This window comes from Streptomyces sp. NPDC048337, assembly GCF_043201175.1.
Lineage (GTDB): Bacteria > Actinomycetota > Actinomycetes > Streptomycetales > Streptomycetaceae > Streptomyces.
Genome location: NZ_JBICYR010000002.1, coordinates 1 through 54713 on the forward strand (window position 1 = coordinate 1; position 54713 = coordinate 54713).

The 54713-nt window shown below is 72.1% G+C and carries 58 protein-coding genes, 1 rRNA gene and 1 riboswitch (1 of these 60 running past the window's edge); of the genes, 38 read left to right on the forward strand and 21 right to left on the reverse strand.

Annotated elements, in window-relative coordinates:
- Positions 1 to 141 precede the first annotated feature (141 nt).
- From rrf to ACGFYU_RS03120, 11 genes are all read left to right on the forward strand, one after another.
- A 5S ribosomal RNA gene (gene rrf / locus ACGFYU_RS03070) occupies positions 142 to 258 on the forward strand.
- Between the two features lie 136 nt (positions 259 to 394).
- A complete protein-coding gene (locus tag ACGFYU_RS03075) occupies positions 395 to 985 on the forward strand; it encodes a CDP-alcohol phosphatidyltransferase family protein (RefSeq protein ID WP_393825479.1) in 591 nt (196 codons plus the stop codon).
- Positions 986 to 1086: 101 nt separating this feature from the next.
- On the forward strand, positions 1087 to 3582 hold the full coding sequence (locus tag ACGFYU_RS03080) for a sugar phosphate nucleotidyltransferase (protein ID WP_393825480.1): 2496 nt from the start codon (positions 1087 to 1089) through the stop codon (positions 3580 to 3582).
- A gap of 98 nt (positions 3583 to 3680) precedes the next feature.
- Entirely contained in the window at positions 3681 to 4589 is a 909-nt protein-coding gene (locus ACGFYU_RS03085) for a DUF881 domain-containing protein (protein WP_393825964.1), read from the forward strand.
- Positions 4586 to 4918, forward strand: coding sequence for a small basic family protein (locus tag ACGFYU_RS03090; protein ID WP_112452698.1), 333 nt, complete (start codon positions 4586 to 4588; stop codon positions 4916 to 4918). Before ACGFYU_RS03085 ends, ACGFYU_RS03090 begins: the two co-directional genes overlap by 4 nt.
- The gene (locus ACGFYU_RS03095; protein WP_393825481.1) at positions 4915 to 5727 is read left to right on the forward strand and encodes a DUF881 domain-containing protein; all 813 of its coding nucleotides are present in this window, start codon (positions 4915 to 4917) and stop codon (positions 5725 to 5727) included. Before ACGFYU_RS03090 ends, ACGFYU_RS03095 begins: the two co-directional genes overlap by 4 nt.
- An 85-nt stretch (positions 5728 to 5812) precedes the next feature.
- Positions 5813 to 6757: an FHA domain-containing protein gene (locus ACGFYU_RS03100; RefSeq protein WP_393825965.1), complete on the forward strand. Its 945-nt coding sequence runs from the start codon at positions 5813 to 5815 to the stop codon at positions 6755 to 6757.
- A 20-nt stretch (positions 6758 to 6777) separates the two neighbouring features.
- Complete coding sequence (locus ACGFYU_RS03105; RefSeq protein WP_393825482.1) at positions 6778 to 7554, forward strand: MerR family transcriptional regulator; 777 nt, start codon at positions 6778 to 6780, stop codon at positions 7552 to 7554.
- A gap of 52 nt (positions 7555 to 7606) precedes the next feature.
- Positions 7607 to 8083: a bifunctional nuclease family protein gene (locus ACGFYU_RS03110; RefSeq protein WP_382643066.1), complete on the forward strand. Its 477-nt coding sequence runs from the start codon at positions 7607 to 7609 to the stop codon at positions 8081 to 8083.
- Positions 8084 to 8272: 189 nt separating this feature from the next.
- Positions 8273 to 8911: a MerR family transcriptional regulator gene (locus ACGFYU_RS03115; protein ID WP_393825483.1), complete on the forward strand. Its 639-nt coding sequence runs from the start codon at positions 8273 to 8275 to the stop codon at positions 8909 to 8911.
- Between the two features lie 52 nt (positions 8912 to 8963).
- The gene (locus ACGFYU_RS03120; protein WP_393825484.1) at positions 8964 to 10445 is read left to right on the forward strand and encodes a DNA polymerase IV; all 1482 of its coding nucleotides are present in this window, start codon (positions 8964 to 8966) and stop codon (positions 10443 to 10445) included.
- Here the strand turns inward: ACGFYU_RS03120 and ACGFYU_RS03125 are convergent.
- Complete coding sequence (locus ACGFYU_RS03125; protein ID WP_393825485.1) at positions 10442 to 10810, reverse strand: PRC-barrel domain-containing protein; 369 nt, start codon at positions 10808 to 10810, stop codon at positions 10442 to 10444. The two genes, ACGFYU_RS03120 and ACGFYU_RS03125, sit on opposite strands and share 4 nt — an antisense overlap.
- 112 nt (positions 10811 to 10922) lie before the next feature.
- Positions 10923 to 11021, forward strand: a riboswitch (glycine riboswitch).
- 197 nt (positions 11022 to 11218) lie between these two features.
- On the opposite strand from ACGFYU_RS03125, the gene gcvP reads away from it, so the two are divergent.
- Positions 11219 to 14107, forward strand: a complete 2889-nt coding sequence (gcvP, locus tag ACGFYU_RS03130; RefSeq protein WP_393825486.1) for an aminomethyl-transferring glycine dehydrogenase — start codon at positions 11219 to 11221, stop codon at positions 14105 to 14107.
- An 87-nt stretch (positions 14108 to 14194) separates the two neighbouring features.
- On the opposite strand, the gene ACGFYU_RS03135 is transcribed toward gcvP, so the two are convergent.
- Together ACGFYU_RS03135 and ACGFYU_RS03140 are read right to left on the reverse strand one after the other, a co-directional pair.
- Positions 14195 to 14383 carry a DUF5999 family protein gene (locus ACGFYU_RS03135; protein WP_031147109.1) on the reverse strand — a complete coding sequence of 63 codons (189 nt, stop codon included), beginning with the start codon at positions 14381 to 14383 and terminating at the stop codon, positions 14195 to 14197.
- A gap of 273 nt (positions 14384 to 14656) precedes the next feature.
- The gene (locus ACGFYU_RS03140; RefSeq protein ID WP_393825487.1) at positions 14657 to 15277 is read right to left on the reverse strand and encodes a hypothetical protein; all 621 of its coding nucleotides are present in this window, start codon (positions 15275 to 15277) and stop codon (positions 14657 to 14659) included.
- Positions 15278 to 15772: 495 nt separating this feature from the next.
- Between ACGFYU_RS03140 and ACGFYU_RS03145 the strand changes: the two genes are divergently transcribed.
- Both ACGFYU_RS03145 and ACGFYU_RS03150 read left to right on the forward strand, forming a co-directional pair.
- Complete coding sequence (locus ACGFYU_RS03145; RefSeq protein WP_393825488.1) at positions 15773 to 17317, forward strand: glutamate-cysteine ligase family protein; 1545 nt, start codon at positions 15773 to 15775, stop codon at positions 17315 to 17317.
- Positions 17318 to 17423: 106 nt separating this feature from the next.
- Positions 17424 to 18254 (forward strand): CPBP family intramembrane glutamic endopeptidase, encoded by an 831-nt coding sequence (locus ACGFYU_RS03150; protein ID WP_393825489.1) that lies wholly within the window; start codon positions 17424 to 17426, stop codon positions 18252 to 18254.
- 48 nt (positions 18255 to 18302) lie between these two features.
- On the opposite strand, the gene ACGFYU_RS03155 is transcribed toward ACGFYU_RS03150, so the two are convergent.
- On the reverse strand, positions 18303 to 19124 hold the full coding sequence (locus ACGFYU_RS03155; protein ID WP_393825490.1) for a PhzF family phenazine biosynthesis protein: 822 nt from the start codon (positions 19122 to 19124) through the stop codon (positions 18303 to 18305).
- A gap of 195 nt (positions 19125 to 19319) precedes the next feature.
- Here ACGFYU_RS03155 and ACGFYU_RS03160 point away from each other — a divergent pair, with 195 nt between their 5' ends.
- Positions 19320 to 19928 carry a PadR family transcriptional regulator gene (locus ACGFYU_RS03160; RefSeq protein ID WP_393825491.1) on the forward strand — a complete coding sequence of 203 codons (609 nt, stop codon included), beginning with the start codon at positions 19320 to 19322 and terminating at the stop codon, positions 19926 to 19928.
- Between the two features lie 87 nt (positions 19929 to 20015).
- Here the strand turns inward: ACGFYU_RS03160 and ACGFYU_RS03165 are convergent, their stop codons facing one another.
- The gene (locus ACGFYU_RS03165; RefSeq protein WP_382643085.1) at positions 20016 to 20444 is read right to left on the reverse strand and encodes an SRPBCC family protein; all 429 of its coding nucleotides are present in this window, start codon (positions 20442 to 20444) and stop codon (positions 20016 to 20018) included.
- Positions 20445 to 20605: 161 nt separating this feature from the next.
- On the opposite strand from ACGFYU_RS03165, the gene ACGFYU_RS03170 reads away from it, so the two are divergent.
- Both ACGFYU_RS03170 and ACGFYU_RS03175 read left to right on the forward strand, forming a co-directional pair.
- The gene (locus ACGFYU_RS03170; protein ID WP_393825492.1) at positions 20606 to 21562 is read left to right on the forward strand and encodes a DMT family transporter; all 957 of its coding nucleotides are present in this window, start codon (positions 20606 to 20608) and stop codon (positions 21560 to 21562) included.
- A 162-nt stretch (positions 21563 to 21724) separates the two neighbouring features.
- Complete coding sequence (locus tag ACGFYU_RS03175; RefSeq protein WP_393825493.1) at positions 21725 to 22708, forward strand: DMT family transporter; 984 nt, start codon at positions 21725 to 21727, stop codon at positions 22706 to 22708.
- Here the strand turns inward: ACGFYU_RS03175 and ACGFYU_RS03180 are convergent.
- The gene (locus ACGFYU_RS03180; protein WP_393825494.1) at positions 22690 to 23361 is read right to left on the reverse strand and encodes a pyridoxamine 5'-phosphate oxidase family protein; all 672 of its coding nucleotides are present in this window, start codon (positions 23359 to 23361) and stop codon (positions 22690 to 22692) included. The two genes, ACGFYU_RS03175 and ACGFYU_RS03180, sit on opposite strands and share 19 nt — an antisense overlap.
- A gap of 37 nt (positions 23362 to 23398) precedes the next feature.
- Here ACGFYU_RS03180 and ACGFYU_RS03185 point away from each other — a divergent pair, with 37 nt between their 5' ends.
- Positions 23399 to 24733, forward strand: a complete 1335-nt coding sequence (locus ACGFYU_RS03185) for an aminotransferase class I/II-fold pyridoxal phosphate-dependent enzyme (protein WP_393825495.1) — start codon at positions 23399 to 23401, stop codon at positions 24731 to 24733.
- Between the two features lie 182 nt (positions 24734 to 24915).
- Here the strand turns inward: ACGFYU_RS03185 and ACGFYU_RS03190 are convergent, their stop codons facing one another.
- Entirely contained in the window at positions 24916 to 25176 is a 261-nt protein-coding gene (locus ACGFYU_RS03190) for a hypothetical protein (protein ID WP_393825496.1), read from the reverse strand.
- Between the two features lie 46 nt (positions 25177 to 25222).
- Complete coding sequence (locus ACGFYU_RS03195) at positions 25223 to 26185, reverse strand: DMT family transporter (protein ID WP_393825497.1); 963 nt, start codon at positions 26183 to 26185, stop codon at positions 25223 to 25225.
- A 74-nt stretch (positions 26186 to 26259) separates the two neighbouring features.
- Between ACGFYU_RS03195 and ACGFYU_RS03200 the strand changes: the two genes are divergently transcribed.
- Entirely contained in the window at positions 26260 to 27159 is a 900-nt protein-coding gene (locus tag ACGFYU_RS03200; protein ID WP_393825498.1) for a LysR substrate-binding domain-containing protein, read from the forward strand.
- A gap of 5 nt (positions 27160 to 27164) precedes the next feature.
- Here ACGFYU_RS03200 and ACGFYU_RS03205 read toward each other — a convergent pair whose 3' ends face one another.
- Entirely contained in the window at positions 27165 to 27590 is a 426-nt protein-coding gene (locus ACGFYU_RS03205; RefSeq protein WP_393825499.1) for a pyridoxamine 5'-phosphate oxidase family protein, read from the reverse strand.
- A gap of 124 nt (positions 27591 to 27714) precedes the next feature.
- Between ACGFYU_RS03205 and ACGFYU_RS03210 the strand changes: the two genes are divergently transcribed.
- From ACGFYU_RS03210 to ACGFYU_RS03245, 8 genes are all read left to right on the forward strand, one after another.
- On the forward strand, positions 27715 to 28329 hold the full coding sequence (locus tag ACGFYU_RS03210) for a cysteine hydrolase (RefSeq protein ID WP_393825500.1): 615 nt from the start codon (positions 27715 to 27717) through the stop codon (positions 28327 to 28329).
- Between the two features lie 18 nt (positions 28330 to 28347).
- A complete protein-coding gene (locus ACGFYU_RS03215) occupies positions 28348 to 29187 on the forward strand; it encodes a HipA family kinase (protein ID WP_393825501.1) in 840 nt (279 codons plus the stop codon).
- Positions 29184 to 29567: a DUF3037 domain-containing protein gene (locus ACGFYU_RS03220; protein WP_393825502.1), complete on the forward strand. Its 384-nt coding sequence runs from the start codon at positions 29184 to 29186 to the stop codon at positions 29565 to 29567. The genes ACGFYU_RS03215 and ACGFYU_RS03220 overlap by 4 nt, the downstream gene beginning before the upstream one ends.
- A 122-nt stretch (positions 29568 to 29689) precedes the next feature.
- Complete coding sequence (fabG, locus tag ACGFYU_RS03225; protein ID WP_393825503.1) at positions 29690 to 30451, forward strand: 3-oxoacyl-ACP reductase FabG; 762 nt, start codon at positions 29690 to 29692, stop codon at positions 30449 to 30451.
- A gap of 29 nt (positions 30452 to 30480) precedes the next feature.
- The gene (locus ACGFYU_RS03230) at positions 30481 to 31251 is read left to right on the forward strand and encodes an SDR family oxidoreductase (protein WP_393825504.1); all 771 of its coding nucleotides are present in this window, start codon (positions 30481 to 30483) and stop codon (positions 31249 to 31251) included.
- 152 nt (positions 31252 to 31403) lie between these two features.
- Entirely contained in the window at positions 31404 to 32987 is a 1584-nt protein-coding gene (locus tag ACGFYU_RS03235; RefSeq protein WP_393825505.1) for an ABC transporter substrate-binding protein, read from the forward strand.
- A gap of 83 nt (positions 32988 to 33070) precedes the next feature.
- Complete coding sequence (locus tag ACGFYU_RS03240) at positions 33071 to 33739, forward strand: uracil-DNA glycosylase (RefSeq protein WP_393825966.1); 669 nt, start codon at positions 33071 to 33073, stop codon at positions 33737 to 33739.
- A 96-nt stretch (positions 33740 to 33835) separates the two neighbouring features.
- The gene (locus ACGFYU_RS03245) at positions 33836 to 34342 is read left to right on the forward strand and encodes a hypothetical protein (protein ID WP_393825506.1); all 507 of its coding nucleotides are present in this window, start codon (positions 33836 to 33838) and stop codon (positions 34340 to 34342) included.
- 29 nt (positions 34343 to 34371) lie between these two features.
- On the opposite strand, the gene ACGFYU_RS03250 is transcribed toward ACGFYU_RS03245, so the two are convergent.
- Positions 34372 to 34914, reverse strand: a complete 543-nt coding sequence (locus ACGFYU_RS03250; RefSeq protein WP_393825507.1) for a hypothetical protein — start codon at positions 34912 to 34914, stop codon at positions 34372 to 34374.
- A 79-nt stretch (positions 34915 to 34993) separates the two neighbouring features.
- The gene (locus tag ACGFYU_RS03255) at positions 34994 to 35518 is read right to left on the reverse strand and encodes a DinB family protein (protein ID WP_393825508.1); all 525 of its coding nucleotides are present in this window, start codon (positions 35516 to 35518) and stop codon (positions 34994 to 34996) included.
- An 83-nt stretch (positions 35519 to 35601) separates the two neighbouring features.
- On the opposite strand from ACGFYU_RS03255, the gene ACGFYU_RS03260 reads away from it, so the two are divergent.
- Positions 35602 to 36507: a Gfo/Idh/MocA family protein gene (locus tag ACGFYU_RS03260; RefSeq protein WP_393825509.1), complete on the forward strand. Its 906-nt coding sequence runs from the start codon at positions 35602 to 35604 to the stop codon at positions 36505 to 36507.
- Here the strand turns inward: ACGFYU_RS03260 and lnt are convergent.
- From lnt to ACGFYU_RS03285, 5 genes are all read right to left on the reverse strand, one after another.
- Complete coding sequence (gene lnt / locus ACGFYU_RS03265; protein WP_393825510.1) at positions 36452 to 38026, reverse strand: apolipoprotein N-acyltransferase; 1575 nt, start codon at positions 38024 to 38026, stop codon at positions 36452 to 36454. The genes ACGFYU_RS03260 and lnt overlap by 56 nt on opposite strands.
- 82 nt (positions 38027 to 38108) lie before the next feature.
- Positions 38109 to 38576, reverse strand: coding sequence for a nuclear transport factor 2 family protein (locus ACGFYU_RS03270; protein WP_393825511.1), 468 nt, complete (start codon positions 38574 to 38576; stop codon positions 38109 to 38111).
- 85 nt (positions 38577 to 38661) lie between these two features.
- Positions 38662 to 38838: a hypothetical protein gene (locus tag ACGFYU_RS03275; RefSeq protein ID WP_393825512.1), complete on the reverse strand. Its 177-nt coding sequence runs from the start codon at positions 38836 to 38838 to the stop codon at positions 38662 to 38664.
- A 113-nt stretch (positions 38839 to 38951) separates the two neighbouring features.
- The gene (locus tag ACGFYU_RS03280) at positions 38952 to 39830 is read right to left on the reverse strand and encodes an undecaprenyl-diphosphate phosphatase (protein ID WP_393825513.1); all 879 of its coding nucleotides are present in this window, start codon (positions 39828 to 39830) and stop codon (positions 38952 to 38954) included.
- A gap of 48 nt (positions 39831 to 39878) precedes the next feature.
- Positions 39879 to 40607, reverse strand: a complete 729-nt coding sequence (locus ACGFYU_RS03285) for a TVP38/TMEM64 family protein (RefSeq protein WP_393825514.1) — start codon at positions 40605 to 40607, stop codon at positions 39879 to 39881.
- A 382-nt stretch (positions 40608 to 40989) separates the two neighbouring features.
- Here ACGFYU_RS03285 and tuf point away from each other — a divergent pair, with 382 nt between their 5' ends.
- The 3 genes from tuf (at position 40990) to ACGFYU_RS03300 (ending at position 43970) form a co-directional block, all read left to right on the forward strand.
- Positions 40990 to 42171, forward strand: coding sequence for an elongation factor Tu (gene tuf, locus ACGFYU_RS03290; protein ID WP_393825515.1), 1182 nt, complete (start codon positions 40990 to 40992; stop codon positions 42169 to 42171).
- Between the two features lie 94 nt (positions 42172 to 42265).
- Positions 42266 to 43111: a patatin-like phospholipase family protein gene (locus ACGFYU_RS03295; RefSeq protein WP_393825967.1), complete on the forward strand. Its 846-nt coding sequence runs from the start codon at positions 42266 to 42268 to the stop codon at positions 43109 to 43111.
- A 67-nt stretch (positions 43112 to 43178) separates the two neighbouring features.
- Positions 43179 to 43970: a spermidine synthase gene (locus ACGFYU_RS03300; protein ID WP_393825968.1), complete on the forward strand. Its 792-nt coding sequence runs from the start codon at positions 43179 to 43181 to the stop codon at positions 43968 to 43970.
- Positions 43971 to 44315: 345 nt separating this feature from the next.
- Here the strand turns inward: ACGFYU_RS03300 and ACGFYU_RS03305 are convergent, their stop codons facing one another.
- Both ACGFYU_RS03305 and ACGFYU_RS03310 read right to left on the reverse strand, forming a co-directional pair.
- Complete coding sequence (locus tag ACGFYU_RS03305; protein WP_393825516.1) at positions 44316 to 45632, reverse strand: MFS transporter; 1317 nt, start codon at positions 45630 to 45632, stop codon at positions 44316 to 44318.
- A 70-nt stretch (positions 45633 to 45702) separates the two neighbouring features.
- Positions 45703 to 46710, reverse strand: a complete 1008-nt coding sequence (locus ACGFYU_RS03310; RefSeq protein ID WP_393825517.1) for a hypothetical protein — start codon at positions 46708 to 46710, stop codon at positions 45703 to 45705.
- A 96-nt stretch (positions 46711 to 46806) separates the two neighbouring features.
- Between ACGFYU_RS03310 and ACGFYU_RS03315 the strand changes: the two genes are divergently transcribed.
- The 4 genes from ACGFYU_RS03315 (at position 46807) to ACGFYU_RS03330 (ending at position 50878) form a co-directional block, all read left to right on the forward strand.
- Positions 46807 to 47259, forward strand: a complete 453-nt coding sequence (locus tag ACGFYU_RS03315; RefSeq protein ID WP_393825518.1) for a DUF4442 domain-containing protein — start codon at positions 46807 to 46809, stop codon at positions 47257 to 47259.
- A 62-nt stretch (positions 47260 to 47321) separates the two neighbouring features.
- Positions 47322 to 47522, forward strand: coding sequence for a type II toxin-antitoxin system VapB family antitoxin (locus tag ACGFYU_RS03320; protein ID WP_393825519.1), 201 nt, complete (start codon positions 47322 to 47324; stop codon positions 47520 to 47522).
- 116 nt (positions 47523 to 47638) lie between these two features.
- Complete coding sequence (locus tag ACGFYU_RS03325; RefSeq protein WP_393825520.1) at positions 47639 to 50152, forward strand: beta-glucosidase; 2514 nt, start codon at positions 47639 to 47641, stop codon at positions 50150 to 50152.
- A gap of 57 nt (positions 50153 to 50209) precedes the next feature.
- Positions 50210 to 50878, forward strand: a complete 669-nt coding sequence (locus tag ACGFYU_RS03330) for a DedA family protein (protein ID WP_393825521.1) — start codon at positions 50210 to 50212, stop codon at positions 50876 to 50878.
- A gap of 30 nt (positions 50879 to 50908) precedes the next feature.
- Here ACGFYU_RS03330 and ACGFYU_RS03335 read toward each other — a convergent pair whose 3' ends face one another.
- The gene (locus ACGFYU_RS03335; protein WP_393825522.1) at positions 50909 to 51463 is read right to left on the reverse strand and encodes a gamma carbonic anhydrase family protein; all 555 of its coding nucleotides are present in this window, start codon (positions 51461 to 51463) and stop codon (positions 50909 to 50911) included.
- 131 nt (positions 51464 to 51594) lie between these two features.
- On the opposite strand from ACGFYU_RS03335, the gene ACGFYU_RS03340 reads away from it, so the two are divergent.
- Complete coding sequence (locus ACGFYU_RS03340) at positions 51595 to 52362, forward strand: acyltransferase (protein ID WP_393825523.1); 768 nt, start codon at positions 51595 to 51597, stop codon at positions 52360 to 52362.
- Here the strand turns inward: ACGFYU_RS03340 and ACGFYU_RS03345 are convergent.
- Positions 52359 to 53225 carry an EamA family transporter gene (locus ACGFYU_RS03345; protein WP_393825524.1) on the reverse strand — a complete coding sequence of 289 codons (867 nt, stop codon included), beginning with the start codon at positions 53223 to 53225 and terminating at the stop codon, positions 52359 to 52361. The two genes, ACGFYU_RS03340 and ACGFYU_RS03345, sit on opposite strands and share 4 nt — an antisense overlap.
- Positions 53226 to 53339: 114 nt before the next feature.
- Between ACGFYU_RS03345 and ACGFYU_RS03350 the strand changes: the two genes are divergently transcribed.
- A complete protein-coding gene (locus ACGFYU_RS03350; protein WP_393825969.1) occupies positions 53340 to 53921 on the forward strand; it encodes a helix-turn-helix domain-containing protein in 582 nt (193 codons plus the stop codon).
- On the opposite strand, the gene ACGFYU_RS03355 is transcribed toward ACGFYU_RS03350, so the two are convergent.
- Positions 53918 to 54322 (reverse strand): CoA-binding protein, encoded by a 405-nt coding sequence (locus ACGFYU_RS03355; protein ID WP_393825525.1) that lies wholly within the window; start codon positions 54320 to 54322, stop codon positions 53918 to 53920. The two genes, ACGFYU_RS03350 and ACGFYU_RS03355, sit on opposite strands and share 4 nt — an antisense overlap.
- 97 nt (positions 54323 to 54419) lie before the next feature.
- Here ACGFYU_RS03355 and ACGFYU_RS03360 point away from each other — a divergent pair, with 97 nt between their 5' ends.
- Positions 54420 to 54713: the beginning of a YigZ family protein gene (locus ACGFYU_RS03360; RefSeq protein ID WP_393825526.1), read on the forward strand. It continues 333 nt past the right edge of the window; 294 of the gene's 627 nt are visible here — the first part of the coding sequence; it begins with the start codon at positions 54420 to 54422; the stop codon falls past the right edge of the window.

The following is a 54713-nucleotide window of genomic DNA, read 5'->3' on the forward strand; positions in this document are numbered from 1 at the left end:
CCAGATGTGGAAGCCCGGTAACGGGTGAAGCTGACTGGTACTAATAGGCCGAGGGCTTGTCCTCAGTTGCTCGCGTCCACTGTGTTAGTTCTGAAATAACGAACAGCTGTGAAGTCAGCCAGCGTTCGAATTTCATAGTGTTTCGGTGGTCATAGCGTTAGGGAAACGCCCGGTTACATTCCGAACCCGGAAGCTAAGCCTTTCAGCGCCGATGGTACTGCAGGGGGGACCCTGTGGGAGAGTAGGACGCCGCCGAACAATCATTGTGGGAAAGCCCCGCACCGGATCTCTGATCCTGGTGCGGGGCTTTTCTGCGTTCCGGGGTCGGACGGGGTCTCCTGTAGGGTCAGGGGGCATCGTTCTACTTTTCTACAGTCACAGTGGAGGCCCCCGGGTGGAGGTCCAGGAGACTCGGGTTCAGACTGACCGAATTTTCACCATTCCGAACATCCTGAGCATGGCTCGCCTGGTCGGCGTGCCCGTGTTCCTGTGGCTGATCCTGGCGAAGCACGACGGGTGGGCCCTGGCCGTCCTCATGCTCAGCGGGGTCAGCGACTACCTCGACGGGAAACTCGCGCGCCGCTGGAATCAGATCAGCAGCCTCGGCCGGCTGCTGGATCCGGCCGCGGACCGGTTGTACATCCTGTCGACGCTCTTCGGCCTGACCTATCGCGAGATTCTGCCCCTGTGGCTCACCGGAGCGCTGATCGCGCGCGAACTGATGTTGCTGGTCATGGTGTGGATCCTGCGCCGTCACGGCTATCCGCCGCCGCAGGTCAACTTCCTCGGCAAGGCCGCCACCTTCAACCTGATGTACGCGTTCCCCTTGCTGCTGCTCAGTGACGGCACGGGTTGGTTGGCCTGGACGGGCTCAGTTTTCGGATGGGCGTTCGCGGGATGGGGTACAACCCTCTACTGGTGGGCAGGAATCCTTTACGTGGTCCAAGTCCGTCGTCTGGTGAAGGCGGACGCCACGGCCGATTGAGCTCGCCAGGCGCCGGATGACGCGGAAGGCTTGCGGAGTCACCGCCCGAGACGTGGGTGAGGTCGGCCCGACCGTCGTCTCTCAAGGAGGACTCTTCCGACATGAAGGCCGTCGTGATGGCCGGTGGCGAAGGCACGCGTCTTCGCCCCATGACCTCGAGCATGCCCAAGCCGCTCCTGCCCGTGGCCAACCGGCCGATCATGGAGCATGTGCTCAGGCTGCTCAAGCGGCATGGGCTCAGTGAGACCGTGGTCACCGTGCAGTTCCTGGCCTCGCTCGTCAAGAACTACTTCGGAGATGGCGAAGAGCTCGGAATGGAGCTCACCTATGCCAACGAGGAGAAGCCACTCGGCACCGCCGGCAGCGTGAAGAATGCCGAGGAGGCCTTGAAGGACGACACCTTCCTTGTCATCTCCGGCGATGCGCTCACCGACTTCGACCTCACCGATCTGATCCGCTTCCACAAGGAGAAGGGCGGCCTCGTCACCGTCTGCCTGACCCGGGTGCCGAATCCGCTGGAATTCGGTATCACCATCGTGGACGAGGAAGGAAAGGTCGAGCGCTTCCTGGAGAAGCCGACCTGGGGGCAGGTCTTCTCGGACACCATCAACACCGGCATCTACGTGATGGAGCCGGAGATCTTCGACTACGTCGACGCGGATGTCTCGGTGGACTGGTCCGGAGACGTTTTCCCGCAGCTGATGAAGGAAGGCCGGCCGATCTACGGCTACGTCGCCGAGGGCTACTGGGAGGACGTCGGCACGCACGAGAGCTACGTCAAGGCGCAGGCCGACGTGCTCGAGGGCCAGGTCCAGGTCGAGATGGACGGCTTCGAGATCAGTCCCGGGGTATGGATCGCCGAAGGGGCCGAGGTCAGCCCCGACGCGGTGCTGCGCGGGCCCCTGTACATCGGGGACTACGCCAAGGTCGAAGCCGGGGTGGAGATCCGCGAGCACACCGTGGTCGGGTCGAACGTCGTCGTCAAGAGCGGGGCCTTCCTGCACAGGGCCGTCGTGCACGACAACGTCTACCTCGGTCCCCACAGCAACCTCCGCGGCTGCGTCATCGGCAAGAACACCGACATCATGCGGGCCGCCCGCATCGAGGACGGCGCCGTCATCGGCGACGAGTGCCTCGTCGGCGAGGAATCGATCGTCCAGGGGAACGTGCGGGTCTACCCCTTCAAGACCATCGAGGCCGGCGCCTTCGTCAACACCTCGGTGATCTGGGAGTCCCGCGGACAGGCACATCTGTTCGGGGCCCGCGGCGTCTCCGGCATCCTCAACGTCGAGATCACCCCCGAGCTGGTGGTCCGGCTCGCCGGAGCCTATGCGACGACCCTGAAGAAGGGGGCGATCGTCACCACGGCCCGCGACCACTCCCGAGGCGCGAGAGCCCTCAAACGGGCGGTGATCTCCGCGCTCCAGGCCAGCGCCATCGACGTACGGGACCTGGAGAACGTACCGCTGCCCGTGGCGCGGCAGCAGACCGCGCGGGGCAGCGCCGGCGGCATCATGCTGCGGACCTCGCCCGGAGTTCCGGATTCCGTGGACATCATGTTCCTGGACGAGCGGGGCGCGGACCTCTCGCAGGCGGGGCAGCGCAAGCTGGACCGCGTGTACGCGCGCCAGGAGTACCGGCGGGCGTTCCCGGGCGAGATCGGTGACCTGCAGTTCCCGTCCAGCGTCTTCGACTCCTACACGGGCTCGCTGCTGCGGCGGGTGGACATCAACGGGATCGGTGCCGCCGGGCTCAAGGTCGTCGTGGACGCCTCCAACGGCAGCGCCGGCCTCGTGCTGCCCAGCCTGCTGGGCCGGCTAGGCGTGGACGCGCTGACGATCAATCCCGGGCTCGACGAGTCCAGGCCTACGGAGACCACCGAGTCCCGGCGGGCCGGTCTGGTGCGCCTCGGGGAGATCGTGGCCTCGGCGCGGGCCGCCTTCGGCGTGCGGTTCGACCCGGTGGGGGAGCGGATCTCCCTGGTCGACGAGCGCGGGCGGATCATCGAGGACGACCGGGCGCTGCTGGTGATGCTCGACTTGGTGGCCGCGGAGAAGCGCAGTGGCAAGGTCGCGCTGCCGGTGACCACGACACGGGTCGCCGAGCAGGTGGCGGCCTACCACGGCACGCAGGTGGAGTGGACGACGACCTCGCCCGACGACCTGACCCGGGTGGGCCGGGCGGAGAACACCATCTTCGGTGGAGACGGTCGGGGCGGGTTCATCGTTCCCGAGTTCAGCAGCGTCTTCGACGGGTCGGCGGCCTTCGTGCAGCTGCTCGGGCTGGTGGCGCGGACGCAGCTCACGCTGAGCCAGATCGACGCCCGGATTCCGCGGGCCCACGTGCTCAAGCGGGACGTGCCGACGCCGTGGGCGGTGAAGGGGCTCGTGATGCGCCGGGTCGTGGAGGCGGCGGGCGACCGGACCGTGGACACCACCGACGGGGTGCGGGTCGTGGAGGCCGACGGGCGGTGGGCGCTGGTCCTGCCCGACCCGGCAGAAGCGGCCACCCACCTGTGGGCCGAAGGGCCGGACGACGCCTCGGCGCAGGCCCTGCTCGACGAGTGGGCCGGCGTGGTGGACGGCGCCGGGCACTGATCGGCGTAGGAGCCAGGTCCGGCGGGCCGGCGCGGGGACGTCCCCGCCCCGGCCCGCCGGACGGGTGCATTCGGTGTGTGCGCCGCCGACATGCGACGATGTGCGGCATGTCGCAGCCGCCCCCCAACCGGAGCTCGGCGTCTTCCCCGCCCGCGCGCCCGGACGCCTCCATGTCGCTGCTGACGCACGTGATGGACCACAGTCTCGACGAGGGCTATGCGGAGGCCGCGGCCCGGCGCGAGGCGGAGGGTACGGCGGGACTGCCCCGCACCCTCAAGGCCAAACTGGCGCTCGCCGCCGGACTCGTGCTCGCCGCCATGGTCGTCACGCTCGGAGCCGCCGAGGCGCGCATAGCCGCGCCGGTGCTGGCCAAGGAGCGTCAGGAACTGATCGACCGCGTGGATCGGGCCGACGAGCGCGCGGACGGCCTGGAGCGGGACATCGAGCGTCTGCGGACGAATGTCGCCGACCGCCAGCGTGCCGCGCTCAAGCAGCCCGGCGGAGGACAGGGCGAGCTGGTGGCGCTGCTGTCCGGTGCCACGGAGGTCCGCGGGCCCGGGATCAAGCTGGTCGTGGACGACGCGAAGGGCTCCTCCTCGGGCGGCGGTGGCGGTCCGCGGGAGAGCGCGGGCTTCTCCGACACCGGTCGGCTCCGCGACCGCGACATGCAGAAGATCGTCAACGGGCTGTGGCAGTCCGGCGCGGAGGCCGTGTCGATCAACGGGCAGCGGCTTACGGCGCTGTCGGCGATCCGGGCCGCGGGTGACGCGATACTGGTCGACAACAGGCCGCTGGTGCCGCCGTACGAGGTGCTGGCGGTGGGGGACAAGAAGCGGCTCGGCACCGCCTTCCAGGACTCGGCGGACGGCCAGTACCTGCACGTACTGCAGGAGAGCTACGGGATCCGGTACTCGCTGTCCCCCCAGGACGAGGTGCGGCTGCCGGCCGCGCCGAGTCTGACCGTACGTACGGCTACAGCAGCAGAGCAGCAGAAGGGTGCATCGTGATCGCGGTACTGGGCCTCGTGGTCGGAGTGGTGGTCGGACTTCTGGTCCGGCCCGAAGTGCCGGCCGTGGTGGAGCCTTATCTGCCGATCGCCGTGGTGGCGGCGCTGGACGCGGTGTTCGGGGGCCTGCGCGCGATGCTGGACGGCATCTTCGTGGACAAGGTCTTCGTGGTGTCCTTCCTGTCGAACGTGGTCGTGGCCGCGCTGATCGTCTTCCTCGGCGACAAGCTGGGCGTGGGCTCGCAGCTGTCCACGGGCGTGGTCGTGGTCCTCGGCATCCGCATCTTCTCCAACGCCGCGGCCATCCGCCGGCACGTGTTCCGGGCGTGAGGCCGATGAGTACGAACGACACCCCTCCGGAGGAACCGAACGTCCCCGAGCAGCCTCTTAAGGAGGGGACGGAGCAGGCCGGCGCGCCCGAGCAGACGGGTCGGCAGCGGCTCGCGGCAGGGCTGTGGCCGCCGCGGGTGAGCCGGGCCCAACTGATCGTCGCGGTGCTGCTGTTCGTCCTGGGCCTGGGACTGGCCATCCAGGTGCGGTCGACCAGCGACTCCAGCGCGCTGCGCGGAGCCCGTCAGGAGGACCTCGTACGGATCCTCGACGAGCTGGACGGGCGGACCAAGCGGCTGGAGGACGAGAAGCAGAAGCTGGAGGATCAGCGCAAGGAGCTGGAGAGCAGCTCGAACCAGGCCGAGGAGGCCCGCAAGCAGACCGTGGAGAAGGAGCGTCAACTCGGCATCCTGGCCGGTACGGTGGCAGCGCAGGGCCCGGGCATCACGCTGAAGATCACCGATCCCAAGGGCCAGGTGCGGTCCGACCAGCTGCTGGACACGCTTCAGGAGCTGCGGGCGGCCGGGGCCGAGGCGATCCAGATCAACGGCGTGCGCATCGTGGCGGGCTCGTACTTCTCGGACGAGAGCGGTGGGGTCGGGATCGACGGTAAGAAGATCACACAGCCCTACGAGTTCAGGGTGATCGGCAAGGCCCAGGATCTGGAGCCCGCGCTCAACATCCCCGGCGGTGTCGTGCAGACGCTGGAGAAGGAACAGGCCACCGTCGCCGTCACACGGTCGGCGAAGATCGTTGTGGATGCCTTGCGGGCTGCGAAGCAGCCTGACTACGCTCGGTCGTCATCGTGAGGAAGCGGAGCGGAGAGTGGACCGGCTCACGCGGGAGGATGCCTGCGGGGGGTCGGCGCACCGAAGTCGCGGTGCGTGGTGGAAACTGTCTGGTGGTTACGGACGTTGTGAGAATGTCCGGGTCGGCAGGTGTGTGCATTCGGAGTTCGTCCTGCCCCACGGGCGGGTCTGTTTCGGTCAAGGGGAATCGCCCGTGAAGTTGTTTGAGAAGTTGTTCGGCAAGAAGAACCGTGAGGAGAGCGGTGCGGCACGTCACCGCGCCGGGCACGGTGAGGCGGAAGGGCAGGGCGACCGGCCGCTCTTCCGGGACGAGGTCGCGGGCGAGGGCGACAATTCGGGCGCGTACGGCGCGTCGTCTGTTGACCCTGCTGGTTCCGGACGCATAGGTTTCGGTGAACCATCAACCTCAAGTACGGGTGGAGGGTTTGTCCCCGACCCGTATGCCACCAATGCCTCCGCGGGGCAGCCGCGGCGCGAGGAGCCGTCCATGTCGGCCGAGCAGATTTGCAGCAGGTGCGGACACCGCAGCGATGCGGCCAGTCGCTTCTGCTCCAACTGCGGGGCGCCGCTGCGGGCGGGTCTGACGCCGGAGCGTGCCTCGGAGACCACGTCCACCATCTCGATCTCGGGCCTCGAGGCCTACGAGGCCGAGGTGTCGGGACAACAGCACGTGTCGTCCTCGCTGTCCCCCGAGGCCCAGGCCGCGGTGGAGGCACTGCCCCCGGGTTCCGCCCTGCTCATCGTGCGGCGCGGCCCCAACTCGGGCAGCCGCTTCCTGCTGGACGGTGAGCTGACCACGGCGGGCCGGCACCCGCAGAGCGACATCTTCCTGGACGACGTCACCGTCTCCCGGCGCCATGTCGAATTCCGCAGGAGCCAGGACGGCGGCTTCACCGTCTCCGACGTCGGCAGCCTCAACGGCACGTATGTGAACCGCGAACCGATCGACTCCGTCGCCCTGCACAACGGCGACGAGGTGCAGATCGGCAAGTACCGGCTGGTCTTCTACGCGAGCCTGCGGGGCGTCTGAGCCCGTCAAGGGAAGGTCCCATGCTGCGCACCCCGACAGGCGGTGCCCCAAGAAACGGCGCTGCGAACGGCACCGCCGGCTCGGCCGGGCGGCTGGTGAGCATCGGCACGGTGCTCACCACGCTGCGTGACGAGTTCCCCGAAGTCACGATTTCGAAGATCCGGTTCCTGGAGGCGGAGGGGCTCGTCGAGCCCAGGCGCACACCGTCCGGATATCGCAAGTTCAGCGCCGAGGACGTGGAGCGGCTGGCCCGTGTCCTGCGTCTTCAGCGCGATCACTACCTTCCGCTGAAGGTCATCCGCGAGCAGCTCGACGCGCTCGCCCGCGGTGAGCAGATCCGTATCCCGGCGCCCACCGCGCACGGGGATACCGTGGATCCCGCGAGCCCGGCGGCCGTCTACGGCGAGGTGGGCCGGGAGCGGCCCACCGTGGCCCGCGTGGGCCGTGCGGAGCTGCTGGCGGCCGCCGAGGTGGACGAGGTCCAGCTGGTGGAGTGGGAGTCGTACGGGCTGCTCGCCGAGGCGCCGGGCGGCGGGTTCGACGCCGAGGCCGTCACCGTGGCCCGGCTGGTGGCCGACCTGGGGCGGTTCGGGCTGGAGCCGCGGCACCTGCGCGCGATGAAGGCCGCCGCGGACCGGGAGGCGGGCCTCGTGGAGCAGGTCGTGGCACCGCTGCGCCGGCACCGCAACCCCCAGACCAGGGCACATGCCGAAGCGACCATGAAAGAGCTCGCCGGGCTCTCCGTACGGCTCCACGAGGCGCTCGTACAGACGGCCCTCGGGGTGCGTCTACCGTGATGGAGGGGGCCCCGACTACCCAAACCGGCCGGGCACGTCCTAGGGTTACTGTGTGAACGAGCTCGACGTTGTGGGTGTCCGGGTGGAAATGCCCTCCAACCAACCGATCGTGCTCCTGCGTGAAGTGGGAGGCGACCGGTACCTCCCCATCTGGATCGGTCCAGGGGAGGCGACCGCCATTGCCTTCGCGCAGCAGGGGATGGCCCCTGCCCGACCGCTGACGCACGACCTGTTCAAGGACGTGCTGGAGGCGATCGGCGAGGAGCTCACCGAGGTCCGGATCACGGATCTGCGGGAGGGCGTCTTCTACGCGGAGCTCGTCTTCGCCAGCGGGGTCGAGGTGAGCGCGCGTCCTTCCGACGCCATAGCGCTGGCCCTGCGGACGGGGACGCCGATCTACGGCAGTGACGGCGTGCTCGACGACGCCGGTATTGCCATTCCCGACGAGCAGGAGGACGAGGTGGAGAAGTTCCGCGAGTTCCTCGATCAGATCTCGCCCGAGGACTTCGGCACCGGCCCGCAGCAGTGAGCCGCCGGCCGAGTCGGCCGCGTCGTCCACGGGGAACTGTCAGCCCATTCGAGTAGCCTTTCCCCGCAAAGGGATACGGGAAACCACTCTCAGGGTGATTATCACTCGGCGTGCCGAGTGTGGCGATCGTTGACGCACCCCTGGTGACTGCCTACCTTCAAGGTGGCAGGTCAAGGACGGAGGGTCGGCGTGAGGATCACGGGCGACGGTACGACCGGGGGCATCCCCGTACGGAGTGACGGTGGACCGTACCCGCTGCACGGCAGCGCGGCCGGTTCCGCGCGCCGTCAGCCGGAGTCGACGCCGGTCGGACCGGTGGGCGGTGACCCGGCGCCCGAGCAGATCGGCTACCGCGGGCCGACGGCGTGCGCCGCGGCCGGCATCACCTACCGGCAGCTCGACTACTGGGCGCGGACCGGGCTGGTGGAGCCCAGCGTGCGGCCCGCGTACGGTTCGGGTACCCAGCGGTTGTACAGCTTCCGGGACGTCGTCGTCCTCAAGATCGTCAAGCGCTTCCTGGACACCGGGGTGGCGCTGCAGAACATCCGCACCGCCGTGCAGCACCTGCGGGACCGCGGATTCTCCGACCTCGAGCGGATGACGCTGATGAGCGACGGCGCCACCGTGTACGAGTGCACCTCGCCGGACCAGGTCGTGAGCCTGCTCCAGGGCGGGCAGGGCGTCTTCGGCATCGCCGTGGGCGTGGTCTGGCGCGACGTCGAGAGCGCGCTGTCGCAGCTGCACGGGGAGCGCGTGGACACCGGCGAGACCCTGATCGGGCACAACCCGACCGACGAGCTGGCCGCCCGCCGGAACCGGGCCGTCTGACCCGCGGGCCGAAGATCACCCCGTTGTCAGTGGCGTAAGGCAGCATCGGGGTGTGAGAGCCGCGCCGACCATCCTGCATCTGGACATGGACGCCTTCTACGCCTCCGTAGAGCAGGCGTCGAAGCCCAGCCTGCGCGGCAAGGCCGTCATCGTCGGCGGGCTCGGGCCGCGCGGGGTCGTCGCCACCGCCTCGTACGAGGCCAGGCGCTTCGGGGTGCATTCGGCGATGCCGATGGCGCAGGCGCGGCGGCTCTGCCCGAACGGCGCGTATCTGATCCCCCGCTTCAGCCTCTACCGCGAGGTCAGCGACGTGGTGATGGCGCTGCTGCGGGAGCTGTCGCCGCTGGTGGAGCCCCTGAGCCTGGACGAGGCCTTCGTGGACCTGGAGGCGGGCGGGACCGCCTTCGACTCGGAGACGGCCCGGGCGACGGGGGAGCGGCTGCGGGCGGACATCCGGGCCGCCACGGGGCTCAGCGGGTCGGTGGGCCTGGCCGGGTCGAAGATGCTGGCCAAGGTGGCGTCCGAGGAGGCCAAGCCGGCCGGTCTGCTGCTGATCGAGCCGGGCACCGAGCGGGAGCTGCTGGCGCCCATGTCGGTGCGCACCCTGCCCGGCGTGGGGCCGGCCACGGGTGAGCACCTGCGCCGTGCCGGGATCCACACGGTGGGGGAGCTGGCGGAGGCCGGAGAGGACGAGCTGGTCCGCATGCTGGGGCGCTCGCACGGCGTGGGGCTGTACCGGATGGCGCTGGGGCTGGACGACCGGCCGGTGGTCGCGGAGCGGGACGCGAAATCGGTGTCGGTGGAGGACACCTTCGACGTGGACCTGCACGACCGGGTGCGGATCCGGGGCGAGGTGCAGCGGCTCGCCGACCGGTGCGTGCAGCGGCTGCGGGGGTCGGGGCATTCGGGCCGCACGATCGTGCTGAAGGTGCGGCGGTACGACTTCTCCACGCTGACGCGGTCGGAGACCCTGCGGGGGCCCACGGACGACCCGGCGGTGGTGCGGGAGGCCGCCGCGCGGCTGCTGGAGGGTGTGGACACCACGGGCGGGGTGCGGCTGCTGGGGGTGGGGGTGACCGGCCTGGCGGACTACACGCAGGAGGACCTGTTCGCCCAGTCGCTGGCCGCCGAGGCGGACGGGGACGGCGAGACGGCCGCCGCCGGGGCCGCCGGGGACGGCGCGGGGCCCGGGCCGGAGGGTTCGGAGCCGGGCGGTACGGCCGTCGCGGTGGGCGGGGGCTCAGAGGCCCGGACGGCCCCGGACCAGGCGCCGGCGCCGGGCACCGTGCCCGGGGCGCCCGGCGAGGCCGAGCCCGCTCCCGAGCGGCGGTGGCCGGCCGGGAGCGACGTACGGCATGCGGTGTACGGGCCCGGGTGGGTGCAGGGCAGCGGCGTCGGGCGGGTGACCGTACGGTTCGAGCAGCCCGGATCGCCGCCCGGCCGGGTGCGGACCTTCCGGGTGGACGACCCCGACCTCGAGCCGTCCGATCCGCTGCCGCTGGTGGGGGACGCGGGGGCGGACGCTCCCTACTAGGTGCTGTCGTCGCCCGCCAGGCGGCCGAAGTCGTGCTGGAAGTCGGTCGGGAGGGTCACGTCCAGGCCGTAGTGGTGGTACAGCTGCAGTTCCTGTTCGGGGGAGAGGTGACGGCCGACACCGAAGTCGGGGGCTTCCTTGATCAAGGAGCGGTCGAAGGGCACCCGAAGGGTGTCGCCCACCAGCTCGCTGGGCTCCAGCGGCACGAAGGCGTCCCGGCTGAACAGGCCCGTGCGCACGGCGGCCCATTCCGGGACGCCGGTGGCGTCGTCGAGGTAGACCTCGTCGACGGTGCCGATCTTGGTGCCGTTGCGGTCGAACGCCTTGCGGCCGATCAGGCTGCGCGGATCGATGTCGGTCTGCACGGTCCCTCCAAATGGTCGCAACTCCTCCGTAAGCACTACAGAAGTGCATATCGGGAAAGCAGGCCACTCGGGGAGTGCCCAGATCCTCGCTGGTAGGCTGGGTGATGGCTGTCGACCCTGTGCGGGAGAGTCCTCCGAGTGAGCGTGACGGAGGCGCCGAAGGAGCAAATCCTCCCCGGAATCTCTCAGGCATACGTACCGCACGGACGAGGCCACTCTGGAAAGCAGGGGCGGGTACCGGGCGCGCAGTGCCGGTTCCCCTCCTCACCGACGGTGAAAGCCGGACCGCACAGGCAACCCCTGTGGGGCCCGGTGAAACTCTCAGGTTGAGATGACAGAGGGGGAGGCCGTCCGGGTGCCCGCGCCGTGGTGCCCCTCGCAGGTCATACGACCAGGAGGCCTCCCAACATGACCGCCAACCGCATTCCGCTCTCCCAGCTGGAGCGAGGCATCCCCTTCGAGCAGCGCCACATCGGCCCGGATGCCGAGGCGCAGGCGAAGATGCTCGCCCATGTGGGCTACGGCTCCCTGGACGAGCTGACCGCCGCCGCGGTGCCGGATGTCATCAAGACCGCGGAAGCGCTGAACCTGCCCGAGGCGCGGACCGAGGCCGAGGTGCTGGCCGAGCTGCGCTCGCTCGCCGACCGCAACCAGGTCCTCACCTCGATGATCGGTCTCGGCTACTACGGCACCTTCACGCCGCCGGTGATCCTCCGCAACGTCATGGAGAACCCGGCCTGGTACACGGCCTACACCCCGTACCAGCCGGAGATCTCCCAGGGCCGCCTCGAGGCGCTGCTGAACTTCCAGACCCTGGTCGCCGACCTCACCGGGCTGCCGACCTCCGGTGCCTCGCTGCTCGACGAGGGCACCGCGGCCGCCGAAGCCATGTCGCTCGCCCGCCGCGTGGGCAAGGTCAAGGGGGGCGTGTTCCTGATCGACGCCGACGCCCTGCCGCAGACGATCGCCGTGATCGAGACCCGCGCCGAGCCGACCGGTGTCGAGGTCGTCGTCGCCGACCTGAGCGAGGGCATCCCGGCCGAGATCGCCGAGCGCGGCGTCTTCGGCGTCCTGATCCAGTACCCGGGCGCCTCCGGTGCCGTACGGGAGATCAAGCCGCTCATCGACCAGGCGCACGAGCTCGGTGCCATCGTCACCGTCTCGGCGGACCTGCTCGCCCTGACCCTGCTGACCTCCCCGGGCGAGCTGGGCGCGGACATCGCGGTGGGCACCACGCAGCGCTTCGGCGTCCCGATGGGCTTCGGCGGACCGCACGCCGGTTACATGGCCGTCCAGGCCAAGCACGCCCGCTCGCTGCCGGGCCGCCTCGTCGGCGTCTCCGTGGACGCGGACGGCAACAAGGCGTACCGCCTGGCGCTGCAGACCCGCGAGCAGCACATCCGCCGCGAGAAGGCCACCAGCAACATCTGTACCGCGCAGGTGCTGCTGGCCGTCATGGCCGCCATGTACGCCGTCTACCACGGCCCCGACGGCCTGCGGACGATCGCCCGCCGGACCCACCGCTACGCGGCCCTGCTCGCCGCGGGCCTGAAGGCCGGTGGCGTGGAGATCGCGCACGGCTCGTACTTCGACACGATCACGGCCCGCGTGCCGGGCCGTGCGGCCGAGGTCGTGGCCGCCGCCCGTGAGGGCGGGGTCAACCTGTACCAGGCCGACGCGGACCACGTCTCCGTCTCCTGCGACGAGACCACGCTGCGCGCCGACATCGAGGCCGTCTGGGCCGCCTTCGGGGTCACCGCGGACATCGAGGCGCTCGACGAGACCACGGCCGACACCCTGCCCGAGGGCCTGCTGCGCTCGGACGCGTACCTGACCCACCCGGTCTTCCACCAGCACCGCTCCGAGACCGCGATGCTGCGCTACCTGCGCAAGCTCTCGGACAAGGACTACGCGCTGGACCGCGGCATGATCCCGCTGGGCTCCTGCACCATGAAGCTCAACGCGACCACCGAGATGGAGCCGGTGACCTGGCCCGAATTCGGCCAGCTGCACCCCTTCGCCCCGGTGGCGCAGGCCGAGGGCTACCTCACGCTCATCAACGAGCTGGAGGAACGTCTCTGCGAGGTCACCGGCTACGACAAGGTCTCCATCCAGCCCAACGCCGGGTCCCAGGGTGAGCTGGCCGGTCTGCTGGCCGTACGCGCCTACCACCGCGCCAACGGCGACGAGCAGCGCACCGTCTGCCTCATCCCGTCCTCCGCGCACGGCACCAACGCCGCCAGCGCCGTGATGGCCGGCATGAAGGTCGTCGTCGTCAAGACCGCCGACGACGGCGAGGTGGACGCGGCCGACCTGCGCGCCAAGATCGAGCAGTACCGCGACGAGCTCGCCGTGCTGATGATCACCTACCCGTCGACGCACGGTGTGTTCGAGGAGCACGTCGCCGACATCTGCGCCCAGGTGCACGACGCCGGCGGCCAGGTCTACGTGGACGGCGCCAACCTCAACGCCCTGGTGGGCCTGGCCAAGCCGGGTCACTTCGGCGGCGACGTCTCGCACCTGAACCTGCACAAGACCTTCTGCATCCCGCACGGCGGCGGCGGCCCGGGCGTCGGCCCGGTCGGTGTCCGGGCGCACCTGGCCCCGTACCTGCCGAACCACCCGCTCCAGCCGACGGCAGGTCCGCAGACGGGCGTCGGCCCGATCTCGGCCGCTCCGTGGGGCTCGGCGGGCATCCTGCCGATCTCCTGGTCGTACGTGCGCCTCATGGGCGGCGAGGGCCTCAAGCGCGCCACCCAGGTCGCGGTGCTCGGAGCCAACTACATCGCCAAGCGCCTGGAGCCGCACTACCCGGTGCTCTACACCGGCCCGGGCAACCTGGTCGCGCACGAGTGCATCATCGACCTGCGTCCGCTGTCGAAGGCGACGGGCGTGAGCGTGGACGACATCGCCAAGCGTCTGATCGACTACGGCTTCCACGCCCCGACCATGTCCTTCCCGGTCGCCGGCACGCTGATGATCGAGCCGACGGAGTCCGAGGACCTCGCCGAGATCGACCGGTTCTGCGACGCGATGATCGCCATCCGCGCCGAGATCGAGAAGGTCGCCTCGGGCGAGTGGCCGCTGGAGGACAACCCGCTGGCTAACTCCCCGCACACCGCGGCGGCGCTGGGCGGCGGCGTGTGGAACCACCCGTACACCCGCGACGAGGCCGTCTTCCCGGGCGGGGTCACGGCCGCCGAGAAGTACTGGCCGCCGGTGCGCCGCATCGACGGCGCCTTCGGTGACCGCAACCTGGTGTGCTCCTGCCCGCCGCTGGACGAGTACGACAACTGATCTGACGGCATGAGCGAGGGGCCGGTCCGGGAGGTTCTCCCGGACCGGCCCCTTCGTCGTTCTCGTCGTTCTCGTTGCTTCCGTCGGCTAGGCCGCCGCGAGCGGGCGGTGCGGTGCGATGATCTGGCCGTCGGGCAGCAGCTCACCGGTGTCCTCGAAGAGCAGGACGCCATTGCACAGCAGGCTCCAGCCCTGTTCCGGGTGGTTGGCCACGGGGAGCGCGGCCTCCCGGTCGGCGGAGTCGGCTGACGGGCAGGCTGGCTGGTGCTGGCACATGGATGCGTTCTTTCGCTGCGGTGTGGTCTGCGTGCTACGGCTCGATACGTGGTTCATGGCCGTCCCCCTGGGTCATCCCCGCACCCGCGGGGAGCTTGTCATCAGTCTTCCCCCACGACAGCCGCTTCGCAGGCATTTCCCGCCAGCTGTCCTCATAGATTGATGACGCATCACCCGTGCGGGCGGTTCAGGCCAACTCCCCTGTCATTTCGGATGGTTCACCACTGGTCCGAGCGGACTAGGCCGAATGGGCAGACCGGGTCACCGGCCAGGTCAGGCGGCCGGAGCGGCGAGCGAGGGCGGGAGTGGTGCCGTCGCGGGGGTGAGCCGGTGGGTCATGACGGGCAGCAGTTCGGAGACGGGATGCGGCCGGTACGCTGCGATGCCCGGCGGGGCCGGGGCCAGCGGCACCAGCAGGTCCTCGCCGGCGGGCAGGCCGGCCGAGGCGTCGGCACCGACCGCCCCGTGCAGCCACAGGGTCAGCATGTACAGCTCCGGTACGGACAGCAGCCGGGGCTGGTAGCTCGTGCCGAGCGATTCCGCCTGGCGCAGGGCGCGTTCGGTGGCGGCGACGTAGGGGCCCTCGAAGAAATGGGAGAAGGCCCAGCCGTCCGGTGTCAGCCGGGTGTCGGCGGCCGCGACGTAGCGGTCGCCGCTGCGGATCAGGAACCTCCAGCCCGTCAGCCTCGTACGGGGCGGCCTGCCGCCGGCCGCCAGGCTCGACATGTTCAGCCGGTCGAGGACGTGCACCGGGAGCGGGAGTTCGGCGGTCATCGGACCCTGGAGCGCGCGCAGGGCCGGGGTGTGCGCCTCATGGACGGCGGTGGGGGAACCGAGTGCCGCGAGGACGCAGCGCAGGGCGGGCGCGGGAGCCGGAGGGACATGCAGCGGCATGGTGGGTCGCCTCTCACTTGGGAGACCGGTGGAACGGGGGCAGGTGCGGACGGCGCTGTCGCATTCTGGGGCCAGAGGGGGGCTGAGGGGCAATGGCCGCGCGCCAACTCTCTGCCTCGTTTGCGGAGTTTATACGACATGTGTTCACGCAGTGTTTCGGCTAGCTGTCCCGCCTATTGCCGACAAGGCGCTTACCGGTCCCGCTGACATGGCATTCATGCCGGATGTGCGCGGACATGCCGCGCTGACCTCGGAGGTTACCGGAAGGGGGCTCGGCTGGAAAGCATCGGTTATTCGGAAGGGGCAAAGTCGAGGGGGAATGTGCGGGCCGGGAGTTGCCAGGTGAATGTGCCGAAGCTCCCTCGGCCGGACCGGCGCGCGCTCCTCGCCACTCGCGCCCCCACCGGCGTTATGGATCACGCTGCCTGGGCATCATCGACCGTACACGCGCGCCTGGGTGCCCCGGGCCAGGCCCACTCGAGGAGGGACGCTTCGATGGGGGAGAAGGTCGTGGCGGGCGGATTCGACCTGTCCGATCGGCAGCGGTATCGAAGGAAGCTTCACGAGTGCCTGGAGGGACTGGAGCGACTTCTGGCGGAGAAGAGGTTCGATCGCCCGAAGAACATGATGGGACTGGAGATCGAGCTGAATCTCGCGGGTGCCGACGGTTTGCCGAGAATGGTGAATGCACAGGTGCTGGAGCGGATTGCGAGCCCCGATTTCCAGACGGAACTCGGTATGTTCAACCTGGAGGTGAACGTCCTTCCCCACCGGCTCGGCGGCCGGGTATTCGACCAGCTCGCCGAGGAACTCAGCGCGGGGCTCGGCTACGCCCACCGACAGGCCTCGGAGATCGACGCCGGCGTGGTGATGATCGGCATCCTTCCGACGATCTCCCGCGAGGACCTGGTCACCGCCAACCTCTCGGCGGTCGACCGCTACTCGCTGCTCAACGAGCAGATCCTGATGATGCGCGGGGAGGACTTCACGCTCGACATCGACGGCGTCGAGCGGCTCGTGTGGACCTCGGGGTCGATCGTGCCGGAAGCCGCCTGCACCTCCGTACAACTCCATCTCCAGGTGACCCCGGCACGCTTCGCCGACGTGTGGAACGCGGCGCAGGCGGTGACGGCCGCGCAGATCGCCGTCGGCGCCAACTCGCCCTTCCTGTTCGGGCGCGAGCTGTGGCGGGAGTCGCGGCCGCCGCTGTTCACGCAGGCCACCGACACCCGGCCGCCCGAGCTCCAGGCCCAGGGGGTGCGGCCGCGCACCTGGTTCGGGGAGCGCTGGGTGGACTCGGCGTACGAGCTCTTCGCGGAGAACGTCCGCTACTTCCCCTCCCTGCTGCCGATCTGCGACGAGGAGGAGCCGCTTCGGGTCCTCGCCGAGGGCGGGGTGCCGCGGCTCCAGGAGCTGGTGCTGCACAACGGCACCGTCTACCGCTGGAACCGGCCCGTGTACGGCGTCGCCGACGGGGTGCCGCACCTGCGGGTGGAGAACCGGGTGCTGCCGGCCGGGCCCACGGTCGCCGATGTCGTCGCCAACGCCGCCTTCTACTACGGGCTCGTACGCACCCTCGCCGACGAGCCGCGCCCGGTGTGGACCCGGCTGCCGTTCGCCGAGGCGGAGGCCAACTTCGACGCGGCCTGCCGGTACGGGATCGACGCGCGGCTGCGGTGGCCGCGCCGCGGCCGGGGCGGTGGGCTGGCCAGCGTCTCCGCGGTACGGCTGGTCCTGGACGAGCTGCTGCCCATGGCGGCGGCGGGCCTGGACGCCTGGGGCATCGAGCCCGCGGACCGCGACCGCTACCTCGGCATCATCGAGGAGCGCTGCCGGCGGCGGGTGAACGGGGCGACCTGGCAGGTGGACACCTACCACCGGGCCCTGGCCTCCGGGCTGGCCCGGGACGAGGCGCTGGCCGCGACCACCCGGCGCTACAGCGAGCTGATGCACAAGGGCGACCCGGTGCACACCTGGCCCGTGGGCCTGGGAACACCCCCGGAGGAGGAGGTGGTGATCCCGGCGCAGCGCGGGGCCTGAGCCGCCGCCGGTCCCCGTCGACCCGCCGCGATGATCCCACCGGCCCGCCGAGGAGGCAGTATGGGGAGGTCGGAAACGGGATTTCGCACTGCGAGGGCGCAGCGGGATGGCGGGACGGGAGTCGGGCGTGCGCACGGAGCCGGAGCCGGTGGTCGTGGAGCTGGGAGAGGACGGGCCGCGTCCAGGAAGGGCGGTCCTGCGCACCGAGACCCTGCTCGTGCTGGCGCTGTCGCTGGGCGCGAGCGGGGTCTCCGCGCTGATCAGCTTCATCGGCTCGCTGACCAAGCCGGGCGGGCTCAAGGACCAGGCCGCCACGCTCAACGCCTCGCAGGCCCCCGGCCGGCCCTGGCTGGACCTGGCCTGGCAGCTGTTCGGCATCGCCACCGCGCTGGTCCCCGTCCTGCTGGTGGCGCACCTGCTGACCCGCGAGGGGGCGCCGGGGCTGCGGGTGCTGGGCTTCGACCGCACCCGGCCCGTGGCGGACCTCGGGCGCGGGGCCCTCGTGGCGGCCGGGATCGGGAGCGCGGGGCTGGCCTTCTACCTGGGCGCCCGGGCCGGCGGGTTCAACCTCACGGTGGTGCCCGAGGCGCTGCCCGACGTGTGGTGGAAGTTCCCCGTGCTGATCCTCTCCGCGGTGCAGAACTCCGTGGTGGAGGAGGTCATCGTGCTGGCCTACCTGCTGCGGCGCCTCGACCAGCTGGGCTGGTCGCCGACGGCCGCGCTGCTGGCCAGCTCCGTGCTGCGCGGCTCGTACCACCTCTACCAGGGGATCGGCGGCTTCATCGGCAACGTGGTGATGGGCGTCGTCTTCGTGCTGGCCTACCGCCGCTGGGGCCGGGTGGGGCCGCTCGTCGTCGCGCACGCGCTGCTCGACATCGTGGCCTTCGGCGGGTACGCGCTGCTCGCCGGCGAGGTGGGCTGGCTGCCGACGCCGTGACGGGCGGGCGGGCCGGGCCCGCCACGGCGCCGGCCGCCCCGCCGGGAGTCACGGGGAGGTGAGCAGCTCCCCGTCGAGGACGGTGACGGCGTGGCCCGTCAGCAGGGTGCGCTCGCCCGCGAGTTTCACCCGTACGAGCCCCTTGCGGGCGCCGCCCTGGAGGCCGGTCAGTTCGGTGCGGCCCAGGCGCTGGGCCCAGAACGGGGCCAGCGCGGTGTGGGCGCTGCCGGTGACCGGGTCCTCGTCGATCCCGAAGGCGGGGAAGAAGCCGCGGGAGACGAAGTCGTACCCGAGGGAGGGATCCTCGGCGGGCGCGGTGACGATCACCCCGCGCCTGGCGAAGGCGCGCAGGGCGGCGTGGTCCGGCTGCAGCTCGCGGACGGTCTTCTCGTCGGCGAGCTCCACGAGCAGGTCGCCGATGTGGTCGGCGGTGTCGTGGACGGAGAGGATCGGGGCGCCGCCGAGCGCGTGGTCCACCGCGACCGGCGCCGGGACCGGGGTGAGGGACGACGTCGGGAAGTCCAGGGTGATCGTGCCGTCCTCGGCGCTCTCGGCCGTGAGGACGCCGCACCGCGCGGTGAAGCGGATCCGGCCCGTGGCGAGGCCCTGGGCAGCCAGTACGTGTGCGGTGGCGAGCGTGGCGTGGCCGCACATGTCGACCTCGGCGGCCGGGGTGAACCAGCGCAGCGCCCAGTCGGCGTCCCCGCCGGGCGGCAGGGGGTGCGCGAAGGCGGTCTCGGAGAGGTTCACCTCGGAGGCGACCTGCTGGAGCCAGACGTCCGGGGGGAACCCGTCCTCGAGGAGCAGGACCCCGGCGGGGTTCCCGTGGAAGGGGCGGTCGGTGAAGGCGTCGACGATTCGGATGCGCATCCCCCGACCGTAGGGCCGTCTCGCGAGCGCCGACAAAGGCCAATCCGGGGTGACTGGCCTTGTTCGACGCTGTCGTTCGATGCTGTTCGCTGAAGATGTTTCCGATATATCGTTGACGCATCGCGATCGATCACCGATAGTGGAGACATCGGACAACCGATGGAACAAGGGCAACGTGACGAAAGGAGCGCGGTCATGCGTTCACACGGACAGCACGGACATGAGCACGGGCGAGGGCACGGCCACTGCGGGCCCGATCGTCGGGAGGAGTTCAAGGGGCGCCGAGCCGCCTTCGGCCCGTTCGGGCCCGGCTTCGGCGGCGGCCCCTTCGGCGGGCGCGGTGGCCGCGGCGGACCGCGCGGCCGGGCCCGGCGGGGTGATGTGCGCGCCTCGATCCTGGCGCTGCTCGCCGACCGGCCGATGCACGGCTACGAGATGATCCAGGAGATCGGCGAGCGCAGCGGCGGGGCGTGGAAGCCCAGCCCCGGCTCGGTCTACCCGACCCTGCAGCTGCTCGAGGACGAGGGGCTCATCACCAGCGCGAGCGAGGGCGGCAAGAAGCTGTTCACGCTCACCGACACGGGCCGCACCGAGGCCGAGGCCGGCCCGGACGCCCCCTGGGCCGACGCCGGGCGCGGCTTCGACTTCGAGGCGATGCACGAGATCCGGACGGCCGGAGTCGGCCTGATGGAGGCCTTCGGGCAGGTCTTCAAGACCGGCTCGGCCGAGCAGCGCGAGAAGGCCCTCGCGGTCATCAACGACGCCCGCAAGAAGCTCTACCTGATCCTGGCCGACGAGCACTGAGTGCGTGCCGGCCGCCGCAGCAGAGCGCGCCCCGCGCATCGTGCGCGGGGCGCGCTGTCGTGCGTACGGAAGCCTCCGCGGCGGGCGTCAGGCGACCAGGCCGGCCAGCTTGCGGAGCGATTCGTTCAGCGCGGCGGTGGCCGAGTCCTTGAGCTTGCCCGCCATCAGGGAGACGGCGGCCCCGGTGAACTCGCCGTCGATGCGGACGGTGGTGGCCCCGCCGTCCGGGGTCAGGGTGTAGCGGGTGAGGACGGCCACGCCCATCGGGCCCTTGCCGGTGATGGCGAAGACGCGCTCGTCCTCCAGCTCCGAGACGGTCCAGACGACCTCGGCCGGGAAGCCCATCATCTTCATGTTCTCCGCGAATGTGGAGCCGACCGCGAGGGTCTCCGGGCCGCCCTTCGGGAAATTGGTGTGGGTCATGCTCCACTGGCCGTACGCGTCCCAGTCCGTCAGCTGGGACCAGACCTTCGCGGCGGACGCCTCGATGCGTGATTCCGCGGTGACTTCGGCCATGCGACCACCCCTTCTCGTCGGGTACGTGCGGCGGAACGTAGCCCCGGCGGGCGGAACATTCAATACTGACGACCAGTCAGATATCCCGGGGTGCGCGCCGCGCGGTGTCGGGTGCGTCTCAACAGGAGTCATGATCGTGACGGTCCTGTCATGATGGCCCGATGCAAGCGTCAGGGAAAAACGCCGGACTGGGCCTCGCCCTGCTCTCGGCGTTCGCGTTCGGTGGTTCCGGAGTGGCGGCGAAGCCGCTGATCGAGGCGGGTCTGGACCCCCTCCACATGGTGTGGTTCAGGGTGGCCGGGGCGGCGCTCGTGCTGTCCCCGCTGGCCTGGCGCCACCGCGATCTCGTGCGGCGCAAGCCCGCGCTGCTCGCGGGCTTCGGGCTGGTCGCCGTCGCGGGCGTGCAGGCCTTCTACTTCGCCTCCCTGTCCCGGATCCCCGTCGGCGTGGCCCTCCTGCTGGAGTACCTGGGGCCCGCGCTGCTGCTCGGCTGGATCCGCTTCGTGCAGCGCAAGCCAGTGACGAAGGGCGCCGCGGCCGGCGCCGCCGTGGCCGTCGTCGGCCTGGCCTGCGTGGTCGAGATCTGGGCCGGGCTGAGCCTGGACCTGCTGGGCGTGCTGTTCGGTATCGCCGCGGCCTGCTGCCAGGCCTTCTACTTCATCTTCGCCGACCAGGGAGCCGACGGGGACGACGTGCCCGACCCGCTGGGGGTGATCGTGTACGGCATGATCGTCGGCACCCTGGTGGTGACGGTGATCGCCCGGCCGTGGGAGATCGACTGGCAGGTGCTGGCGGGGCAGGCCTCCGTGGGCGGGACGACGCTGCCCGCGCCGGTGCTGCTCGGCTGGGTGGTGCTGATCGCGACCGTCTTCGCCTACCTGACCGGCGTGGTCTCGGTGCGCAAGCTGTCCCCGCAGGTCGCGGGCGTGGTGGCCTGCCTGGAGGCGGTCGTCGCCACCGTGCTCGCCTGGATCCTGCTCGGCGAGCACCTCTCGACCTGGCAGATCGTCGGCGGCGGGCTCGTGCTGGGCGGCGCCTTCATCGCGCAGTCCTCCCGGCCGGCCGCGCCCGCTCCGGCGGAACCGGCCGTTCTGGACCGCGAGACCACCACCGCGTAGGGTGGCGATCATGCCGTCGACCGTGCTTCCGCCTCCCGCCGCCTAGCGCGGGCGGCCCCTCCACGAAATCCACCCGGCCCGGGGAGTTCCCGGGCGGGTGCGCGCTGCCCGCGAAGCGATGACCTGCCTCTTTCATCCTTCACGCATGCGCGGAGACTTCTCGTGTCGAACCTTTTGCCCACTGCCGGGCGCAGTCTGCTGTACCTCGTCGTCGCCGGAGCCGCCTGGGGCACCGCCGGGGCGGCCGCCTCCCTCCTCTTCCTCGCCAGTGACCTCGGTCCGCTCGCCCTGTCCTTCTGGCGGTGCGCGGGCGGGCTCGTGGTGCTGCTGGGGGTGCTCGCCGTACGCCGGCCCCGGCCCGGGGCGGGACGGGTGCGGCCTTCGCCGGTCTCCCTGATCGCGACCGGGCTGATGTTCACGCTCTTCCAGTCCGCGTACTTCGCCGCCGTGCGCGAGACCGGCCTCGCGGTCGGCACCGTGGTCACGCTCGGAGCCGGGCCCGTGCTGATCGCCCTCGGGGCGCGGTACTGGATGCGCGAGCGCCTCGGGGCCGGCGGGGTGGCCGCCGTCGCGGGGGCGCTGGCCGGGCTGGCCGTACTGGTCCTGGGCAGCGGGGGCGGCGAGGTGCGCCCGCTCGGTGTCGGCTGGGCGCTGCTGTCTGCCGCCGGGTACGCGGGGATGACGCTGCGGGCCCGCTGGCTCGGACGGCGCGGGGCGGGCGGGGATCCCCTCGTCACCACCGCCTGGTCGGTCGGGGTGGGCACGCTGTGCCTGCTGCCGCTCGCCGCCGTCGAGGGGCTGCTGCCGCACACCGCCGAGCTCGGGCGGGTGCTCTGGCTGCTGGTGTACGTCGCGACCGTGCCGACGGCGCTGGCGTACGCGCTCTACTTCACCGGGGCCGCCGCCGTACGGGCCGCGACCGTCTCGGTGATCATGCTGATCGAGCCGGTGAGCGCGGCGGCGATCGCCGTCCTGCTGCTCGGGGAGCGGCTTACCGGCGCCGTGGTGCTGGGCACCGTACTGCTGCTGACGGCGGTCGGGGCGCTGATCGCGGCGGAGGCACGGCGGCCGGCGGCCGGGTCGGCCGGTGATCCGGCCGACCGGCGGGCCGTCGTGGCGCGGCGTCCTCAGAGCGCGGCGAGGTAGCCCGGGGTGGCGATGCCGGGGGCCAGGTCCGCGGCGGGTTCCGGGGCTCCGTACACCGGAGCGACCGGGACCACGCCCGCCCAGTGGGGCAGGTCCATGTCCTCGGCGTCGTCGTTCGGGCCGCCCGTACGGATCTTCGCGGACACCTCGGTCAGGTCCAGCCGGATCACCGCCGTGGCCGCGAGCTCCTTGGCGTTGGCGGGCCGGGAGTCCGCGGAGCGGCCCGGGACGACGTGGTCGACCAGGGCGTCGAGCGCCATCCGGCACTCCTCCTCGTCGGTGACCTGGTAGGCGGTGCCGTGGACGACCACCGAGCGGTAGTTGATCGAGTGGTGGAACGCCGAGCGGGCCAGCACCAGGCCGTCGACGTGGGTCACGGTCACGCAGACCGCGAGGCCCGGGTCGGCCTTGCCGGCCGCGAGGAGGGGGCGGGAGCCGGTGGAGCCGTGGATGTAGAGGGCGTCGCCGACCCGTCCGAAGAGGGTGGGCAGGACCACCGGGGCACCGTCGCGGATGAAACCGAGGTGGCACACGTAGGCCTGGTCGAGTATCGAGTGCACCGTCTCGCGGTCGTAGTGGGCCCGCTTGGCGGAACGCGTGGGGACCGTGCGGTCGGTGGGGGTGTACGCGTCGGTGACAGGCGTGGCGGTCATACTGCGGACTCCATTGCATTAGTGCATAATGTTGTTTGTGCTAGGAGACTATACGATCGCAGGGCGCCGTGCATCCGAGATCGCGGCGAGCGTCGAAGCGGGTGTGGGATCGGGTGCGCTCGCACCGGGGGCGCTGCTGCCGCCGATGCGGGAGCTGGCCGGTGAGCTGGGGGTGAACCCCAACACGGTGGCGGCCGCGTACCGGACGCTGCGCGAGCGCGGGGTCATCGAGACCGACGGGCGGCGCGGCAGCCGGGTGCGGGCGCGGCCGTCGAGCGCGCCGAGGGACGCGGTGCGGACGGCGGTGCCGGCGGGCGTACGGGACATCACCGCGGGCAATCCCGATGTGGCGCTGCTGCCTTCGCTCGACGGGGCGCTGGCGGCGGCCGCCCGGCGGTACGCGGCGTCGCCGACGCTCTACGGGGAGGACCCGGTCGTTCCCGAGCTGGCGCGACTGGCCCGGGCGGATCTCGACGCGGACGGGGTGCCGGGCGGGCCGATCGCGGTGACCTCGGGTGCGCTCGACGGGATCGAACGGGTGCTGGCGGCGCACCTGCGGCCGGGCGACGCGGTGGCGGTCGAGGATCCGGGCTGGGGCAGCGTGCTGGACCTGGTGCCGGCGCTGGGGCTGCGGGTGCTGCCGGTGGCGGTGGACGACGACGGGCCGCGGGTGGAGGCGGTGGAGCGGGCGCTGGCGGCGGGGGCGCGGGCGCTGGTGGTCACTGCGCGGGCGCAGAACCCCACCGGGGCCGTGGTGAGCGCGGGGCGGGCGGCGGAGCTGCGGGAGCTGCTGGGCCGGCACCCCGGGGTGCTGGTGATCGACGACGACCACGGGCACGGGATCGTGGACCTGCCGCTGGCTCCGCTGAGTGGGGTGACCCGGCACTGGGCGCTGATCCGGTCCACGGCGAAGGCGTACGGGCCGGACCTGCGGCTGGCGGTGCTCACCGGGGACGCGGTGACGCTGGACCGGGTGCGGGGGCGGCAGCGGCTGGGGCCGGGATGGGTGAGCCGGCTGCTCCAGTACGCGGTCGTGGAGCTGTGGACCTCCGGCGCCGTGGACCGGGCCGCGGTGGCGCGCTCGTACGCGGAACGCCGCGACGGGCTGGTCGCGGCGCTGCGGGAGCGGGGGGTGCCGGCGCACGGGCGGAGCGGGCTGAACGTGTGGGTGCCGGTGGCCGACGAGACGGGTGTGGTGACGAGGCTGCTGGCCGCCGGGTGGGCGGTGACGGCGGGGGCGCGGTTCCGGGTGGAGTCACAGCCGGGGGTTCGGCTGACGGTGTCGCAACTGACGGCCGCGGATCTGCCGGTGCTGGCGGATGCGGTGGCCGCGGCGGTGCGGCCGGGGGCGGCGGGTGCGCGGTACGCCTGACCGCGGGCCTGCCCCGCCGCGCCCCGGTGCTCCGCCCCGGGCCCCGCGCCTCAAGCGCCGGCGGGGCTTGATTGTGGTGCGGCTGGGTGGGGCCGTGCGGCTCAGGGATCGGGGCTCTGCCCCCGGGCCCCGTGCCTCAATCCGCCCCCGGGTCCCGGGCCTCGAGTGGCGGCGGGGCTTGGTCAGCCGAGGAGTTCTGCCAGGCCGGCCAGGGTGAGGACCGAGCCGGCCAGGCCCACGGCCGTGGCGAGGAAGCGGAATACGCCCGCCGACGCGACTCGCGGCGGCGGGCCGAGGCTCCCGCGGGCGTGCATCCGCAGCTCCGCGTTGGCCGAAGCCCGGCGTTCCAGAGAGGCGGCCGAGCCGCGCACGTTCAGTGCGATCCAGCCGCCCGGGATCGCGCTGGCCAGGCCCAAGGCCAGCAGGAAGATGCCGATGTCCATGGGTTGCCCCCGGGCTTCGTGGTGATCGCCCGGACCGTAGCAGTCGTCAGGCGGGCCGCCGGACCCCGGGGCGGGTTTGGGTGAGGGCGGCGCCGGTCAGGACGATGGCGGCGCCGATCGGGGTGTTCCAGTGGAGCTGTTCGCCGAGGACCAGGACGCCCGCCGTGGTGGCGATGACCGGGATGAAGTACGTGACCATCTGGGCCGTGGTGGGGCCGATCTCCGCCACCAGGCCGTACTGCATCTGCAGGGCCATGCCCGTGCCCAGGGCGCCCAGGGCGATCACCGACAGGGTCGGCCAGAGGGGGAACGAGGTGGGGGCGGCCGTGAACAGGCCGCTGACCAGCGTGAGCTGGAGGGTGGAGACGAGCAGCTGGCCGCCGGTCAGGGCCACCGGGGAGCCGGGGGTGCCGGCCAGCGTGCGGCGGACGTAGATCCAGCCGATGGGGTAGCAGAGCGAGGCCAGCAGGGCGAACGCGGTGCCCTTGGCATCGACCCCCGAGAAGCCCTGCCACGCGCCGAGCACCGTGAGGACGCCCAGGAAGCCCAGGCCCAGGCCCGCGACGCGGCGGCGCGTGGGGCGGTCCTCGGACAGGGCGACAAGGGAGAGCGCCATGCCCCACAGCGGCGAGGTGGCGTTGCAGATGCCGGCCAGGCTGGAGGGGATGCTCAGCTCCGCGTACGCGAAGAGCGAGAACGGGGCGGTGTTGAGCAGCAGCGCCGCCACGGCGAGGTGGCCCCAGGTGCGCAGCCCCCGGGGGAGCGGCTCGCGGCGGACCAGCAGGACGGCCAGGAGGGCGAGCGCGCCGAACAGGACCCGGCCCAGCGCCACCTGGAAGGGCGCGTACGCCTCCGTGCCCACCTTGATCAGCAGGAAGCTGAAGCCCCAGATGACCGAGAGGATCGCGAAGCGGACGCGCCAGTCCAGGAGGACGCCCCGGCGGGCGGTCTTCGCGGAGGACGGGGTGGGGGTCGAGAGGGTGGGGCGGGAGGTGGTCGGTGCGCTCATGCCCTTTACTGTGCGCGTATCAACTTCGTAGGACAAGCGAGACTTCCTCTGGGTGACGGCGTAGCATCGCTTACATGTTGAACCTGGAGCGCCTGCGCACCCTCGACGCCCTCGCCCGCCACGGCTCGGTCAGCGGCGCGGCCGACGGGCTCCACGTCACCACCTCCGCCGTGTCCCAGCAGATGGCCAAGCTCGAACGGGAGGTCGGCCAGCCCCTGCTCGCGAAGAACGGGCGCGGGGTCCGGCTCACCGACGCCGGCCGGCTGCTCGCCGATCACGCGGCCCGGATCATCTCCCAGGTGGAGCTCGCCCAGGCCGACGTGGAGGCCCAGCGCGGCCGCGCCGTCGGCGAGCTGCGCATCGGCGCCTTCCCGACCGCGATGCGCGGACTGCTGCCGCAGGCCCTCTCCGCCCTGCGCGACGACCATCCGGACCTGCGGGCGCTGGTGCGCGAGCAGGAGCCCGAGGAGAGCATGGCGGCCGTCGTGCGCGGCGATCTCGACCTGGCGCTGGCCATCGACTGGCACAACAAGCGCATGCCGGTGCCCGTCGAACTCACCCGGACGCACCTGCTGGACGACTCCGTCGACATCGCGGTCCCGGTCGGCCACCGGCTGGCCGACCGGGACGCGATCTCCCTCGCCGATTTCGCGGGCGACGACTGGATCTCCTGGCGCGAGGGGCAGTTCTGTCACGAGTGGCTGGTCCTCACCTTGCGCGGTATGGGAGTCGAGCCGCGCATCACCCACATCGCCGAGGAGCACCACACGCAGCTGGCCTTCGTGGAGGCCGGGCTCGGGGTGTGCGTGGCGCCGAAGCTGGGGCGCGGCCCGGTGCCGCCCGGGGTCCGGCTGCTGCCGGTCTGCGACACCGTACGCCGCCACGTGTACGCGGTCTGGCGTGCGGACGCCGACCGCAGGCCCTCCATCCGGGCCGCCGTCGAGTCGCTGCGGCAGGCCGCCGCCGCGCTCTGACACCTCTACAGCTTGCGGAAGTCCCACGAGACGATCGACTCGGGGGTGAGGCGGATCCAGGCGTGCCGCCCGTCGTGCGGCATCTCCTCGATGCCGAAGTTCTTGACCGGGAAGATCCGCTCCGCTTCGGCCAGTTCGGGGCAGGGTTCGCCGGTGCGCGGGGCCTCGCCCACGAAGACGGCGCTGCCGGACAGCTCCACGCCGCGCAGTTCGTCGTAGGACTCGCCGGAGTCGACGACCACCGAGATCCGCGGGTCCTTGCGCAGGTCGGACCAGCGCCGGCTGCGTGTGATCGAGTACAGCCACAGCGAGGTGCCGTCCCAGGCGAACCACAGCGCGCCCACGTGCGGGCGGCCGTCGGGGGAGACCGTGGCCACCCGGCAGGTCCGCTGCTCGCGCAGGAAGGCGTCCACTTCCTCGTCGGTCATCATGATCCGGCGTCCTCGCCGCTGCCCGTTCCCCTGCCGTACTTCGTCCATCCGTCCCGCACCCCTTCACATCTGACCGTGTGTCAGGAATCATGCGGGCTCTTCCGTCGTCACGCCAGGGGGAGCCATGCAGGATCTCGATCCCGCCACCACCGCGCTGCTCACCGTCGAGTGCCAGAACGGCGTCGTCGGCGAGGAGAGCGCCCTGCCCGAGCTGGCGAAGGAGGCCCGGGACTCCGGGATGCTGGCGCGGGTGGCCGCGCTGGTGGACGCCGCACGCGGGGCCGGGGTGCAGGTGCTGCACGCGGTGGCCGAGCGGCGGCCCGACGGGCTCGGGGCGAACAGCAACGCGCGGCTGTTCCGGGCCGCCGGGAAGCTGCCCGTGCGCCAGCTGACCGGGAGCAGGGCGGTGGAGGTCGCGGCCCCCATCACCGTGGACGGGCGGGACCTCGTCGTCCGCCGGCTGCACGGGCTCTCCCCGATGGCCGGCACCGACCTGGACGCCCTGCTGCGCAACCTCGGCATCCGCACCCTCGTCGTCACCGGGGTCTCCTCCAACATCGCGATCCCGAACACCGTCTTCGACGCCGTGAACCTCGGCTACCAGGTCGTCGTCCCGGCCGACGCCATCGCCGGAGTGCCCGCCTCCTGTACCGCCGAGGTGATCCGCAACTCCCTCGCGCTGGTCGCGGCCGTCACCACGGCCGAAGCCCTGCTTAAGCAGTGGGCTCCCGCGCCCTGACCCCCGTAACCTGGGCGGATGCTGTCCGAAGTGATCGCGACCCGCTACGTCACGCCCCTGCGTGAGGGCGGCTCGCTCCCGGGAATCGTCGAGGCCGACGACCTCGGTACCTACGTCATGAAATTCACCGGAGCCGGCCAGGGCCGCAAGACCCTCGTCGCCGAAGTCATCTGCGGGCGCCTCGCCCAGCGGCTGGGCCTGCGGGTCCCACGGCTGGTGCAGATGCAGCTCGACCCCGTCATCGGGCTCGGCGAGCCCGACCAGGAGGTGCAGGAGCTGCTCAAGGCCAGCGGCGGGCTGAACCTGGGCATGGACTACCTGCCCGGATCGATCGGCTTCGACCCGCTCGCCTACCGGGTGGACCCCGTCGAGGCGGGGCGCGTGGTCTGGTTCGACGCCCTGATCAACAACGTGGACCGGTCCTGGCGCAACCCCAACATGCTGGTCTGGCACGGGGACGTCTGGCTCATCGACCACGGCGCCACGATGATCTGGCACCACAACTGGCCCACCGCCGAGGCCGCGGCGGCCAAGCCGTACAACGCCTCCGACCACGTACTGGCCCCCGTGGGCCCGGACATCGAGGCCGCGGCGGCCTCGCTCGCGCCGCTGGTGACCGAGGAGCTCCTCACCGAAGTCGCGGCCGACGTCCCCGACGAATGGCTCGTCGACGAGCCCGGCTTCGACTCCACCGACGCACTGCGGCGCGCCTATGTGGAGGCGCTGCTGCCGCGCGCGGCCACGATCCACGAGAGGATCACCATGGAGGCCGAGGTCAAGCAGCGGTCCGGTCCGCCGGGCTGGCTCGCCGCGCGCCTCGCCCCCCTGCCCCACAAGAAGAAGAGCGACAACGAGTGACCAAGCGGGACGTGTTCGAGTACGCGCTGGTGCGTGTGGTGCCCCGGATGGAGCGCGGCGAGTGTTTCAACGCCGGCGTGATCGTCTACTGCCGGGCGCGTTCGTACGTGGCCGCGCGCACCCATCTCGACGAGGCGAAGCTCCTCGCCCTGGATCCCGGGGCCGACGTGGCCGGGGTGCGGGCGGCGCTGCGCGGGGTCGAGGGTGTGTGCGCGGGCGGTGATTCCGCCGGTCAGGCGGCGGGCGATGACGCGGGGCGGCGGTTCCGGTGGCTGATCGCGCCGCGGAGCACGGTGGTGCAGCCGGGGCCGGTGCACACCGGCCTGACGGCCGATCCCGCCGTGGAGGTGGAGCGGCTGCTGGACCTGTTGGTGCGCTGACCGGGGGTCGCACCGGTGGGCGTTGACACCGGGTGCCAGGGATCCTAGCGTCTCCTCAGCTGAAGCTACTAAGCGGTTGCTCACCTCTGGGCGGCCGTCTCTCAAGGGCGAGGAGATCCAGCATGTCCACCACCGAGCAGCGCGTCGCGATCGTGACCGGGGCGGCCCGGGGCATCGGCGCGGCCACCGCCGTGCGCCTGGCCGCCGAAGGTCGGGCCGTCGCCGTACTCGACCTCGACGAGGCCGCCTGCAAGGACACCGTCGAGGCGATCACCGCGGTCGGCGGCAAGGCCCTGGCGGTCGGCTGCGACGTCTCCGACGGCGCGCAGGTGGAGGCCGCCGTCGCGCGCGTCGCGAGCGAGCTCGGCGCCCCGACCATCCTGGTCAACAACGCGGGCGTGCTGCGCGACAACCTGCTCTTCAAGATGAGCGAGACCGACTGGGACACGGTCATGAACGTGCACCTGCGCGGCGCCTTCCTGATGTCGAAGGCCTGTCAGAAGTACATGGTGGAGGCCAAGTTCGGCCGCATCGTGAACCTCTCCAGCAGCTCGGCGCTCGGCAACCGGGGCCAGGTCAACTACTCCGCTGCCAAGGCCGGTTTGCAGGGCTTCACCAAGACGCTGGCCATCGAGCTCGGCAAGTTCGGCGTCACCGCCAACGCCGTCGCCCCCGGCTTCATCGTCACCGAGATGACCGCCCAGACCGCCGCCCGCGTCGGCATGGGCTTCGAGGACTTCCAGGCGGCCGCCGCCACCCAGATCCCCGTGCAGCGCGTGGGCCGCCCGGATGACATCGCCAACGCGATCGCCTTCTTCACGGGCGACGCGGCCGGCTTCGTCTCCGGCCAGGTCATGTACGTGGCCGGCGGCCCGCTCAACTGACGAGCTTCACGAGAGGCAGGGCGTAGGCCATGACGGACAGCAAGGAAAGCGGCATCGACAGCGGCAAGGTCGCGCTGATCACCGGGGCGAGCCGGGGCATCGGCTTCGGCATCGCCGAGGCGCTGGTCGCCCGCGGCGACCGGCTCTGCATCACCGGGCGCAACGAGGAGGCCCTCAAGGAGGCCGTCGAGCGGCTCGGCTCGGACCGGGTGATCGGCGTCGCCGGCAAGGCCCACGACGAGGAACACCAGGCCGTCGCCGTCGAGCGGACGATGGAGGCCTTCGGCCGCGTCGACTTCCTGATCAACAACGCCGGCACCAATCCCGTCTTCGGTCCGATCGCGGACCTGGACCTCGGGGTCGCGCGCAAGGTCTTCGAGACCAACGTGATCTCGGCGCTCGGCTTCGCCCAGCGGACCTGGCACGCCTGGCAGAAGGAGAACGGCGGGGCGATCGTGAACATCGCCTCGATCGCGGGCGTCTCCGCCTCGCCCTTCATCGGCGCGTACGGGATGAGCAAGGCCGCCATGGTCAACCTCACCCTCCAGCTCGCCCACGAGATGGCCCCCGGGGTCCGGGTCAACGCGATCGCCCCCGCGGTGGTCAAGACCAAGTTCGCGCAGGCGCTCTACGAGGGCCGGGAGCAGGAGGCCGCGGCCGCCTATCCGCTCGGCCGGCTGGGCGTTCCGGAGGACATCGGAGGGGCCGCCGCGTTCCTCACATCCGCACAAGCGGAATGGATTACCGGTCAAACGCTCGTTATTGACGGAGGAATGTTCCTCAATGCCGGAGTCCACTGACCGATAACCGGGCGTTTTTGCCTCCGAGAGGGGGGCAAATGCGTGCCGAATATGCACGTAACCGGTCAAGTGCCCCACGAAACATACCCCTTGGTTTCGTGGGGCACTGCGGTAGGGTCTGCCGCACCCCTGGCTGATCGAGGAGCGTGCACGTGTTCAACCGGACCAGATGCCTGCGGATCACTGCGGCCCTTGCGTCCATATCCCTGCTCGCCGGTTGCGGCCTGCTGTCGGACGACGGCGCCGACGACGCGAAGCCGATCGTCGTCGGCACGACGAGCGCCCCGAGCACCCTCGATCCCGCCGCGGCATGGGACGGCTCCTGGGAGCTGTACCGGAACGTCTACCAGACGCTCCTGGCCTTCCCCACCGGCGCGACCAAGCCCCAGCCGGACGCCGCCCAGAGCTGCGAGTTCACGGACTCGGGCAGCCAGTCGTACCGATGTACCCTGCGCAAGGGCCTGAAGTTCTCCAACGGGGAGCCGCTCGACTCCAAGGCGGTCAAGCACTCCCTGGACCGGATCAAGACCATCGGCTCCAACGTCGGCCCCAAGGACCTCTTCGGCAGCCTCGACAAGATCGAGACCCCGGACCCGCTGACGGTCGTCTTCATGCTGAAGACCTCGGACGCCACCTTCCCGTACGTCCTCGGCTCGCCGGCCGCCTCGCTGGTCGCGCCCAAGGAGTACCCGGCGAACAAGCTCCGCGAGGACGGCAAGATCACCGGCTCCGGCCCGTACGTCCTCGACTCGTACAAGGAGGGCTCCGAGGCCGTCCTGGGCCGCAACGAGAGCTACACGGGCTTCGCGAACCGCCGGAACAACTCGGTCACCATCCGCTACTTCGCCGACTCCCAGAAGATGGTCTCCGCGCTCAAGGCGAAGGAGATCGACGCCACCTACCGAGGCCTGTCGGCCGCGGAGATCCGGGACCTGCAGACCCCCGAGGCGCACGCGGCGGGCGTCCAGGTCGTCGAGAACGTCGGCGCCGAGATCCGCTACCTGGTCTTCAACCCCAAGGACCCGCAGGTCAACAAGCTCGCGGTGCGCCAGGCCATCGCGCAGACCATCGACCGCGGTGCGCTCGTCTCCAAGGTCTACCAGGGCACCGCCGAGCCGCTGTACTCGATGGTCCCGAAGGGGGTCGTCGGCCACAAGACGCCCTACTACGACAAGTACGGCCACGCGGACGTCAAGAAGGCCCAGAAGATCCTCAAGGACGCCGGCATCACGCAGCCGGTCGAGCTGACCTTCTGGTACACCACGGACCGCTACGGCTCCTCCACGGCCGACGAGTTCACCGAGCTCAAGCGGCAGCTGGACGAGAGCCTGCTCTTCAAGATCACCCTGCGCAGCCAGCCCTGGAAGGCCTTCCAGGACGGCTACAAGAACCAGGAGTACCCGGTCTTCGGCCGCGGCTGGTTCCCCGACTTCCCGGACCCGGACAACTTCATCGCGCCGTTCGTCGGCAAGGAGAACGCGGTCGGCACCCCGTACGAGCAGACCCAGATCCTCAACGAGCTGCTGCCCAAGTCCCGCCGCGAGAGCGACCGCGCCGCCGGTGTCCACGAGTTCGAGCAGGCGCAGCAGATCTTCGCCGAGGACGTCCGGCTGCTGCCGCTGTGGCAGGGCAAGCTCTACGTCGCCGCGCGCGAGGACATCGCGGGCGCCGAGCGGGCGCTCGACCCGCAGACCGCCATGCAGATGTGGGAGCTGTACCGCAAGACCAGCTGGTAGCGGCCGAGGCGTTGTCAGTGGCCACCGGTAGGTTCTTCATCAGTTGAACCGAACTTGTACCGGAGGTTGTCGCCGTGACCCAGATGCTGCCCGAGTCCTGGCTCCCCGTCCTCGGCGGGGAGCTGGACCAGCCCTACTTCAGGGAACTCACCGAGTTCGTCGAGAAGGAGCGGGCGAACGGGCCGGTCTACCCGCCCCGCGAGCAGGTCTTCGCGGCCCTGGAGGCCACACCCTTCGACGAGGTGAAGGTGCTGGTCCTCGGCCAGGACCCCTACCACGGCGCCGGCCAGGGCCACGGCCTGTGCTTCTCCGTCCAGCCCGGGGTCAAGACCCCGCCCTCGCTCCGCAACATCTACAAGGAGATGAAGGAGGAGCTGGGCCTGCCCATCCCGGACAACGGCTACCTGATGCCCTGGGCCCGGCAGGGCGTCCTGCTGCTCAACGCGGTGCTCACCGTCCGCGAGGCGGAGCCCAACTCGCACAAGGGCAAGGGTTGGGAGAAGTTCACCGACGCCGTGATCCGCGCGGTGTCCGAGCGTCCCGACCCGGCCGTCTTCGTGCTCTGGGGGGCCTACGCCCAGAAGAAGATCCCGCTCATCGACGAGGAGCGGCACGTGATCGTCAAGGGCGCCCACCCCTCGCCGCTCTCGGCCAAGAAGTTCTTCGGCTCCCGGCCCTTCACGCAGATCAACGAGGCCATCGCCGCCCAGGGCCATGAGCCGATCGACTGGCGGATCCCGGACCTCGGCTGACGAAGCCCCGCGCCTCGGCGCCAATGCCGGTGCCTCCGGCTAGCTTCTTGACGATCAGACCGGTGCAGGTCTGGCAGGAGCGAGCCGGAGGCCGCCGTGACGGAGCAGCAGGAGGCGTCGGAGGACGCCGTCATGACCAGGATCGGCCAGGCGGTCATCCTGCTGCACGCCGGTGACCGCGAGGAGGCCCGCAACCGGCTCGGCGAGATCTGGTCCGAGATCGGCGAGGAGGGCGACTCCCTGCACCGGTGCACCCTGGCCCACTACATGGCCGACGCCCAGGACGACCCCGCCGACGAGCTGGCCTGGGACCTGCGGGCACTGACCGCCGCGCAGGCGCTGGAGGACGGGCCCGGGCCCGGTCCGGGGCCCGCGATGCTGGCGTTCTACCCGTCCCTGCACCTGAGCCTGGCCGCCGACTACGTCAAGCTCCAGCGGCCGGAGGCGGCGCGGATCCACCTGGCGCGGGCCCGCGCGGCCACCGGCGCACTGCCCGACGACGGGTACGGGAACGGCGTACGGGCCGCCATCGCCGGGCTGGAGCGGCGCCTGGCCGTGGAACCGGGCGGGGGGCCCCGGCCGTTCCCGGAGCAGTCCCCGTGAGTCGGCGAACCCGTAAGGCGTCGAACCGGTCAGTTCCCCTGGACGCCCGCGCAGATGCGGGCCTCCGGGCTGTCCGGGTTCCACCGCCCGTGCCGGCGGCCCAGCGCGCACACGTCGGCGGGCCGCACCGGCAGCTCCTCCATCAGCTCGCGCCCGGCCTTCGCGTCGGGCCCGGAGCCGTCCGGGCGCCCCGCCGACCGGCCGGAGGCCGCCTCGGCGGGCTTCCGGGGCTCCGGGATGTCCGGAACCGGCGGCGCCGCCTCCACGGGCCCGCCGGGGGCTTCCCGCGCGGCGCGCTCCGCGGATCCCGGCGCCGCGGCGGCGGCCGAGGCGGCGGCCGCGGGCCGGGCGGGCCGCTCCGGCACCGCCTCCAGCGCCTCCAGCGCGGGCGCCCGGACGACGACCGGGGCGACTCCCGGCCCGCCGCGCGGCTCGTGGTGCGGCGGGACCCCGGAAGCCGGGGCCCCCGCCGGCTGCACCGGGCCGGGGCTCACATTCACACAGCCGGAGACGGCCGAGACGGCACAGGCGACTCCGAGCAGCAGCGTTGTCGTGGTTCGGGTTGGATGCACTCGCGCAACTCTGCTGGGCGAGGACCGCGTTGTGAAAACCCTGGGCCCATATTCACCCCGCACGGGTGACGGGCGACCGCTATTCGCCGGTGGCGCCGTCGAGGTGCTCGCGCAGGAGGTCCGCGTGGCCGTTGTGGCGCGCGTACTCCTCGATCATGTGCGTGTAGACCCAGCGCAGGCTGAAGACCTCGCCCCGGTGGTGGCTCTCGGCCTGCGACACCAGGTCCAGCGGCCGGCCCGCCGCGGCCCGCCGGGCCAGCTCGACCTCGGTCTGCCACACCTGCTCCGCCTGGGCCCAGGTGTCCTCGTCGGTGAAGTGGAAGTCGCCGTCCACGTCCTCGCGCGTGGAGTACAGCTCGGGCAGGTCCTCGCCGAGCATGATCTCCCGGAACCAGTACCGCTCCACCTCCGCCATGTGCCGTACGAGGCCCAGCAGGCTCAGTTCGGAGGGTGCGAGCGGGGTACGGCGCAGCTGCTCGTCCTGGAGGCCCTCGCACTTCCAGGCGAGGGTGGCGCGGTGGTAGTCGAGCCAGCCGTCGAGCATCTCGCGCTCGTCGGCGGTGGTGGAGGGCTCGTAGCGATGTGATCCGGAAGGGGTGGTCATGGGGGTCATCCTCGGCGAACCGGGCCTGCGCCACCAGGGATTAAGCTGCGGGCATCCCACAAGGAACACACCAGGAGGCCCCGGTGAAGGTCGGCTGCATCGGACTCGGCGACATCGCGCAGAAGGCGTACCTGCCCGTCCTCACCACCCGCCCGGGAGTCGAGCTGCACCTGCAGACGCGTACGCCCGCCACGCTGGAGCGGGTCGGCGCCTTCCACCACATCCCGGCCGCGCGCCGGCACACCGATCTCGACGCGCTGCTCGACCAGGGACTCGACGCGGCCTTCGTGCACGCCCCGACCGAGGCGCACCCCGAGATCGTCGCGCGGCTGCTGGAGGCAGGCGTGCCGACCTACGTGGACAAGCCGCTCGCCTACGAGTACGCCGACTCTCTGCGGCTGGTGGAACTGGCCGAGGAGCACGGGATCTCCCTCGCCGTCGGCTTCAACCGGCGCCACGCGCCCGGCTACGTACAGTGCGCCGACCACCCGCGCGACCTGATCATCATGCAGAAGAACCGCGTCGGGCTCCCCGAGGACCCCCGCACGCTGGTCCTGGACGACTTCATCCACGTCGTCGACACCCTGCGCTTCCTGCTCCCCGGCGAGGCCGACCACATCGACGTGCGGGCCGTGGTGCGCGAGGGGCTGATGCACCAGGTGGTGCTCCAGATGTCCGGCGCCAGCTTCACCGCGCTCGGCATCATGAACCGGCTGTCCGGTTCCACCGAGGAGATCCTGGAGGTGTCCGGGCAGGACACCAAGCGCCAGGTGGTCAACCTCGCCGAGATCATCGACCACAAGGGCCAGCCCACCGTGCGGCGCCGCGGGGACTGGGTGTCGGTCGCCCGCCAGCGCGGCATCGAGCAGGTCGTGGACCACTTCCTGGAGGCCGTGGCCGCGGGCAAGACCCTCAGCGCGCGGGACGCGCTGCTCACCCACGAGCTGTGCGAGCGGGTGGTGGGCTCGGCTCTGGAGCAGGCCTCCTGAGCGTACGGACGCCCGCCACCGCGCAGTAGGCCGCCAGCGCTGCGAGGGCCGCCGCGACCGGCCAGTCCCCGTACCGGACGTAGAGGGTGGTGCCCCGGGCGAGCGGGACCTCGTACACCGCCGCCGTGCTCGCGGACGTGGGCATGTCGGCCCCGATCCGCTCCCCGGACGGTCCGCGCACCGCGCTGATGCCGGTGAGGGTGGCGTGCACGACCGGGCGGCCGTCCTCGGCCGCGCGCAGCGCCGCCAGCGAGGCGTGCTGAGCCGGGGCCCAGCTGTGCTGGAAGGTGGAGGTCGCCGACTGGGCGACGATGAGGTCGGCCCCTCGGCGGGTCAGGTGCCGGCTCATGTCGGGGAAGGCCGACTCGAAGCAGACCAGCGGGCCGAGGCGGATCCCGGGCCGGCCGTCCGGGCGGGCCGGCAGGTTCATGACCACCGGGGTTGTGCCGGGCACGCGGTCCTCGCCGGCCGCCTTGCCCACCGAGGTGGCCCAGCCCAGCAGGGACCGCGCCGGTACGTACTCGCCGAAGGGCACCAGCCGCATCTTGTCGTACCGGTCCCCGGTCGGACCCGCGGCGCCGACGAGCACCGCGCTCTTGCGGATCCCGGGGCCGTCCGACCCCCGCGCGTCCACGTTGACCAGCAGCGGAGCCCCGACCTCCGCGGACAGCGAGGCCAGCCGGCGCGCCAGGTCCGGCCGGGCCGCCAGGTCCTCGCCCACACTGCTCTCGCCCCACACCACCAGGTCGACCGGCTGCCCGGCCAGCGTCCGCGTGAGCCGCTCCCCGGTCGCGAACCGCCGCTCCGGGCCCGAGGTGCCGTCGGCGCCCTCCGCCACCACCCCGGGCTGGACGACGGCCACGCGCAGGACGCCCGACACCTCGGGGCGGGGCACCCACAGCCACACCACCCCCGTCAGCACCGCGCACCCCGTCATTCCGGCCACCGCCGGGACCCGCGCCCCGGGGACGGTGATCAGCAGCACCAGGGCGCAGTTCACCGCCACCACCAGCAGGCTCACCAGCCACACCCCGCCCACCGAGGCCAGCCGCAGCGCCGGCGGCACCTGCCACTGGCTCGCCCCCAGCAGCCCCCACGGCCCGCCCAGCCCCTGCCAGGACCGCGCCAGCTCCGACAGCAGCCATCCCGCCGGTACGAGGACCAGCGCCGCGCCCGCCCGGCCCGCGGCCGGGCGTCCGCCGAGCAACTCGCGTACCAGCAGCGCGAAGGGGATCCACAGCACGCCCAGCAGCGCGGCCACCGGCACCAGGAACACGTGCAGACTGGGCAGCAGCCAGTGGTGGACGGCCACGATGAAGCCCGCGCCGCCGAGCCAGCCCTCCAGCGCCGCCCTCCGCCCGGTGGGAGCCGACCTCAGCAGCAGCATCCAGGGCACGAGGGCGACGTACGAGAACCACCAGAGCGCGGGGGCGGGGAAGGCGAGCGCGGGCAGGGCGCCGACGGCGACCGCGGCCGGCCCGCGCCACCGCGGGAACCGTCCGCTCCGCATCGAGACCATGGCGCGCCTCCGCTTCCAGTGTGGCAGTGCCGGCCCGCGGCGCAGCCGCAGTCTGACCAGAGCCCGGGCCCGGCCCGTGGACTCAGGCGGACATGTGCCGCCACTTCTCGTGCACCGTGACGCGGGTGAGGCGCCAGCCGTCGCGGGTGCGGGCCAGCGCGAAGGTGTAGCGGCCGGCCGCGACGAAGTTGGGCGCGGTGACCGTCCCGTCGAACTCAGGCCCCGCCAGCCTCATCGGATTGAGGAAATCCGCCCGGACCTCCGCGCCGTCGCCGGGCGAACCGCCCTGGTCCTCCAGCCGGATCAGCCGGTTGACGACGAGGTGCTGACGCACGGGGAAGAGCTTCATGGTCTCCGCGAGCCAGTCCGCCACCTCCCCGGCGGGGCCCTCGATGCCGCCCGCCGAGCGGTAGTCGGCCCGCCCGTACGCGGTGAACAGGGCGCGGTATGCCGCCCAGTCGCCGTCGTCGACGGCCACCGCGTACCCCGTGACCACCTCGTCGATCGCCAGCCGGTCCATGACCGTGGCGAGGTCCACACGCTGCGTCATCGGGACAGTGTGGGGCTGCGGGGGCACGAGGCCAAGGGGCGTGCGCCGACAGGATCTTCCGGCGGCCGGATCCTCCCGCGGCCGGTCAGTGACGGGGATGGACCTCCCGCTGCCGGACCACGACGAGGAACGCGTCGCTGTCCAGGTCCATCACCACCTCGGCCGGCACGCCCTCGCGCAGGCGCTGCGCCGCGTACTCCTCGGCGGGCCAGCTTCCCCGCGGACTTCCGGCCGGAAAACGCTCCAGAACCACCCGACGCATGGGACACCCCCTGCTTCTCGCCTTCAGGTCTCTCCAGGCACAACGACGTGGAGGCCGCCCGGGAACGTTCCCGAGCGGCCTCCGGTTCACGTGAAGCGGTGAGGCGGGCCCGCCTACGAGCCGGACGCGCCGGCCTCCGCCTCCAGCACGTCCGTGCCGAGCAGCACGTACAGGGCGATGCCGAGCGCGATCCGGTAGATCACGAAGGGCATGAAGCTCTTGCTGGAGATGAACTTCATGAACCACGCGATGACCGCGTACCCGACGAAGAAGGCGATGACCGTCGCGAAGATCGTCGGCCCCCACGAGATGTGGCCGGGGCTCTCGACCACGTCCTTGATCTCGAACGCGCCCGAGGCCAGCACCGCCGGGATGGCGAGCAGGAAGGAGTAGCGGGCCGCCGCCTCGCGCGTGAAGCCGAGCAGCAGGCCGCCGGAGATCGTCGCGCCGGACCGGGAGACGCCCGGGATCAGGGCCATGGCCTGGCAGATGCCGAAGATCAGGCCGTCCTTGACGCCCAGTTCCTTGAGTGTCTTGCGCTCGCGGACCGCGCGATGGCGGCCGCCCTCCTCGTCGCGTGCGGCCAGCCGGTCGGCCACGCCGAGCACGACGCCCATCACGACGAGGGTGGTGGCGGTCAGCCACAGGTTGCGGGCCGGGCCCACGATCGCGTCCTTGAACACCAGGCCGAGAACACCGATCGGGATCGAGCCGACGATGACCAGCCAGCCCATCTTGGCGTCCTGCTCGGAGCGCAGCGCCTTGGTGAACAGCGAGCGGAACCAGGTGGAGACGATCCGCGCGATGTCCTTGCGGAAGTAGATCAGCACGGCCGCCTCGGTGCCGATCTGGGTGATGGCGGTGAAGGCCGCTCCCGGGTCGTGCCAGCCGGCGAACACCGCGGTCAGCCGCAGGTGGGCGCTGGAGGAGATCGGGAGGAACTCCGTAAGCCCCTGGACGAGACCGAGGATTAGGGATTCGAACCAGCTCATGTCGGGGTGCGCTCGTCCTTGTGATCGTCGGGCAGTTCGGGTCCGATGCTAGGGCCCGTGCGAAGCGCCGGTGACCACTGGGGGGTGCTGGGGGGTCTGTTCGTACGGTGCTTCGTGGATCCGGGGCGGTGCGAGCCGGTGCCGCTTGCGCCACGCGACGGCCCCGGCGGCCACCACGGAGACGACGATGAAGCCGAACGAGACGAGGAAGGCGGGCGATCCCGGGGAGGAGGCGTTGGCCCCCGCGATCACGTACGCCGCGGTGTTCGGGACGACACCGAGCGCCGTCGCGGAGAGGAAGGGGACCCAGCCGCAGCGGGACACCGCGGCGCAGTAGTTGGCCACGACGAAGGGCACACCGGGGAAGAGCCGCACGGCGAGCATCGAGCGGAATCCGTGCCGGCTGAGCTGCCCGTCGGCCGCCTGCAGCCAGCGGCCGCGCAGATGGGGGCGCAGCGCCTCCTGGCCCATGACCCGCCCGAGGCCGAAGGCGATCCCGGCGCCGAGCACGGTGCCGCCGACCGCCGCGACCAGGCCGAACTGCGTGCCGAAGACGGCTCCCGCGGCCAGATTGAGCAGCGGGCGCGGCACGAAGGCCGCGGCGCACACGCCGTACGCGACGGCGAAGAGCAGGACCGCCGTGCCGACCGGGAGGCCCGGGGGCCAGCCCTCCGACAGCAGACGCTGGGGCTCGTACAGCAGCACGCACACGCCGGCCGCCACGAGCAGCACGACGAGCAGCGACAGCCGGGTCCACGGCGCCAGGAGGAGGGACATCCCGGGAGACTAGCCGACGTATGCGGCGTCCCGCCGTAATCCAGGCCTCATCCCAACCAACGCGAGGCGGCCCCGGAACGTGCCCCGGCCGGCCCGGCAGTCGGGCGAGGGCGCCCAAGGACCCCCGGGCGCACCGAAATTCAGTCGACGGGCCGGGAGCGGTCGGGCAGGATCAGGGCCATGTTCCGGTTCGCCTTCCCCGCAGCGCCGTCCGCAGTCGCGGACGCGCCGAAGGCTGCCGCGACCTCCTTCGAGGCATTCGCCTTCGCCGCATTCGACGGCGCACGAAGCTGACCCTTCCCGGATCGTCCGGCGGACCCCGCAGGGGGAGGGTCGGCTCGGTTCAGGGGTCCCGTTCCAGCTTCGAGCACGGGAAATCATCATGGCCAAGACGGCCTTCGTGCGGACCAAGCCGCACCTCAACATCGGCACCATGGGTCACGTCGACCACGGCAAGACCACCCTCACCGCCGCCATCACCAAGGTCCTCGCCGAGCGCGGGGGCGCCTCCTTCGTGCCCTTCGACCGGATCGACCGGGCCCCCGAGGAGGCGCGGCGCGGGATCACCATCAACCTCACGCACGTCGAGTACGAGACGGACACCCGCCACTACGCCCACGTCGACATGCCCGGGCACGCCGACTACATCAAGAACATGGTCACCGGGGCCGCGCAGCTCGACGGGGCGATCCTCGTCGTCTCCGCGCTCGACGGGGTCATGCCGCAGACCGCCGAGCACGTGCTCCTCGCCCGGCAGGTCGGCGTCGACCACATCGTCGTCGCCCTGAACAAGGCCGACGCCGGGGACCCCGAGCTGACCGACCTGGTCGAGCTGGAGGTCCGCGAGCTGCTCACCGCGCACGGCTACGGCGGTGACGGCGCGCCGGTCGTACGGGTCTCCGGGCTCGGGGCGCTGGAGGGCGACCCGCGGTGGACCGGGGCGATCGAGGCGCTGCTGGACGCGGTGGACACGTACGTGCCGATGCCGGTGCGCTACACCGACGCGCCGTTCCTGCTGCCGGTGGAGAACGTGCTGACCATCACCGGGCGCGGGACCGTCGTGACCGGCGCCGTCGAGCGCGGAGGCGTACGCCTCGGCGACCGCGTGAGCGTGCTCGGCGGCGACGGCGAGGCAGTCGAGACCGTCGTCACCGGGCTGGAGACCTTCGGCAAGCCGATGGAGTCCGCCGAGGCCGGGGACAACGTCGCGCTGCTGCTGCGCGGGGTGCCGCGCGACGGGGTGCGCCGAGGCCACGTGGTGGCCGCTCCCGGCAGCGTGACGCCGAAGCGGCGCTTCACGGCGCAGGTGTACGTCCTGTCGGCGCGGGAGGGCGGGCGGAGCACGCCGGTCGCCACCGGGTACCGGCCGCAGTTCTACATCCGCACCGCCGACGTGGTGGGGGACGTGGACCTGGGCGAGGCCGGCGTGGCCCGGCCGGGGGAGACCGTCACGATGACGGTCGAGCTCGGACGGGACGTCCCGCTGGAGTCGGGGCTCGGCTTCGCGATCCGCGAGGGCGGGCGGACGGTCGGCGCGGGGACGGTGACGGCCGTCCTCGGCTGACCGGCCGACGGCCCGACCCGGCCCCTCCCTGGTGACGGCAGTCCCGCTGCGGCAGACTGCCGTCACCAACGGCGTACGGAGAGGGCGGGCGGAGATGGGCGGCGACACGGCACTGGTGCTCGGCGGCGGAGGGCTCACCGGCGTCGGCTGGGAGTCCGGGATGCTGTACGGGCTCGCCCGGGCCGGCGTGGACCTCACCACCGCGGACCTCGTCGTCGGCACCTCGGCGGGCTCCGTCGTCGGCGCCCAGCTCACCTCCGGACTCCTCACCCCGCGGGAGCTGTACGAGCGCCAGCTCGGCGACCCGGCAGGGGAGAGCGCGGCCAGGCTCGGCGCGGGGCTCATCGCCCGCTACGCGGTCGCGATGGTGCGCTCGCGCGACGCCCTCTCCTATCGCAGGCGGGTGGGTGCGCTCGCGCTGGCCGCGGACACGGGCGAGGAGGCGGAGCGGCGCAAGGTGCTGGAGGCCCGGCTCGTCTCGCGCGAGTGGCCCGAGCGCAGGTTCGTCGTCACCGCCGTGGACGCGGTCAGCGGTGAGCCGGCCGACTTCGACCGGGAGAGCGGCGCGGGGCTGGTCGACGCGGTCTCGGCGAGCTGCGCGGTGCCGGGGGTGTGGCCGCCGGTGTCGGTCAACGGGCGCCGGTTCATCGACGGCGGGGTCCGCTCGGCGACCAACGCGGACCTGGCCGCCGGGTACGACCGGGTGGTGATCCTGGCGCCGATCGCGATGGGCTCCGGGCTGGTCCCCTCGCCCGGCGCCCAGGCGGCGCGGCTGCGGGAGGCGGGTGCGAAGGTGCTGCTCATCACCCCGTCCGCGCAGGCCCGCAAGGCCTTCGGGCGCAACGTCCTGGACCCGGCGCGGCGGGACCCGGCGGCGCGCGCCGGGCTCGCGCAGGCCGCGGAGCACGCGGCCGAGGCGGCGGCCGTCTGGTCGGCCTGACAATGGTGGGGTGAGCGACGAACAGATCCCGGTGATCCGGGACGTGGGCCAGGGCACCGCCAAGCTGATGCCGGACGTGGACCGGGAGCGGGCCTGGCTGCTGACCGTCGACGGGGCGCCGCAGTCGTACGTGGACCTCGACGACCCCGAGCACCTGGAGTTCGAGTACGTACGCCGCCTCGCGCACGTCCTGGACTGCGCGGCGGATCCGGGGCTTCCGCTGGACCTCCTGCACCTGGGAGGCGGCGCGCTGACCCTGCCGCGGTACGCGGCGGCGACCCGGCCGGGCTCCCGGCAGACGGTGGTGGAATTCGACGCGGGGCTGGTGGAGCTGGTCGCGGAGCACCTGCCGCTGCCCGAGGGGGCCGGGGTCGCGGTGCATGCCGCCGACGCACGGGCCTGGCTGGAGGCGGCGCCGGCGGGGAGTGCGGACGTGGTCGTGGCCGACGTGTTCGGCGGATCGCGGGTGCCGGCGCAGCTGACGTCGGTGGAGTACGCGCGGGAGGCGGCGCGGGTGCTGCGGCCCGGCGGGCTGTACGCGGCGAATCTGGCCGACGGGGCGCCGTTCGACTTCCTGCGGGCGCAGCTGGCCAACTTCGGGGCGGTGTTCGGGGAGCTCGCGCTGCTCGCGGAGCCGGCGGTGCTGCGGGGGCGGCGGTTCGGCAATGCCGTGCTGCTGGCTTCGGACGGCGGGCTGCCGGTGGCTGCGCTGGCTCGGCGGTGCGCGGGTGACGCCTTTCCGGCGCGGGTGGAGCATGGAGATCCGCTGGCGCGGTTCATGCGGGGGGCGCGGCCTGTGTCCGACCCGGACGCGGTGGCCTCACCGCCACCGCCCGAGGGCGCGTTCAGCCTCGGCTGAGCCCCCTGGGCTCCGCCCCGGCGAGGCTGGACGCACCGCTGCGGCGCCGCTGCCGGGGGCCGGCCCCCGGACCCCCGCTCGTCAAGCGTCGGAGAGGCTTGATTTGCCTCCGGCGGCGCCTCAAACGCCGGCGAGGCTGAAATTGCCCCGGGGGCGATCCAGCCGCACCAGGCGGACGGCATCAGCCGAATCCAGCCCCTCCGGCGCTTGAGGAGCGGGGTCTGGGGCGGAGCCCCAGGCTTGTAGCCGCACTTGCCCACTCGGGCGGGCACATCCAGCCTCGCCGGCGTTTGAGGCGCGGCGTGCGGGGCGGAGCCCCGGATTTTGTGGCCGCGCCTGGGACACTCAGGCGGGCGTGTCCAGCCTCGGCGGCGTTTGAGGCGCGGGGTCCGGGGCGGAGCCCCAGGGCTCCTTGCGGGCCCGTCGGGTCAGGCGGCGGACGTCCGGGATCAGCAGGACCAGGGCCGTGGCCAGGACGACGAGGGCCGCGCACCCCCAGAGGGCCTCGGTGCGCCCGAAGGCCGTTTCGGCCGGGCCGGCGACGGCGGTGGCCAGCGGGAGCATGGACACCGACCCGAACCAGTCGTAGGCCGAGACCCGGGAGAACTTCTCCTCCGGGATCTCCTGGTGCATGGTCGTCATCCAGTTCACGCCGAACACCTCGATGGCCGTGCCGCTGACGAACATCACCGCGCAGAGGCCCCACACCGGCAGCGGGACCGCCAGACCGGCCGACGGCAGCGCCAGCGGGAACACGCACAGGGTGCCGACCAGCAGCAGTCGGCGCGGCTTCCAGGCCATCATCAGCACGGCCCCGGCGATGGTGCCGACGCCGAAGCAGGCCAGGGCCAGCCCCCACGGCGCGGGCCCGCCGAGCCGGTCCCGGGCGACCAGCGGACCGTAGACCGCCTCCGCGGCGCCGACGACGGCGACCACCACGGAGAACTGGAGCACGATGCTCCACAGCCAGGGGCGGGACCTGACCTCCACCCAGCCCTCGCGCAGGTCGGCCAGCAGCCCGCCGCCGGGAGCCCGCTCGGCGACGTGGCCGACGTCGAGGAAGGCCCGTAGCGCGCCCGCGATCGCGAAGGCGGCCGCGTCCACGGCCAGCACCCAGCCCGGCCCGATCGCGGCGATCATCGCGCCGCCGAGAGCCGCGCCCCCGATCCCGGCGCCGTTCATCGCTATGCGGAACAGCGCGAAGGCGCGGTTGGCGTGCTCGCCGGAGACGGTCGACAGCAGCATGCCCTCGGCCGCCGGGTTGAAGAAGGCCGTGCCGGTGCCCAGCAGGGCGCTCAGCAGCATCATCTGCCACAGCTGGGGGTCGCCGGCGAGGACGAGGAGGGCGAAGGCGGCCTGCGAGAGGCAGTTCAGGGCGTTGGCCGCGACCATCACGTGGTGGCGCGGCAGTCGGTCGGCGATGGCGCCGCCGATGAGCAGGAAGAGGACGAGCGGCAGCGTACGGGCGGCCGCGACGAGGCCGATGTCGCCGGCGCTTCCGCCGGCGTCCTGGACCGCGAAGGCGGCCGCGATGAGCGCTCCGTGGCTGCCGAGGTTGGTGACGACCGCCGCACCCGTCAGCAGGCTGTAGTTGCGGCCGGCCCAGGCGGGCCGACGGCGGCGTGCGGGTGTGCGGGACGGGGCGGGGGAGGGAGAGCTCACCCACGGACTATCCCCGCCCCGGTCCGGGAATCCAAACGAATTGTCGGACCGGGGGCGGAGGGGAGGGAAATCAGCTCGTGGTCAGGCGGACCGAGCTCAGGATCTTCTCCTGGGTCTCCTTGCTGACCTCGTCAGGGACGCCCGCGGCGCTGTAGAGCACCCAGCTGGCGAAGTCGCCCTTGGCGTTCTTGAAGCTGAAGGCGATGGACTTGCCGTCCGAGTCGCACTTGGTCGCCTTCGGCAGGCCGCTCACGGTCGCCGTCGCCACGTGACCCTTGAGGCCGGAAAGAGTCGTGTACTCCTTGGACTCGGAGATCTTGGCGACCTCGATGGGCTGCGGCTGCCCGTACGCGGCGTACACCCAGCTGCCGGCCGCATTGCGCGAAAGCTCGGCGGTGTCCTTCGCACCCTGGCCGCCCTTGGTGCCGGTGCCGGCCAGCGACTTGGTCTCCTCCTTGCCGTCCTTGTCGGAGTCGAACTTGCACCAGTCCTCCTTGAGGTAGGCCGGTGCGGACATCATGACGAAGGCGGAGCCGTCCTTCTTCTTCTCATCGTCGAAGCCCACGGACATGCCGGCGCCGAGCACGTTCCATTCCGGCGGGACGTCGAAGGCGGTGTCGTACTTCGGGTTGATGACGACCTTCCAGCCCGGGATCACCGGCTTGATGTCGCCGCCGGCCCGCGGGTTCGGGCTGCTGCCCGCCGGGGCGGGGGCGGAGGAGGCCGGCGCGGAGGAGGAGGCGGGCGGCTTGTCGTTGGCCTCGGTCTTCTTGTCGTCCCGGGTCAGGACGAAGGCGCCGGTCGCCGCGGCCGCCACGACCACCGCGGAGGCCGCGACGATGGCCACCGTCTTGGTGGAATAGGGGCTGCCGCCGCCCTGCGGGGCGGGGGCGGGAGCCTGCTGGGGCTGGCCCCAGGGCTGGACGGGCGGGGGCGTCTGGTAGCCCTGCTGCGGATACCCGTAACCGGGCTGCTGCTGGTACGGGTTCGGCTGCCCCGGCTGCTGCTGGTACGGATTCTGGTGCGCGTCCTGGGGGTTCTGCTCGCCCCCGGGCTGCTGCTGCTGTCCTGGCCACATGGCCGGTAACGATAGTGGGAGCGGGTGCCGGGAGCCACGGCCGCCCCCGTCACGGCTCTGGTCAAGCGCATCTACTCACGGGTAACATCGCGTTCCATGAGCGCAGATCAGATGAACGTGGGCGAACTGCTCGCCGCGACGGTGCCGATGGCCCGGACCCTGAACCTCCAGTTCCTGGAGACCACCCCCGAGCGCGCGGTCGTCCGGCTCCCGGACCAGCCCGACTACCACAACCACGTCGGCGGCCCCCACGCCGGCGCCATGTTCACCCTCGCCGAGTCCGCGAGCGGTGCGATCGTCCTGGCCGCCTTCGGCGACCAGCTCTCGCGCGCCGTGCCCCTCGCCGTGAAGGCCGAGATCGGCTACAAGAAGCTCGCCAAGGGCGTCGTCACCGCCACCGCCACCCTCGGCCGACCGGCGCCGGAGGTCGTCGCGGAACTCGACGCCGGCGGCCGCCCCGAGTTCCCCGTCACCATCGCCATCCAGCGCGAGGACGAGGCCGTGACGGGCGAGATGACCGTCGTCTGGACCCTTCGCCCCAACGCGTAACCGGGCGCGCCGCGGCGTGCCGCCCCACTAGAGTCCGTCGGACGACGATGGAGGGGGTTGCCGTGGCCAGGGTCAACATCAGTCTCGACGCCGAGCTCGTGGTGGAGGTGATGGTGCTCGCCGGGGTCGGTTCGCCGCAGGACGCGGTCGAGGCCGTCGTACGGGACTACATCGCGCGCGGGCACCGCACCGAGGCGCGGGTCCAGCTCCAGGACGAGCCCCGGCGGGATCCCGACAGCGTGCCGCAGCCGCCGCAGGGCTGAACCTGGGGCTCTGGGTGGCGCGTCTGGGCGGGCCCCGCGGCTGCCGGGCGCACAGTGGGGCCCGGGAGCGGTCCGGCGCGGGCCGCTCCCGCCGAACCACGCCGCAGGGAGCGCCCATGAGCGAGGCCGTGTCCAGACGTTCCGCGCTGCGGCTGCTGGGCGCGGTCGGTGCGGTGGGCGCGGCGCTGGGCGCGAGCGGTTGCGTGGCCGCGGTGCCGGCCGGCTCAGGACGCCACAAGGGATCGGCCGGCGCGCCCGCGGCCGCGCCCGGGCCCGGCGGTGCCGCCAGGATCGACGGCCTGCTGGAGCGGCTGACCCTCGAGGAGAAGACCACCCTGCTGCACGGGGGCCCGGACCCGGCCCCCCTCGGCCAGGCCGGATACGTCCCGGGCGTGCCGCGCCTCGGCATCCCCGCGCTGCGCCTCGCCGACGGGCCCGCCGGCGTACGCGTCGCGAAACCCGCCACCGCGCTGCCCGCACCCGTGCTGCTCGCCTCGGCCTTCGACCCGGCGCTGGCCCGCGAGTACGGCAGGGTCCTCGGCCGCGAGGGCCGCGCCCTCGGCCAGGACGTCCTGCTCTCGCCCCGGGCCAACCTCATCCGCACCCCGTACGCCGGCCGGAACTTCGAGTCCTTCGCCGAGGAGCCGCGCCTGACCGCCGACCTCGTCGGCGAGGTGGTCCGCGGGATCCAGGACGAGGGGCTCATCGCCGCCGTCAAGCACTTCGCCCTCAACAACCAGGAGCAGGGCCGCGACACCATCGACGTGATCGCGGCCGAGCAGACCCTCCACGAGACCGAGCTGCGGGGCTTCGAGGCCGCCGTGGCCGCCGGCGCGGGCGCCGTGACGGGCGCCTACAACAAGGTCAACGGCGTCTACGCCTGCGAGAGCAAACCGCTCCTCGACGAAGTGCTGCGCGGGCACTGGGGGTTCGACGGCTGGGTGATGTCCGACCGGTACGCCGCCCACGGCACCGTCGCCGCCATCGGCGCCGGACTCGACATGGAAATGCCCGCCGGTACCCACTTCGGCGGCCCGCTGCGCGAGGCGGTGCACGGCGGCTCCGTGCCCGAGAGCGCCGTCGACCTCGCCGTACGCCGGATCCTGACCACCCTGGACCGCTTCGGGCTGCTGGCGGCCCGCCCCTCCGCGCGGCCCGGGCGCGACGCGGCCGCCGGCGCCCGGGTCGCCCGCAAGGTGGCCACCGCCGGAGCCGTGCTGCTGCGCAACGAGCACGGCACCCTCCCGCTGACCGGTGCCGCCGCCCGCTCGATCGCGGTCATCGGCCCCACCGGCCAGGTGCCCTTCGTAGGCGGTGGCGGCAGCGCCCACGTGGTCCCCGACGGGGCGACCGCGCCGCTCACCGCCATCCGGCGGCGCGCCGGGAGCGGCTCCACCGTGCGCCACGCCCTCGGCGAGGACGTGTACGGCCGCCCCCTGCCCCCGGCCCTGCTGACGCCGCCCGCCGCACTGGACGACCGGAGCGTGGACGCCGGGCGCGGCTGGATCCACGAAGGGGAGTTCCACCTCTCGGCCGACGACGAGTGGACCCTGGTCGTCCACTACACCGGGGTGCGGCCCGGCGTCCGGCTCGACGGGGAGGAGCTGTTCCCCGTACGGGAAGGCGTGGCCGAGTACTTCGTCGGCGGACTGCTCGGCTCCGCGCCCGACGGGATGACCGTCCGCCGGCGCACCGTCGCCCTCAAGGCAGGCACCCACCGGCTCGCCGTGAACGCCCAGGGCGGGGCCGGGGGCCAGCGCTTCCGGCTGCGGCACACCACGAAGGCGACCCGCGCCGCGGATCTCGCCGAGGCGGTGAAGACCGCCAAGGCGGCGCGCAGCGTGGTCCTGTTCGCCTACGAGGACGCCACCGAGGGCACCGACCGGACCTCCCTGGCCCTGCCGGGCGGGCAGGCCGCGCTGATCGAGGCGGTCGCCGCCGCCAACCCCCGTACCACGGTGGTCCTCAACACCTCCTCCGGTACGACCATGCCCTGGCTCGCCCGCACCGGGGCGGTCCTGCAGATGTACTACCCGGGCCAGGAGGGCGCGGGCGCCACCGCCGACATCCTCTTCGGGGACGTGGACCCGGGCGGCCGGCTCACCCAGACCTTTCCGGCCGACGAGCAGGAGACCCCGGTCGGCGGGGACCCGCTGCGCTACCCGGGGGTGGGCGGGCGGCAGGAGTACGCCGAGGGCGTCCACGTCGGCCACCGCTGGTACGACGCCGAGCGCGTGACCCCGCTGTTCCCCTTCGGGCACGGGCTCTCGTACACGACCTGGCACTACGAGGACCTGGCGGTCCGGCCCGAGCACGGAGGCCTGCGCGTGGAGTTCACCGTCCGCAACACCGGCCGCCGCAAGGGCACCGAGGTGGCCCAGGTGTACGTCGGCCCCTCCCCGGAGCTGAAGCTCGACCAGCCGGTGCGTGCCCTGGCCGGCTACCGGCGGCTCACCCTCGCCCCGGGCCGGTCGGAACGGGTCACCATCGCCGTCGACGCCCGGGCGCTGTCGTCATGGGATCCGGAGCAGCACGCCTGGGTGGTGGGAACCGGCCGTCGCGCGGTGTTCGCGGGCCGTTCCTCGCGCGAACTCCCACTGAGGGCAAAGGCTGTGGTGAGGAGCGGATAGGCTGCCCGTTCGGCGTGTCACAGGGGACGCGCCGGGACGACACGGGAGGACGCACCGGTGCACATCCAGGAATGGCTGGAGACGATTCCGGCGGTCAGCATCTATCTCCTGGTGGGTCTGGTCATCGGGCTGGAGAGCCTCGGCATCCCGCTGCCGGGAGAGATCATCCTGGTCAGCTCGGCGCTGCTGGCCTCGCAGCACGGGGAGATCGACCCGGTGGTGCTGGGGATCTGCGCGATCGCGGGGGCGATCGTGGGCGACTCGATCGGCTACGCCATCGGGCGCCGGGGCGGCAAGCCGCTGCTGGAACGGCTGGGGCGGCGCTTCCCCAAGCACTTCGGGCCGGAGCACGTGGCGCTGGCGGAACGCTCCTTCGAGCGGTGGGGCATGTGGGCCGTCTTCTTCGGCCGGTTCGTGGCGCTGCTGCGGATCTTCGCCGGGCCGCTGGCGGGGGTGCTGCACATGCCGTACTGGCGCTTCCTGATCGCCAACGTCCTCGGCGGGATCCTCTGGGCGGGCGGCACCACGGCCGTCATCTACTCGGTCGGGATCGTGGCGGAGCCGTGGCTGAAGCGGTTCTCCTGGCTGGCGCTGGGCCTCGCCGTGCTGTTCGGGATCGCGGTGACGCTGGTGATGCGCGCCCGCATGAAGAAGGCGGCCGCGGCGGCGGCCACCGGAGCCGAGGTGCCCGCGCAGGCGACGGCCCGGGTGACGGCCGGCGAGTGACACCGGCGCCGACCCGGGCGGCTCCGCCGGCTAGACGTCGGGGGTCACCGAGGCGCGGTGCTGCTTGGCCAGCTCCACGTACATCGCGGCGTTGATCCTGATGTGCTCGCGCTCCTCCTCGGTGAGCGCGCGCCGCACCTTGGCCGGGACGCCCGCCACCAGCGAGCCGGGCGGGACCACCATGCCCTGGGGGACCAGCGCCTGCGCGGCCACGAGCGAACCGGCGCCGATCACGGCGCCGTTCAGGACGGTCGCGCCCATGCCGATCAGGCAGTCGTCCTCCACCGTGCAGCCGTGCACGACGGCGTTGTGGCCGATCGAGACGCGCTCGCCGATCGAGACCGGGAAGCCGGGGTCCACGTGGAGCGTGCAGTTGTCCTGCACGTTGCTGTCGGCGCCGAGCGTGATCGGGCCGCAGTCGGCGCGCAGCACCGCCGAGTACCAGATGCTCGCGCCGGCGGCCAGGGTGACATCGCCGACCACGACGGAGGTGGGTGCCGTGAAGGCCGTCGGGTCGACGGACGGCTTCTTCCCGCCCACGCCCGCGATGAGTGCCTGGCCCTGCGTCGCCTGCTGAGACGTCATGATCACTTCCTTGTTCTCCGGATGCCGCGCTACCGGCACCGTAGGGCACGCGCCCCGACCCGCCCCGGATGGGGTGAAGATCACAGGATGCGGGTCCGGCCGACCGGGGCCCGGCGCACTACCGTGGCCGGGTGCCGAAGAACCAGAACACGTTCTCATCTCTGACGGCTCTGGCCGCCCTGCGCCGCCGGCTGGCGAACCGCGCCGTCCATGCCGGCTGGCGCTGGATGCAGCAGGCCGGCGCGGTCACCGCGCAGACCCCGGGGCGGCTGCGCTTCGGCGCGATCGGGCACGGCACCCGGCTGGCCTTCCCGCAGGGCACGGTCTTCGGCGAGCCGTGGATCCGGCTCGGCGACTTCTGCATCATCGGCGAGCAGGTCACCCTCACCGCCGGGATGATGCCGGACCTCGACCTCGGGACGGAGCCGATGCTGGTCCTCGGCAACGGGGTGGTCATCGGCCGGGACAGCCACGTCATCGCCGACGCCCGCATCACGATCGGGGACGACACCTTCTGCGGACCCGGGGTGTACATCACCTCCACGAACCACAGCTACGACGATCCGCACCAGCCCGTCGGCAAGCAGTGGCCGCGCAGCGCGCCGGTCGAGATCGGCCCGGGCTGCTGGCTCGGTACGGGCGCGGTGATCCTGCCCGGTGCCCGGCTGGGCCGCAATGTCGTCGTGGCCGCGGGGGCCGTCGTACGGGGCGAGGTGCCGGACCACGCGGTGGTGGCGGGGGCGCCGGCGCGCGTCGTACGGCGCTGGGAGCCGGAGACGGGCTGGCAGCCGCCGCTGCGCACCCCGGCACCGGTGCCGATCCCCGACGGGATGACCTCGGAGCAGCTGCGCGGCCTGGCGGAACTGGCGGAGGCCGAAGAGGCCCAGGCCCAGGCCTAGCCGGCCGCGAGCAGGACCGTGCCCGCCAGGGCCAGGCCGGCGCCCGCCGCCTGGACCGGGCGCAGGCGTTCCTTGAGCACGGCGAAGGCCGCGAGGGCCGTGATCACCGGATACAGCGAGGAGAGTACGGCGGCCAGGGTGACGGGGCCGTTCTGGGCCGCGATGGAGTAGGTGCCGTTGGCCGCGACGTCCGCGAGGCCGACGAAGGCCAGGGCGGGCAGGAGTCCCCACAGGATCCGCGGGCCCGTGCCCGCCGGGAGGGCCGGGGTACCGCGCCGGGTCTGGACCCACAGGGCGCCGCCGCCGACGGCGACATTGGTGACCCGCTGGACCAGCAGGGCCAGGAAGAGCCCGGTGAGGGTGGTGGAGGCCTGTGCGATCAGGGCCATCACCGCGCCGAACCCGAAGGCCGCGACCAGGGTCAGGACGACCGCCTGGCGCTGGACGGGAGCGCCGCGCAGCTCGGGCCCGCCCGCCAGGACGATGCCGACGACGGCCACCGCGATCCCCGCGAACTGCCCGAGGCCGGGCCGCTCGCCCAGGATCAGCCCCGCCGCGACGGGCACGACCACTCCGAGGGAGCCCAGCGGCGAGACCACGCCCATCGGGCCCAGGGCCAGCGCCTTGTAGAAGCTGAGCATCGCGACCGGTCCCACCAGGCCCGCGCCGACCGCGAACCACAGCTGCGGTCCGGCCTCCCGCCAGGCGCCGGTGCCGAGCACGATGGCGCCGAGCACGACGACCGCGACGATCTGGGAGACGACGACCACCGTCAGCGCCGGTATCCGCCGGGTCAGCAGCCCGCCGCCGAAATCGGCGAGGCCCCACAGCACGGCTGTGGCCAGGGCGAAGAGGGCGGTCATGGGCAGGACCTCGCAGTCGCAGTACAGTGCGGTGAACGGTGGGGTGCAGCATCGAATACACCGCACGGTAGTTCAGTCTAGTGGACTGTGTCATCCAGAATATTGGACGGAATGGTGTCGGATCTCGAACAGCTCACGCAGGCGCTGGCCCGGAACCTCAAGCGCTGGCGCGGAGAACGCGGCTTCACCCTGGACTCGCTGGCCGCCCGGGCGGGGGTGAGCCGCGGGATGATCATCCAGATCGAGCAGGCCCGTACGAATCCCAGCGTCGGCACCACGGTCAAACTGGCCGACGCCCTCGGGGTCAGCATCACCACCCTGCTCGACCACGACCGGACCCCGCAGGTGCACGTGGTGCAGCCGGGGCAGGGGGTGCGGATGTGGTCCACCGACGGCGGCAGCAGCGCGAGCATGCTGCTCGGAGACGACCGGCGCGGGCCGGTGGAGATGTGGATCTACCGGCTGGAGCCCGGCGACGGGACGGCCTCGGATCCACACCCGGCCGGGACCTTCGAGATGCTGCACGTCACGGCCGGGGAGCTGACCCTGGAGGTCGCCGGGGAGACGTACTCGGTCCCGGCGGGCGGAGCCGTCTCCTTCGAGGCGAACCTGCCCCACGCCTACAGCAACGCGGGCCCCGAGCCGATGGAGATGACCATGGCGGTGTCGATCCCGCCGGTGCGCACGGCGGGCTAGAGGGCGGGGATCTCGATCGCCGGGCAGCGGTCCATGACCATGTCGAGCCCCGCCTCGCGGGTGCGGGCGAAGGCCGCCTCGTCGACGACGTTCAGCTGGAACCAGACCGCCTCCGCACCGGCCGCGACCGCCTCGTCCGCGACCGCCCCGGCCAGGGCGCTGTTCACGAAGACGTCCACCACGTCCACCTTGAACGGGATCTCCCCCAGCGAGGCGTACCCGCGCTCCCCGTGGACCGTCTCGGCCTTCGGGTGCACGGGGACCACGCGCTTGCCGAACCGCTGCAGCACGCGGGCCACGCCGTACGCCGCCCGGTCCTCGTTGTTGGACAGGCCGACCACGGCCCAGGTGTCGCCCAGCTCGGTGAGGATCTTGCGAATGGTTCCCGGATCGCCGTACACGTGCGCCGCCTCCTGCTGTTCCCAGCGGTTGCTCTGGTCCGCTGCTCCGCCCTCTCAACGGCAAGGACGCATGTCCGATTCCCCGTAGGGTGGAGCGGTGAAGGCAGACCAGTACGTGACGGTGGCCCGTGAGGGCGTGCACGAGTCCGAGATCAACCGTTCGCGCTTCCTCTGCTCGCTGGCGCCCGCCGCGACCGAGCAGGAGGCGCAGGAGTTCATCGCGCGCATCCGCAGGGAGCACCCCACCGCCACGCACAACTGCTTCGCCTACGTCGTCGGCGCCGACGCCTCGGTCCAGAAGGCCAGCGACGACGGCGAGCCCGGCGGCACCGCCGGGGTCCCCATGCTCCAGATGCTCATGCGCCGGGACATCCGCTACGCCGTCGCCGTC

Excerpts from the sequence above, each read along its gene's own strand:
- ACGFYU_RS03285 (WP_393825514.1), bottom strand. The coding sequence starts at position 40,607 with ATGTCCCTCCTCCTGGCGCCGTGGACCCGGCTGTCGCTGCTCGTCGTG.
- ACGFYU_RS03215 (WP_393825501.1), top strand. The coding sequence starts at position 28,348 with ATGCTGTCCGAAGTGATCGCGACCCGCTACGTCACGCCCCTGCGTGAG.
- tuf (WP_393825515.1), top strand. The coding sequence starts at position 40,990 with ATGGCCAAGACGGCCTTCGTGCGGACCAAGCCGCACCTCAACATCGGC.
- ACGFYU_RS03270 (WP_393825511.1), bottom strand. The coding sequence starts at position 38,576 with ATGACGCAGCGTGTGGACCTCGCCACGGTCATGGACCGGCTGGCGATC.
- ACGFYU_RS03240 (WP_393825966.1), top strand. The coding sequence starts at position 33,071 with ATGCTGCCCGAGTCCTGGCTCCCCGTCCTCGGCGGGGAGCTGGACCAG.
- ACGFYU_RS03195 (WP_393825497.1), bottom strand. The coding sequence starts at position 26,185 with ATGAGCGCACCGACCACCTCCCGCCCCACCCTCTCGACCCCCACCCCG.
- ACGFYU_RS03205 (WP_393825499.1), bottom strand. The coding sequence starts at position 27,590 with ATGATGACCGACGAGGAAGTGGACGCCTTCCTGCGCGAGCAGCGGACC.
- ACGFYU_RS03155 (WP_393825490.1), bottom strand. The coding sequence starts at position 19,124 with ATGCGCATCCGAATCGTCGACGCCTTCACCGACCGCCCCTTCCACGGG.
- ACGFYU_RS03105 (WP_393825482.1), top strand. The coding sequence starts at position 6,778 with ATGCTGCGCACCCCGACAGGCGGTGCCCCAAGAAACGGCGCTGCGAAC.
- ACGFYU_RS03190 (WP_393825496.1), bottom strand. The coding sequence starts at position 25,176 with ATGGACATCGGCATCTTCCTGCTGGCCTTGGGCCTGGCCAGCGCGATC.
- ACGFYU_RS03345 (WP_393825524.1), bottom strand. The coding sequence starts at position 53,225 with ATGACCGCCCTCTTCGCCCTGGCCACAGCCGTGCTGTGGGGCCTCGCC.
- ACGFYU_RS03080 (WP_393825480.1), top strand. The coding sequence starts at position 1,087 with ATGAAGGCCGTCGTGATGGCCGGTGGCGAAGGCACGCGTCTTCGCCCC.
- ACGFYU_RS03295 (WP_393825967.1), top strand. The coding sequence starts at position 42,266 with ATGGGCGGCGACACGGCACTGGTGCTCGGCGGCGGAGGGCTCACCGGC.
- lnt (WP_393825510.1), bottom strand. The coding sequence starts at position 38,026 with ATGGTCTCGATGCGGAGCGGACGGTTCCCGCGGTGGCGCGGGCCGGCC.
- ACGFYU_RS03140 (WP_393825487.1), bottom strand. The coding sequence starts at position 15,277 with ATGCCGCTGCATGTCCCTCCGGCTCCCGCGCCCGCCCTGCGCTGCGTC.
- ACGFYU_RS03180 (WP_393825494.1), bottom strand. The coding sequence starts at position 23,361 with ATGACCGCCACGCCTGTCACCGACGCGTACACCCCCACCGACCGCACG.
- ACGFYU_RS03165 (WP_382643085.1), bottom strand. The coding sequence starts at position 20,444 with ATGGCCGAAGTCACCGCGGAATCACGCATCGAGGCGTCCGCCGCGAAG.
- ACGFYU_RS03150 (WP_393825489.1), top strand. The coding sequence starts at position 17,424 with ATGGCGGGACGGGAGTCGGGCGTGCGCACGGAGCCGGAGCCGGTGGTC.
- gcvP (WP_393825486.1), top strand. The coding sequence starts at position 11,219 with ATGACCGCCAACCGCATTCCGCTCTCCCAGCTGGAGCGAGGCATCCCC.
- ACGFYU_RS03280 (WP_393825513.1), bottom strand. The coding sequence starts at position 39,830 with ATGAGCTGGTTCGAATCCCTAATCCTCGGTCTCGTCCAGGGGCTTACG.
- ACGFYU_RS03145 (WP_393825488.1), top strand. The coding sequence starts at position 15,773 with ATGGGGGAGAAGGTCGTGGCGGGCGGATTCGACCTGTCCGATCGGCAG.
- ACGFYU_RS03315 (WP_393825518.1), top strand. The coding sequence starts at position 46,807 with ATGAGCGCAGATCAGATGAACGTGGGCGAACTGCTCGCCGCGACGGTG.
- ACGFYU_RS03160 (WP_393825491.1), top strand. The coding sequence starts at position 19,320 with ATGCGTTCACACGGACAGCACGGACATGAGCACGGGCGAGGGCACGGC.
- ACGFYU_RS03255 (WP_393825508.1), bottom strand. The coding sequence starts at position 35,518 with ATGACCACCCCTTCCGGATCACATCGCTACGAGCCCTCCACCACCGCC.
- ACGFYU_RS03335 (WP_393825522.1), bottom strand. The coding sequence starts at position 51,463 with ATGACGTCTCAGCAGGCGACGCAGGGCCAGGCACTCATCGCGGGCGTG.
- ACGFYU_RS03310 (WP_393825517.1), bottom strand. The coding sequence starts at position 46,710 with ATGTGGCCAGGACAGCAGCAGCAGCCCGGGGGCGAGCAGAACCCCCAG.
- ACGFYU_RS03200 (WP_393825498.1), top strand. The coding sequence starts at position 26,260 with ATGTTGAACCTGGAGCGCCTGCGCACCCTCGACGCCCTCGCCCGCCAC.
- ACGFYU_RS03275 (WP_393825512.1), bottom strand. The coding sequence starts at position 38,838 with ATGCGTCGGGTGGTTCTGGAGCGTTTTCCGGCCGGAAGTCCGCGGGGA.
- ACGFYU_RS03170 (WP_393825492.1), top strand. The coding sequence starts at position 20,606 with ATGCAAGCGTCAGGGAAAAACGCCGGACTGGGCCTCGCCCTGCTCTCG.
- ACGFYU_RS03085 (WP_393825964.1), top strand. The coding sequence starts at position 3,681 with ATGTGCGGCATGTCGCAGCCGCCCCCCAACCGGAGCTCGGCGTCTTCC.
- ACGFYU_RS03210 (WP_393825500.1), top strand. The coding sequence starts at position 27,715 with ATGCAGGATCTCGATCCCGCCACCACCGCGCTGCTCACCGTCGAGTGC.
- ACGFYU_RS03300 (WP_393825968.1), top strand. The coding sequence starts at position 43,179 with ATGCCGGACGTGGACCGGGAGCGGGCCTGGCTGCTGACCGTCGACGGG.
- ACGFYU_RS03230 (WP_393825504.1), top strand. The coding sequence starts at position 30,481 with ATGACGGACAGCAAGGAAAGCGGCATCGACAGCGGCAAGGTCGCGCTG.
- ACGFYU_RS03325 (WP_393825520.1), top strand. The coding sequence starts at position 47,639 with ATGAGCGAGGCCGTGTCCAGACGTTCCGCGCTGCGGCTGCTGGGCGCG.
- fabG (WP_393825503.1), top strand. The coding sequence starts at position 29,690 with ATGTCCACCACCGAGCAGCGCGTCGCGATCGTGACCGGGGCGGCCCGG.
- ACGFYU_RS03135 (WP_031147109.1), bottom strand. The coding sequence starts at position 14,383 with ATGTGCCAGCACCAGCCAGCCTGCCCGTCAGCCGACTCCGCCGACCGG.